Source organism: Methylobacterium platani (assembly GCF_001653715.1).
Taxonomy (GTDB): domain Bacteria; phylum Pseudomonadota; class Alphaproteobacteria; order Rhizobiales; family Beijerinckiaceae; genus Methylobacterium; species Methylobacterium platani.
Window position 1 is genome coordinate 1 of record NZ_LWHQ01000010.1, and the last position, 56,138, is coordinate 56,138.

50 protein-coding genes, 1 tRNA gene and 1 riboswitch (1 of these 52 running past the window's edge) are annotated in these 56,138 nt (G+C 71.9%); of the genes, 15 read left to right on the forward strand and 36 right to left on the reverse strand.

Annotated elements, in window-relative coordinates:
• Nucleotides 1-439: 439 nt before the first annotated feature.
• From A5481_RS04720 to A5481_RS04745, 6 genes are all read right to left on the reverse strand, one after another.
• The gene (locus A5481_RS04720) at nucleotides 440-859 is read right to left on the reverse strand and encodes a Ros/MucR family transcriptional regulator (RefSeq protein WP_048435706.1); all 420 of its coding nucleotides are present in this window, start codon (nucleotides 857-859) and stop codon (nucleotides 440-442) included.
• Nucleotides 860-1,545: 686 nt separating this feature from the next.
• Nucleotides 1,546-1,621: transfer RNA gene (locus tag A5481_RS04725), tRNA-Ile, on the reverse strand.
• Nucleotides 1,622-1,774: 153 nt separating this feature from the next.
• A complete protein-coding gene (locus tag A5481_RS04730; protein ID WP_048435705.1) occupies nucleotides 1,775-2,530 on the reverse strand; it encodes an ABC transporter ATP-binding protein in 756 nt (251 codons plus the stop codon).
• The gene (locus A5481_RS04735; protein WP_048435704.1) at nucleotides 2,527-4,305 is read right to left on the reverse strand and encodes a branched-chain amino acid ABC transporter ATP-binding protein/permease; all 1,779 of its coding nucleotides are present in this window, start codon (nucleotides 4,303-4,305) and stop codon (nucleotides 2,527-2,529) included. Before A5481_RS04735 ends, A5481_RS04730 begins: the two co-directional genes overlap by 4 nt.
• 1 nt (nucleotide 4,306) lies before the next feature.
• Complete coding sequence (locus A5481_RS04740; protein WP_048435703.1) at nucleotides 4,307-5,344, reverse strand: branched-chain amino acid ABC transporter permease; 1,038 nt, start codon at nucleotides 5,342-5,344, stop codon at nucleotides 4,307-4,309.
• Nucleotides 5,345-5,715: 371 nt separating this feature from the next.
• Complete coding sequence (locus A5481_RS04745) at nucleotides 5,716-6,888, reverse strand: ABC transporter substrate-binding protein (RefSeq protein ID WP_064503795.1); 1,173 nt, start codon at nucleotides 6,886-6,888, stop codon at nucleotides 5,716-5,718.
• Nucleotides 6,889-7,132: 244 nt separating this feature from the next.
• Here A5481_RS04745 and paaG point away from each other — a divergent pair, with 244 nt between their 5' ends.
• The 6 genes from paaG to A5481_RS04775 all read left to right on the forward strand — a co-directional run bounded on the left by paaG (nucleotide 7,133) and on the right by A5481_RS04775 (nucleotide 12,374).
• Nucleotides 7,133-7,936: a 2-(1,2-epoxy-1,2-dihydrophenyl)acetyl-CoA isomerase PaaG gene (gene paaG, locus A5481_RS04750; protein WP_064503796.1), complete on the forward strand. Its 804-nt coding sequence runs from the start codon at nucleotides 7,133-7,135 to the stop codon at nucleotides 7,934-7,936.
• 50 nt (nucleotides 7,937-7,986) lie between these two features.
• Nucleotides 7,987-8,394: a hydroxyphenylacetyl-CoA thioesterase PaaI gene (gene paaI / locus A5481_RS04755; RefSeq protein WP_082984896.1), complete on the forward strand. Its 408-nt coding sequence runs from the start codon at nucleotides 7,987-7,989 to the stop codon at nucleotides 8,392-8,394.
• A gap of 145 nt (nucleotides 8,395-8,539) precedes the next feature.
• Entirely contained in the window at nucleotides 8,540-9,874 is a 1,335-nt protein-coding gene (gene paaK / locus A5481_RS04760; protein WP_064503798.1) for a phenylacetate--CoA ligase PaaK, read from the forward strand.
• Between the two features lie 41 nt (nucleotides 9,875-9,915).
• A complete protein-coding gene (locus tag A5481_RS04765) occupies nucleotides 9,916-10,590 on the forward strand; it encodes a TetR/AcrR family transcriptional regulator (RefSeq protein WP_082984894.1) in 675 nt (224 codons plus the stop codon).
• 117 nt (nucleotides 10,591-10,707) lie between these two features.
• On the forward strand, nucleotides 10,708-11,373 hold the full coding sequence (locus A5481_RS04770) for a DUF1007 family protein (RefSeq protein ID WP_064503822.1): 666 nt from the start codon (nucleotides 10,708-10,710) through the stop codon (nucleotides 11,371-11,373).
• Nucleotides 11,367-12,374, forward strand: a complete 1,008-nt coding sequence (locus A5481_RS04775) for a nickel/cobalt transporter (RefSeq protein WP_064503799.1) — start codon at nucleotides 11,367-11,369, stop codon at nucleotides 12,372-12,374. Before A5481_RS04770 ends, A5481_RS04775 begins: the two co-directional genes overlap by 7 nt.
• A gap of 98 nt (nucleotides 12,375-12,472) precedes the next feature.
• Here the strand turns inward: A5481_RS04775 and A5481_RS04780 are convergent, their stop codons facing one another.
• Nucleotides 12,473-13,381 (reverse strand): MBL fold metallo-hydrolase, encoded by a 909-nt coding sequence (locus tag A5481_RS04780; protein WP_082984897.1) that lies wholly within the window; start codon nucleotides 13,379-13,381, stop codon nucleotides 12,473-12,475.
• A 156-nt stretch (nucleotides 13,382-13,537) separates the two neighbouring features.
• The gene (locus tag A5481_RS04785) at nucleotides 13,538-16,252 is read right to left on the reverse strand and encodes an ATP-binding cassette domain-containing protein (RefSeq protein WP_156655607.1); all 2,715 of its coding nucleotides are present in this window, start codon (nucleotides 16,250-16,252) and stop codon (nucleotides 13,538-13,540) included.
• 427 nt (nucleotides 16,253-16,679) lie between these two features.
• On the opposite strand from A5481_RS04785, the gene A5481_RS04790 reads away from it, so the two are divergent.
• Nucleotides 16,680-17,375 (forward strand): carbonic anhydrase, encoded by a 696-nt coding sequence (locus A5481_RS04790; RefSeq protein WP_048437528.1) that lies wholly within the window; start codon nucleotides 16,680-16,682, stop codon nucleotides 17,373-17,375.
• A 116-nt stretch (nucleotides 17,376-17,491) separates the two neighbouring features.
• Here the strand turns inward: A5481_RS04790 and A5481_RS04795 are convergent, their stop codons facing one another.
• On the reverse strand, nucleotides 17,492-19,459 hold the full coding sequence (locus A5481_RS04795; RefSeq protein WP_245239255.1) for a methyl-accepting chemotaxis protein: 1,968 nt from the start codon (nucleotides 19,457-19,459) through the stop codon (nucleotides 17,492-17,494).
• Between the two features lie 378 nt (nucleotides 19,460-19,837).
• On the opposite strand from A5481_RS04795, the gene A5481_RS04800 reads away from it, so the two are divergent.
• The 3 genes from A5481_RS04800 to A5481_RS04810 all read left to right on the forward strand — a co-directional run bounded on the left by A5481_RS04800 (nucleotide 19,838) and on the right by A5481_RS04810 (nucleotide 22,427).
• A complete protein-coding gene (locus A5481_RS04800; protein ID WP_048437529.1) occupies nucleotides 19,838-21,253 on the forward strand; it encodes a DHA2 family efflux MFS transporter permease subunit in 1,416 nt (471 codons plus the stop codon).
• Nucleotides 21,254-21,436: 183 nt separating this feature from the next.
• The gene (locus A5481_RS04805) at nucleotides 21,437-21,775 is read left to right on the forward strand and encodes a hypothetical protein (protein WP_048437530.1); all 339 of its coding nucleotides are present in this window, start codon (nucleotides 21,437-21,439) and stop codon (nucleotides 21,773-21,775) included.
• A 28-nt stretch (nucleotides 21,776-21,803) separates the two neighbouring features.
• Entirely contained in the window at nucleotides 21,804-22,427 is a 624-nt protein-coding gene (locus A5481_RS04810; protein WP_048437531.1) for an LbetaH domain-containing protein, read from the forward strand.
• Here the strand turns inward: A5481_RS04810 and A5481_RS04815 are convergent.
• From A5481_RS04815 to A5481_RS04845, 7 genes are read right to left on the reverse strand one after another with little or no spacing between them, the layout of a single operon-like run.
• Nucleotides 22,420-23,829: an adenylate/guanylate cyclase domain-containing protein gene (locus tag A5481_RS04815; protein ID WP_048437532.1), complete on the reverse strand. Its 1,410-nt coding sequence runs from the start codon at nucleotides 23,827-23,829 to the stop codon at nucleotides 22,420-22,422. The genes A5481_RS04810 and A5481_RS04815 overlap by 8 nt on opposite strands.
• Before the next feature lie 58 nt (nucleotides 23,830-23,887).
• On the reverse strand, nucleotides 23,888-24,655 hold the full coding sequence (locus A5481_RS04820; RefSeq protein ID WP_048437533.1) for an SDR family oxidoreductase: 768 nt from the start codon (nucleotides 24,653-24,655) through the stop codon (nucleotides 23,888-23,890).
• Entirely contained in the window at nucleotides 24,652-25,656 is a 1,005-nt protein-coding gene (locus A5481_RS04825) for an ABC transporter substrate-binding protein (RefSeq protein ID WP_048437534.1), read from the reverse strand. Before A5481_RS04825 ends, A5481_RS04820 begins: the two co-directional genes overlap by 4 nt.
• 8 nt (nucleotides 25,657-25,664) lie before the next feature.
• Nucleotides 25,665-26,414, reverse strand: a complete 750-nt coding sequence (locus tag A5481_RS04830; RefSeq protein ID WP_048437535.1) for an ABC transporter permease — start codon at nucleotides 26,412-26,414, stop codon at nucleotides 25,665-25,667.
• On the reverse strand, nucleotides 26,411-27,199 hold the full coding sequence (locus A5481_RS04835) for an ABC transporter ATP-binding protein (RefSeq protein ID WP_048437536.1): 789 nt from the start codon (nucleotides 27,197-27,199) through the stop codon (nucleotides 26,411-26,413). The genes A5481_RS04830 and A5481_RS04835 overlap by 4 nt, the downstream gene beginning before the upstream one ends.
• Nucleotides 27,189-28,658, reverse strand: coding sequence for an acyl-CoA reductase (locus A5481_RS04840; protein ID WP_064503800.1), 1,470 nt, complete (start codon nucleotides 28,656-28,658; stop codon nucleotides 27,189-27,191). Before A5481_RS04840 ends, A5481_RS04835 begins: the two co-directional genes overlap by 11 nt.
• Complete coding sequence (locus tag A5481_RS04845; protein WP_064503801.1) at nucleotides 28,655-29,731, reverse strand: LuxE/PaaK family acyltransferase; 1,077 nt, start codon at nucleotides 29,729-29,731, stop codon at nucleotides 28,655-28,657. The genes A5481_RS04840 and A5481_RS04845 overlap by 4 nt, the downstream gene beginning before the upstream one ends.
• 84 nt (nucleotides 29,732-29,815) lie before the next feature.
• A riboswitch (TPP riboswitch) is annotated at nucleotides 29,816-29,941 on the reverse strand.
• Between the two features lie 424 nt (nucleotides 29,942-30,365).
• On the opposite strand from A5481_RS04845, the gene A5481_RS32135 reads away from it, so the two are divergent.
• A complete protein-coding gene (locus A5481_RS32135) occupies nucleotides 30,366-30,896 on the forward strand; it encodes a type II toxin-antitoxin system PemK/MazF family toxin (RefSeq protein ID WP_245298621.1) in 531 nt (176 codons plus the stop codon).
• Nucleotides 30,897-31,176: 280 nt separating this feature from the next.
• Here A5481_RS32135 and A5481_RS04850 read toward each other — a convergent pair whose 3' ends face one another.
• Complete coding sequence (locus A5481_RS04850) at nucleotides 31,177-31,740, reverse strand: TetR/AcrR family transcriptional regulator (protein WP_064503823.1); 564 nt, start codon at nucleotides 31,738-31,740, stop codon at nucleotides 31,177-31,179.
• 135 nt (nucleotides 31,741-31,875) lie between these two features.
• On the opposite strand from A5481_RS04850, the gene A5481_RS04855 reads away from it, so the two are divergent.
• Complete coding sequence (locus A5481_RS04855; RefSeq protein WP_048436958.1) at nucleotides 31,876-32,286, forward strand: RidA family protein; 411 nt, start codon at nucleotides 31,876-31,878, stop codon at nucleotides 32,284-32,286.
• Nucleotides 32,287-32,305: 19 nt separating this feature from the next.
• On the opposite strand, the gene A5481_RS04860 is transcribed toward A5481_RS04855, so the two are convergent.
• The 8 genes from A5481_RS04860 to A5481_RS04895 all read right to left on the reverse strand — a co-directional run bounded on the left by A5481_RS04860 (nucleotide 32,306) and on the right by A5481_RS04895 (nucleotide 41,480).
• Entirely contained in the window at nucleotides 32,306-33,634 is a 1,329-nt protein-coding gene (locus A5481_RS04860; protein WP_048436957.1) for an AmpG family muropeptide MFS transporter, read from the reverse strand.
• Between the two features lie 154 nt (nucleotides 33,635-33,788).
• Nucleotides 33,789-34,817: a CobW family GTP-binding protein gene (locus tag A5481_RS04865; protein ID WP_048436956.1), complete on the reverse strand. Its 1,029-nt coding sequence runs from the start codon at nucleotides 34,815-34,817 to the stop codon at nucleotides 33,789-33,791.
• Nucleotides 34,814-36,424 (reverse strand): amidohydrolase family protein, encoded by a 1,611-nt coding sequence (locus A5481_RS04870; RefSeq protein ID WP_048436955.1) that lies wholly within the window; start codon nucleotides 36,422-36,424, stop codon nucleotides 34,814-34,816. The genes A5481_RS04865 and A5481_RS04870 overlap by 4 nt, the downstream gene beginning before the upstream one ends.
• A gap of 26 nt (nucleotides 36,425-36,450) precedes the next feature.
• Entirely contained in the window at nucleotides 36,451-37,278 is an 828-nt protein-coding gene (locus A5481_RS04875; RefSeq protein WP_048436954.1) for an ABC transporter permease, read from the reverse strand.
• 393 nt (nucleotides 37,279-37,671) lie between these two features.
• Complete coding sequence (locus tag A5481_RS04880; protein ID WP_245239172.1) at nucleotides 37,672-38,700, reverse strand: extracellular solute-binding protein; 1,029 nt, start codon at nucleotides 38,698-38,700, stop codon at nucleotides 37,672-37,674.
• Nucleotides 38,697-39,758, reverse strand: coding sequence for an ABC transporter ATP-binding protein (locus A5481_RS04885; RefSeq protein WP_048436953.1), 1,062 nt, complete (start codon nucleotides 39,756-39,758; stop codon nucleotides 38,697-38,699). Before A5481_RS04885 ends, A5481_RS04880 begins: the two co-directional genes overlap by 4 nt.
• Nucleotides 39,758-40,609 (reverse strand): ABC transporter permease, encoded by an 852-nt coding sequence (locus A5481_RS04890; protein WP_048436960.1) that lies wholly within the window; start codon nucleotides 40,607-40,609, stop codon nucleotides 39,758-39,760. The genes A5481_RS04885 and A5481_RS04890 overlap by 1 nt, the downstream gene beginning before the upstream one ends.
• Before the next feature lie 181 nt (nucleotides 40,610-40,790).
• Complete coding sequence (locus tag A5481_RS04895; protein WP_064503802.1) at nucleotides 40,791-41,480, reverse strand: TetR/AcrR family transcriptional regulator; 690 nt, start codon at nucleotides 41,478-41,480, stop codon at nucleotides 40,791-40,793.
• 128 nt (nucleotides 41,481-41,608) lie between these two features.
• Between A5481_RS04895 and A5481_RS04900 the strand changes: the two genes are divergently transcribed.
• Entirely contained in the window at nucleotides 41,609-42,853 is a 1,245-nt protein-coding gene (locus A5481_RS04900; RefSeq protein ID WP_064503803.1) for a metal-dependent hydrolase family protein, read from the forward strand.
• Between the two features lie 284 nt (nucleotides 42,854-43,137).
• Here the strand turns inward: A5481_RS04900 and A5481_RS34565 are convergent, their stop codons facing one another.
• The 8 genes from A5481_RS34565 to A5481_RS04935 all read right to left on the reverse strand — a co-directional run bounded on the left by A5481_RS34565 (nucleotide 43,138) and on the right by A5481_RS04935 (nucleotide 52,009).
• Nucleotides 43,138-43,281: a hypothetical protein gene (locus tag A5481_RS34565; RefSeq protein ID WP_167450821.1), complete on the reverse strand. Its 144-nt coding sequence runs from the start codon at nucleotides 43,279-43,281 to the stop codon at nucleotides 43,138-43,140.
• Between the two features lie 256 nt (nucleotides 43,282-43,537).
• Nucleotides 43,538-44,317, reverse strand: a complete 780-nt coding sequence (locus A5481_RS04905; RefSeq protein WP_048437571.1) for a DeoR/GlpR family DNA-binding transcription regulator — start codon at nucleotides 44,315-44,317, stop codon at nucleotides 43,538-43,540.
• A 5-nt stretch (nucleotides 44,318-44,322) separates the two neighbouring features.
• Nucleotides 44,323-45,321: a 4-hydroxythreonine-4-phosphate dehydrogenase PdxA gene (gene pdxA / locus A5481_RS04910; protein ID WP_048437570.1), complete on the reverse strand. Its 999-nt coding sequence runs from the start codon at nucleotides 45,319-45,321 to the stop codon at nucleotides 44,323-44,325.
• Nucleotides 45,318-46,586 carry a four-carbon acid sugar kinase family protein gene (locus A5481_RS04915; RefSeq protein ID WP_048437569.1) on the reverse strand — a complete coding sequence of 423 codons (1,269 nt, stop codon included), beginning with the start codon at nucleotides 46,584-46,586 and terminating at the stop codon, nucleotides 45,318-45,320. Before A5481_RS04915 ends, pdxA begins: the two co-directional genes overlap by 4 nt.
• Nucleotides 46,587-46,589: 3 nt before the next feature.
• Entirely contained in the window at nucleotides 46,590-47,603 is a 1,014-nt protein-coding gene (locus tag A5481_RS04920; protein WP_064503804.1) for a 2-keto-3-deoxygluconate permease, read from the reverse strand.
• Between the two features lie 132 nt (nucleotides 47,604-47,735).
• Nucleotides 47,736-50,054, reverse strand: coding sequence for a TonB-dependent receptor family protein (locus tag A5481_RS04925; protein WP_048434059.1), 2,319 nt, complete (start codon nucleotides 50,052-50,054; stop codon nucleotides 47,736-47,738).
• Between the two features lie 169 nt (nucleotides 50,055-50,223).
• Nucleotides 50,224-51,594, reverse strand: coding sequence for a PepSY-associated TM helix domain-containing protein (locus A5481_RS04930; protein ID WP_048434058.1), 1,371 nt, complete (start codon nucleotides 51,592-51,594; stop codon nucleotides 50,224-50,226).
• 46 nt (nucleotides 51,595-51,640) lie between these two features.
• Nucleotides 51,641-52,009, reverse strand: a complete 369-nt coding sequence (locus tag A5481_RS04935; RefSeq protein ID WP_048434057.1) for a hypothetical protein — start codon at nucleotides 52,007-52,009, stop codon at nucleotides 51,641-51,643.
• A gap of 188 nt (nucleotides 52,010-52,197) precedes the next feature.
• Here A5481_RS04935 and A5481_RS04940 point away from each other — a divergent pair, with 188 nt between their 5' ends.
• The gene (locus A5481_RS04940) at nucleotides 52,198-52,530 is read left to right on the forward strand and encodes a CCDC90 family protein (RefSeq protein ID WP_048434056.1); all 333 of its coding nucleotides are present in this window, start codon (nucleotides 52,198-52,200) and stop codon (nucleotides 52,528-52,530) included.
• A gap of 12 nt (nucleotides 52,531-52,542) precedes the next feature.
• Here A5481_RS04940 and A5481_RS04945 read toward each other — a convergent pair whose 3' ends face one another.
• On the reverse strand, nucleotides 52,543-53,490 hold the full coding sequence (locus A5481_RS04945) for a 2-hydroxyacid dehydrogenase (RefSeq protein ID WP_048434055.1): 948 nt from the start codon (nucleotides 53,488-53,490) through the stop codon (nucleotides 52,543-52,545).
• Nucleotides 53,491-53,501: 11 nt separating this feature from the next.
• Complete coding sequence (locus A5481_RS04950) at nucleotides 53,502-54,713, reverse strand: pyridoxal phosphate-dependent aminotransferase (RefSeq protein WP_048434054.1); 1,212 nt, start codon at nucleotides 54,711-54,713, stop codon at nucleotides 53,502-53,504.
• A gap of 202 nt (nucleotides 54,714-54,915) precedes the next feature.
• Between A5481_RS04950 and A5481_RS04955 the strand changes: the two genes are divergently transcribed.
• Nucleotides 54,916-55,752, forward strand: coding sequence for an alpha/beta hydrolase (locus A5481_RS04955; protein WP_082173127.1), 837 nt, complete (start codon nucleotides 54,916-54,918; stop codon nucleotides 55,750-55,752).
• 80 nt (nucleotides 55,753-55,832) lie between these two features.
• Here A5481_RS04955 and A5481_RS04960 read toward each other — a convergent pair whose 3' ends face one another.
• A protein-coding gene (locus A5481_RS04960) for a GtrA family protein (protein WP_245238833.1) crosses the window boundary here: on the reverse strand, nucleotides 55,833-56,138 show its 3' portion. It continues 156 nt past the right edge of the window; the window shows 306 of its 462 coding nt (coding positions 157-462); its start codon lies off the right edge, out of view; the stop codon is at nucleotides 55,833-55,835.

A 56,138-nucleotide genomic window follows, 5' to 3' on the forward strand; every position in this document is an offset into this window, starting at 1 on the left:
CGACACGAGCTCCGTCGCCCTGCGGTCGGCCTCGCGGCCCATCGTTGGCCGACCCCCTTTCCCGGACGACTGGAGCGTCAGCGGAAGGAGATCCGGGATCCAGCATGACACGTCGCGAAGCGTCCGCCTGTCTGCAACGCTGCAGACTATCGAGCCGCTTCGCGGCACTTTTTCCGCTGGATCCCGGATCTCCTTCCACGTCGTTTCAGTCGTCCGGGAAAGGGGGAGACTCACGAGGATCGTCCGCCCCTATGGTCGGGCCGAGGTCGCGGTGTCGTGTACCGTGTGGCCTGCCAACGCAAGTCTGCTTAGCCTCTCGGACGGCCCGGAATCGACCGGGCCGTCATCCGGCGGGTTTCCGTCACGCCGGGGCCCGCTCTCCTCGCACGGCGCATCGAGAGACCCGGTCACCCCGTCGCATCGGGGCGGGCAGCGCCCGTCAGCGCGCTCCCGCGCGCGCACGCGGCTGACCCAGGCCGATGCTCTTGGCCAGATCGGACCGCGCCTTCGCGTAGGCCTCGCACACCATCGGATAATCGGCCGGCAGGCCCCATTTGCGCTTGTACTCTTCCGCGGTCAGACCGCGGCCGTTGAGATGGCGCTTCAGCGCCTTGTACTTCTGGCCGTCTTCCAGGCTGATGATGTAGTCGTACGCCACCGTCTTCTTGATCGGCACGGGAGGCTGCGGGCGGACCGGCTCCGGTTCGGCAGGCGTACCGAGCTGGCCGAGAGCGGCATGTGTCGCTGCGATCAGTGCCGGCAGATCGCCGACCGGCAGGCTATTCCTTGTCACATAGGCCGACACGATGCTGGCTGCGAGGCTAATCAGATCCGTATCGGAAGTTTCTACGTTCGTCATGTGGTATTACGATCCTGTGATTTCTGTCTTGAAATCACCCTTGTAGTGACTCAGGCAGCTGTAAATATCAAATTTCGCCTGCAGGGTGCTGTGGATTAGCCGATCAGCATGGCGGTCACTGTCGAAATCCGGATCGCATTGGAAATCGTCGCACAGATCTCGCTGCGATGAGGTCCGGCGCGGCACGGCTTCACCGGATGCGTCGCCTGTTCAGCGGGCGAAAGGCGCTGTCGAACCGGCAGGATCCCGGACGCGGAGAGCCGGCCATGCCGGCACCTCGTCCCGCCGCATCTTGCGAAGGGCCGGCATGGCGCGATCGTACGGCGAGGACGCTCCTCTTGCCGTCGGGAACCGTCGCGGAGCGCCGAGAAACCATTCGAACAAGCGCCGATCCGGCGATGACCGGATCCGGCCTGTCGTGAGGCGAAGACTTGCACTCCCGACCATTGATGTCGCCTCATCCCGGAAGATGCCCGTGCCGGGGAGAGATATCCCGAAGCTCGTCTTCCTGTCGGCCTGGTCCGCCGCTCTCGAGCGCAGCGAAGGGCCGGGTCGATCGCGATACTATAGCGCAGTACTATGCGGCGTCTCGCCGCCCGCGTCTCGGCAGGGCGGCCGATGTGCCGCTGCCTCCCCGCTGGACGCCAAGGTCGCCGCCCGGACGGTGTCGACGGATCGGGAAAAGGTGGTGGGCCCGGTAGGACTCGAACCTACAACCAGACCGTTATGAGCGGTCGGCTCTAACCATTGAGCTACAGGCCCTCGGGTCTCGTCCTCGCCGTCTCGGACCTCGTCTGCCATCGGGCGACGGGTTCGACGGTGGACACCCTGCCCGTAGGTACCCGGGCCGCATCGTCTCGGCAAGTCCCCGAACCGTCCCGTCGTGGCCGTCCGGCGCGGTGGGTCCGGACCGGCTCACCGCCCGGAGGCGGCGCGGTTCGGCGGGGCGTCGTCGGCCGCGAGGGTGCCGAGATAGGTCTCGATCACCCGGGCGTCGCCCTGGAGGGTGCGGCTGTCGCCCTCGATGACCACGCGGCCGCCGTCGAGGACGTAGCCGTGATCGGCGATGCGGAGCGCCGCCCGGGCATTCTGCTCGACGAGGAGGATCGCCACCCCCTCGTCGCGCAGCCGCGCCACGGTGCGCATCACCTCGGCGACGATCAGGGGGGCGAGGCCGAGGCTCGGCTCGTCGAGCATCAGGAGGCGCGGCCGGCCCATCAGCGCGCGCGCCATGGCGAGCATCTGGCGCTCGCCGCCCGAGAGCGTGCCGGCCTGCTGGCGCCGGCGCTCGGCGAGGCGGGGGAAGAGGCGGTACATCTCGCCGAGATCGCCGCCGCCGCCCTGGCTGCGGAACCGGAAGGCGCCGAGCTTCAGGTTGTCCTCGACGCTCATCGTCGAGAACAGCTCGCGGCGCTCGGGGATCAGGCTCAGGCCCCTCGCGACGCGGGCCTCGACGGGCAGCCGCGTCAGGTCGGCGCCCTCGAAGCGGATGCGGCCGCGGGCCGGCAGCACGCCCATCAGGGCGTTGAGGAGCGTCGTCTTGCCGGCGCCGTTGGCGCCCAGCACCGTGACGAGCCGCCCGGGCGCGACGGTCAGCGAGACGCCGCGCACCGCCTCGACCTTGCCGTAGGCGACGGAGACGGCCTCCGCCTCGAGCATCGGGACGGTCATGCGGCGCTCCCCAGATAGGCCTCGACCACCGCCGGGTCGCGGCGGACCGAGGCGGGGGCGCCCTCGCACAGCTTGGCGCCGAAATTCATCACCACCAGCCGGTCGGCGAGCCCCATCACGAAATCCATGTCGTGCTCGACGAGCAGGATGCCGAGGCCCTCCTGGCGCAGGCGGCGCAAGAGGTCGCCCAACGCCTGCTTCTCCTGGTGGCGCAGGCCCGCCGCCGGCTCGTCGAGGAGGAGAAGCTGCGGGCCGAGGCAGAGCGCCCGGGCGATCTCGACGATGCGCTGCTGGCCGAGTGCCAGGCTGCCGGCCGGCAGGTCGCGGCAGGCCGACAGCCCGACCCGGGCGAGCTGCCGGTCGGCCTCGGCGAAGAGGGCGGCCTCCTCCGCCGCATCGAGCCCGAGCGCGCCGCGGACCGGGCCGGCCGACCCGCGCAGGTGGGCGCCCAGCGCCACGTTCTCGATCACCGACATGCCGGCGACGAGCTTGACGTGCTGGAAGGTGCGGGCGCAGCCGAGCCGGGCGATGCGCCTGGCCGGCAGGCCCGTGACGTCCCGCCCCTGGAGCCGCACCGCGCCGGCGGTGAGGCGGGCGACGCCGGTGACGAGGTTGAAGGTGGTGCTCTTGCCCGCGCCGTTCGGCCCGATCAGCGCCACCACCTCGCCGGCCGCGACCCGGAAGCCGATGTCGTTGACCGCGACGAGGCCGCCGAAGGTCTTCCTGAGATGCGCGGCCTCGAGCAGGACCGTGCCGGGCGCCGCGGCCGGGCGCGGCGCCAGGGGCTGCGCGGCCGATCCGCGGTCCGGCGGGGCGGAGACCGTGCGGCGGACGATCAGCGGCCACAACCCGTCCGGGGCGCGCTGGAGCATCAGCACCAGGAGCACCCCGAACACGATCGCCTCGAAGTTGCCCTGCGCCCCGAACACCAGCGGCAGAACGTTCTGGAGCTGGTCCTTCAGCACCGTCACCAGCACGGCGCCGAACACGCCGCCGCCGATCGAGCCGGCCCCGCCGATCACCGCCATCAGCAGGTACTCGATGCCGGCATTGATGCCGAACGGCGTCGGGTTGATGGCGCGCTGGATGTGGGCGTAGAGCCAGCCCGAGAGCGCCGCCAGCAGGCCTGCGTAGACGAAGGCGACGATCTTCACCCGCGCGGTGTCGACCCCGAAGGATTCCGCCGCGACGACGCCCCCCTTCAGCGCCCGGATCGCCCGGCCGGTGCGCGAGCGCAGCAGGCGGTGAGTGAGCCAGAGGCTGACGCCCAGGAATCCCCAGGTGAGGAGCAGCGCCTCGCCCCCGCCGAGGATCGGATGTCCGAGGATCGCGATCGGCGGCAGGCCGGTCAGCCCGTCGTAGCGGCCGAGCGCGTCGGTGTTGCCGAGGATGTAGAAGAACGAGATGTTCCAGGCGATGGTGCCGAGCGGCAGGTAATGGCCCGAGAGGCGCAGCGTGATCGCGCCGATGACCCAGGCGGCCGCCGCCGACAGCAGCAGCGCCACCGGCAGCGAGAGCCACGGCGACAGGCCTCCTTCGGTCGTCAGCAGGGCCGTGGCGTAGGCGCTGATGCCGACGAACATCGCCTGCCCGAAGGAGGTGATGCCGGCGACCCCGGTGAGCACGACGAGCCCGGTGACCACGATGGCCGAGAGGCCGGCATAGGTCAGCAGCGTGAGCCAGAACGGCGGCACGCCGGGCAGGAAGGGGAGGGCGACGATCAGGAGGGCGGTCAGGCCGGCCAGAATACCGGTGGGAGTGAGGCGGGTGGGCATCTTACTCCTCGTCCTCGATCGGGGCCGAGCGCAGGGAGCGCCAGAGCAGGACCGGGATGATCGCCATGAACACGATCACCTCCTTGAAGGCGCTGGCCTCGAACGAGGCGACGGATTCGATGATGCCGACGAGGATCGCGGCGGCGGCCGCCGCCGGGTAGCTCGCGAGCCCGCCGATGATCGCCGCGACGAAGCCCTTGAGGCCGATGAGGAAGCCGGTGTCGTAGTAGACGGTGGTGAGCGGCGCGATCAGCACGCCCGACAAGGCCCCGATGAAGGCCGCGACCGAGAAGCTGAGCCGGCCGGCGAGGGAGGGCGCGATACCCATCAGCCGGGCGCCGAGCCGGTTGACCGCGGTGGCGATCAGCGCCTTGCCGAGCAGCGTGCGCGAGAAGAACAGCCATAAGCCGACGATGATCGCGAGCGTCAGGCCGATCATCCACAGCGACTGCCCGCTGATGAGCAGGGGCCCGGCCGGGAACGAGGCCTCCGACAGCGGCGGGGTGCGCGACCCTTCCGCGCCGAAGAACACGAGGCCGAGGCCGGTGAGTGCCAGATGCACGCCGACCGAGGCGATCAGCAACACCAGCACCGAGGCATGGGCCAGCGGCCGGAACGCTACCGCGTGCAGGAAGCCGCCCATCGGCGTCACGATGGCGAGCGTCACCAGGATCTCGATCAAGAGGCCGGGCTTCATCGGCCCGAGGATCCAGGCGGCCGCGGCGACGAGGGCCGGGAGCGCAAGGTCCCGGAGCGCGAGGCGCAGGAGCGTCCGGCCGTCGAGGGTGTGGCGGCCTTCCGCGCAATCGGCCAGGAAGGCGAGACCGCCGAGGCCGAGCAGCAGCGGCACCGTGCCCGGCAGGGTGCCGGCCTCCAGGCTCGCCAGCGTCAGCGCCCCGTAGGCGACGAACTCGCCCTGCGGGATCAGGATCACCCGGGTGACGGTGAAGACCAGGACCAGCGACAGGGCGATCAGCGCGTAGATCGCGCCGTTCACGACGCCGTCCTGGAGGAGGAGAAGGAGGATCGTGGCGTCCACGGAGGAGGGTCCTGGGCGTCGTGGGGCAGGGCGTCTTGGGGGATGTCGTTTTTCAGGTCGATCCCACCCGCGACCTCATCCTGAGGTGCGGAAGATCTCATGTGGATTCCGCTCGATCGATCCGAGAAAATTTGAGCGCGTCCCCCTCTCCCGTGTGGGAGAGGGGTTAGGGGTGAGGGTGGCTCGGCTTCAGTATTAAGCTCGAAGCGTCGTGCTGGCAGCGTAACGGTTCAGTATTCTGCGGAACCGTATCACCCTCACCCCTACCCCTCTCCCACACCTTGCAGCGATACCGGGCAAGCCCGGCATCGCCTGGAGAGGGGATCCCGCGCTTTAATAGGTCTCTGAGCAGATCGCGCGGCAGCCGCCGATCAATTCGTCGCCGACAGCAGCTTCCACTTGCCGTTCTCGATCGTCACCATCACGCGGGCGCGGTCGTCCTGGCCGACATGGTCGGTCGGGGTCATGTTGACGACGCCGTTGGTGTAGACCACGTCCTTCAGGCCCTCGATCGCGTCGCGGAGCGCGGCGCGGAACTCCGGCGTGCCGGGCTTGGCGGTCTTGAGCGCGACGGGAATCGCGTTCGCCAGCAGCACCTGGGCGTCGTAGGCGTGGCCGCCGAAGGTCGCGAGCGAGCCTGCGCCGAACTTCGCCTCGTAGGCCTTGGTGTAGTCGAGGGCGACCTTGCGCACCGGATTCGATTCGGGAAGCTGCTCGGCCACCAGCAGGGGGCCTGCCGGCAGTACCGTGCCTTCCAGGTCCTTGCCGCCGACGCGCAGGAAGTCGGCATTGGCGACGCCGTGGGTCTGGTAGTACTTGCCGGCGTAGCCGCGCTCCTTGAGCGTCTTCTGCGGCAGCGCGGCGGGTGTGCCCGAGCCGGCGATCAGGACCGCGTCGGGACGCGCCGCCATCACCTTCAGCACCTGGCCGGTGACGCTGGTATCGGTGCGGGCGTAGCGCTCGGTCGCGGCGAGCTTGATGCCCTTGGCTTCCAGGCGGGGCGTGATCTCGGACAGCCAGCCGTCGCCGTAGGCGTCGTTGAAGCCGATGAAGCCGACCGACTTCACGCCGGCCTTCGCCATGTGAGTCGCGATCGCCTCGGCCATCAGGCCGTCGTTCTGCGGCGCCTTGAACACCCAGCGGCGCTTGTCGTCCATCGGGGCGACGATCTTGGAGGAGGCAGCCAGGCTGATCAGCGGCACCTTGGCCTCGGCCGCGACCTCGATCAGGGCGAGCGAGACCGGCGTCACCGACGAGCCGACGATGGCGTCGACGTGATCGTCACTCGCGAGCTTGCGCGCGTTGGCGACGCCCTTGGTGGTGTCGGTGGCGTCGTCGAGGACGATCCACTCGACCTTCTGGCCGCCGATCTCGGTCGGCAGCAGCGTGACGGTGTTGGCCTGCGGGATGCCGAGCGACGCCGCCGGGCCGGTCTTGGCGATGGTCACGCCGATCTTGATCGGCTGCGCCAGCGCTTGGCCGGAAAGAACTGGTCCGGCCAGAACGGTGCCGGCGAGGGCGAGCGCCCAGACGATGCGCCTCATGGTGATGTCCTCCCGTTCTCAGGCCGCGCCGGTTGAAGCCCGGTCGCCGGCATCGCGGACCTCGTTGGGCCCGCCCGTTCGTGCTTTGCAGTCCCGCGCAGCGTCCGTCTACCCTGGCGTTCGGCTAACGGCCCGCGTGTTTGACTTCACCCCCACAGCCTTATAATTTACCGTCCGGTTGGTCAATAGATCGCGCCGGCGGCTCCCGAGGGACCCGACACGGCGGGACGGGAGGGCGCACCGAATGAGCGAGACGAGCGAGACCCTGGTGCTCACCGAGCGCCACGCGGGCTACCGCGTGCTGGTCCTCAACCGGCCCGACCGGCTCAACGCCTTCGACGAGCCGCTGCACCTCGCCCTGCGCGCCGCGCTCGGCGACGCCGCCGCCGATCCGGAATGCCGGGCGCTGATCCTCACCGGGGCCGGCCGCGGCTTCTGCGCCGGCCAGGATCTCTCGGCCCGCAACTTCGCGCCGGATGTCGAGCCGGATCTCTCCCGCACCCTCACGGAGTTCTACAACCCGCTGGTCCGCCAGATCCGCGACCTGCCGATGCCGCTGATCTGCGCCGTCAACGGGGTCGCGGCCGGTGCCGGCGCCAGCCTCGCCTTCCACGGCGACCTCGTGCTCGCCGCGCGCTCGGCGAAGTTCCTTCAGGCCTTCGCCAAGCTCGGGCTGATCCCGGATGCCGGCGGCACCTGGCTCTTACCGCGCCTCGCCGGCCGGGCGCGGGCCCGCGGCATGGCGCTGCTCGCCGAGCCGATCACCGCCGAGCAGGCGGAGGCCTGGGGCATGATCTGGCGGGTGGTCGACGATGCCGACCTGATGACGGAAGCCCATCGCCTCGCCGCGCGGCTCGCGCAGGCGCCGACCTACGGGCTGGCGCTGATCCGCCGCGCCCTCGACGCCTCGGAGACGAACGACCTCGACCGGCAGCTCCAGGTCGAGAGCGACCTGCAGGGGGAGGCCGGCCGCTCGCCGGATTACCGCGAGGGCGTGGCCGCCTTCCTGGAGAAGCGCCCGGCGCGATTCACCGGGCGCAAGCGGTGAGCCCCGCGGACACGAGCCCCGACGCGGTCGCCCGCGCCTGCGCCGCGGCGATGTGGGCCGAGGACCGGGCGAGCCAGGGGCTCGGGATGCGTCTCGAGCATGCCGGCCCGGGCGAGGCGGTGCTGTCGATGCGGGTGCGCGACGACATGGTGAACGGCCACGGCTCCTGCCACGGCGGCTTCCTGTTCGCGCTGGCCGATTCGGCCTTCGCCTTCGCGTGTAACGCCTACGACCAGCGGGCGGTGGCGCAACATTGCGCCGTCACCTTCCTGCGGCCGGGGAAGCGCGGCGAGGTGCTCACGGCCCGGGCCGTCGAGCGGGTGCGCGAGGGACGCTCGGGCCTCTACGACGTGACGGTGACGGATGCGGAGGGGCGCGTGGTGGCGGAGTTCCGCGGCCATTCGCGCACCGTGCCGGGGACGGTATTGGCGGGGGAGGGGGGATCGGCGCTCGGCTGAACGCCGTCCCTCTCATCCCACCTGCGACCTCACTCCGAGGCGTCAGTCGAACTTCGATGAACCGACGCCTCGGGGTGAGGTCGCAGGTGGGATAATCGGCTCGATCTACGAATACGATTGAAGAAACACTTCAGGGAGAATCGCCATGCTCCAGATCGCCCCCCGCAAGCTCGCCCGGATGGTGCCGGAGGCCGCCGAGCTCGACCGGTTCGAGACCGCCTCGCGGGCGGAACTCGCCGAGTGGCAGCGGGAGAAGCTGCGCGAGACCCTGCACCACGCCTACGCCCACGTGCCGCATTACCGCGCCGCCTTCGACGCGGCCGGCGTGCATCCGGGCGACTTCCGGGATCTCCCCGACCTCGCGCGCTTCCCCTTCACCGCCAAGGCGGATCTGCGGGCGAACTATCCCTTCGGGATGTTCGCGGTGCCGCGCGAGGAGGTGGCGCGCATCCACGCCTCGTCGGGCACAACCGGCAAGCCGACGGTGGTGGGGTACACGAAGGCCGACATCGACACCTGGGCCGACGTGGTGGCGCGCTCGATCCGGGCGGCGGGCGGGCGGCCCGGGATGCTGGTCCACGTCGCCTACGGCTACGGGCTGTTCACCGGGGGGTTGGGCGCGCATTACGGCGCCGAGCGGCTGGGCTGCACGGTGATCCCGATGTCCGGCGGGATGACCGAGCGCCAGGTCCAGCTGATCCAGGATTTCAAGCCCGACATCATCATGGTGACGCCGTCCTACATGCTGGCGATCCTCGACGAGTTCCGCCGCCAGGGGCTCGACCCGCGGGCCTCCTCGCTCAAGGTCGGCATCTTCGGGGCCGAGCCCTGGACCAACGCGATGCGCAGCGAGATCGAGGAGGCGTTCGACCTCCACGCCGTCGACATCTACGGGCTGTCGGAGGTGATGGGGCCGGGGGTCGCGAGCGAGTGCGTCGAGACCAAGGACGGCCTGCACGTCTGGGAAGACCACTTCTACCCCGAGATCGTCGATCCGCGCACCGGCGCGGTCCTGCCGGACGGGGAGGAGGGGGAGCTGGTCTTCACCTCGCTCACCAAGCAGGCGATGCCGGTGATCCGCTACCGCACCCGCGACCTGACGCGGCTCCTCCCCGGCACCGCCCGGGCGATGCGCCGGATGGAGAAGATCACCGGCCGCTCCGACGACATGATGATCGTGCGCGGGGTCAACGTCTTCCCGAGCCAGATCGAGGAGAAGATCCTGACGATCCCGGCCCTCTCGGCCCATTACCAGGTCGTGCTGGCGCGCGAGGGCCGGATGGACACCATGACGATCCGCGTCGAGGCGCGGCCGGAGGCGGACGCCGCGGACCTGCGCGAGGCCGCCGCCGACCGGCTCTGCCACGCGGTCAAGGACACGATCGGCATCACCGCGACGGTGGAGGTCCTGCCGCCGGGCGGCATCGAGCGCTCCCTCGGCAAGGCCCGCCGCGTCATCGACTGGCGTCCCCGAGAATAGCCGCACGGCGAAGACGACACGACGACTAGCGACGAGACCCCATGGCCCGCACCCGCGCCAGCGACTACGACGACAAGAGCCGGGCGATCCTCGATCGCTCGGCCGAGCTGTTCGCCGCCCACGGCTACGACCGCGCCTCGATGAGCCGGATCGCCGAGGCCTGCGGCGTCTCGAAGGCGAACCTGTACCACTACTACCGCGACAAGGACGAGATCCTGTTCGACGTGATCCGGCTGCACCTCGAGGAGCTGCTGGAGGCGGTCGAGGCCGCCGACCGCCCGGGGCTGCCCGCCGAGGCGCGCCTGCGCAGCCTCACCGAGGCGCTGCTCGAGGCGTACCGGGACGCCGACGCGCAGCACAAGGTGCAGATCAACCACCTCGGCCTGCTCTCGGCCGAGCGCCAGGCGGAGGTGAAGGCGAGCGAGCGCGAGCTGGTGCGCCTGTTCTCCGAGGCGATCGCCGGGGTGGCCCCCCACCTCGCCGGGACGGCGCTTCTCAAGCCCGTCACGATGTCGTTCTTCGGCATGGTCAACTGGCACTACCTGTGGTTCCGCCCCGGCGCGGGCCTGACCCGGGCGGATTACGCCGGCCTGGTGACCCGGCTGATCGCGCAAGGTGCGCAAGGGATCGGCGCACAAGGGATCGGCGCGCAAGGGATCGGCACTCAAGGAATCGGCGAGCAGGGGGTGGCGGAGGTCGGGGCGGCCGGGGAGTGAGACCCGGGCGCCGCCCCGCTCCTGCCGCAATGCGGCGGGACCAGTGCGGCCGCGGTGGCGCAGGGCGCTTTACCGATGGTCAACCACGACGGGCGAGCGTCGCCGAAGGACATCGTCATGCCGCGCCTCACCCGTCTCTCCGCCCGCCTCCTGCCCTGCCTGCTCCCCGCCGCCCTCGTCGCGGCGACGCCGGCCCTCGCGCACCCGCATGTCTGGATCACCACCCAGGCCGAGCTCGATTACGGGCCGGACGGTGCCCTGCGGTCGGTGCGGCACGCCTGGACCTTCGACCCGACCTATTCCGCCTTCGCGGTCCAGGGCCTCGGCCAGTCGCCGACCGGGTCGGTGAACCCGGCGGCGCTCGCGGCGCTGGCACGCGACAATGCCGACAACCTCGCCGAGCAGGGCTACTTCACGCTGCTGAAGGTCAACGGCCGCAAGGTCGAGCTCGGCACCGCGGCCGATCCGTCGATGAGCTTCGCGGACGGGCAGCTCACCCTGCGCTTCACCCTGCCGCTCAAGGCGCCGCTCGCCGGCACCGCCTCGCTCGAGGTCTACGACCCGACCTACTTCGTCGCCTTCAGCCTCGCCGAGGGCGACGCGGTCGCCACCCTGAAGGGCGCGCCCGCCGGCTGCCGCGCCACCGCGCACCGGCCCAAATCCGACCCTGCGGCACGTCCGGCGCCCGCCGCCACCGGCATGTCGGAGGCGTTCTTCGAGGCGCTGACCGCCGCCTCGACCTACGGCGTGCAATTCGCCAACCGGATCGTCGTCGCATGCTGACCCGGGCGCTCAGCCTCGCGCCGCCCTCCCGCGGGCTCCAGCGCCTGGGCCTCGCCGTGCTCGCGGTGCTGGCCGCCGCGGCCCTGCTCGCCGCCCTGCTCGGGCTCCTGGCGCCGGGCTTCCGGGCGCCGCCGCGCTCGCCCTTCGGCATCGGCTTCCGCGAGGCGGCGCCGACCGGCGCCACCAGCCTCGGCGCCTGGCTGCTGGCGATGCAGGCGGGTTTCTCGCGGGCGCTCCAGGCGGCGGTCTCGGCGGTCAAGGCAGGCCGCGACGGCACCCTGACCCTGGTCGGGCTCGGCTTCGCCTACGGCGTGCTGCACGCCGCCGGCCCCGGCCACGGCAAGGCGGTGATCGCCGGCTACCTGATGGCCGGCGAGCGGGCCCTGAAGCGCGGCTTCACGTTGAGCCTGCTCGCGGCCCTGCTCCAGGCGCTCGTCGCCCTGGCGCTGGTCTGCGGCGGCGCCGTGGTTTTGCGCCTGACCGCCGCCGGCCTCAACCAGGCCGGCACCATGATCGAGACCGCGGGCTTCGCCTGCGTGGCGCTCCTCGGCGCGGCCGTGACCTGGCGCAAGGCCGGGCAGCTCGCCCGCCTCCTCGCCCGCGAGGCGGGTCCCGCCTGCGGGCCCGAATGCGGCCATGCCGGGCTCGCCGACGGGGGACGGGTCGAGCGGCTCTCGGGCTTTCGCGAGCAGGCCGGCGTGGTCCTCGCCGCCGGCACGCGCCCTTGCGCCGGGGCGGTGCTGGTGCTGGTCTTCGCCCTGTCGCAGGGCATCCTGTGGGCGGGAATCGCCGCGACCCTCGCGATGGCCCTCGGCACCGCGATCACCACCGGGGTGCTGGCGGCGCTCGCGGTCTTCGCCAAGGCGCTGGCGCTCCGGCTCGCCGGCGGGCGCGGCCAGGGCGGGGCGATCGCGGTCGGCGTGCTGGAACTGTGGGCCGCCGCCTTCGTGCTGGTGCTCGGGGCCGGGCTGCTGTCCGGCTGGGCCGCCGCGGCGTTCTAAGCAGACTCGCGTTGGCAGGCCAACGCTTCGCCCGCTTAGGTTCTTGGTGTGTCGCAGATTTTTGGCACCGAACCGGTAACCACATCGGCGAAATCTGCTCAGGCCACCGCCGCGACCCGCGGGGCTCGCCGGCGCCGCGGGCTCGCCGCCGCGATCGCCGTGAAGCTGATCTCCTGGCGTTCGCGGGCCACGAAGGCGCCGGGCATCTCGGCCTGCATCTGGCCCTCCAGGTCGCGCAGCAGCGCGTCGGTGTGCTGGGGGTAGAGGTGCACGATGGCGAGCCGCCCGACATCGCCGGCCTGGCACAGCTCGACGCCCTTCTGCCAGGTCGAGTGGCCCCAACCGCGGCAGGAGGGATACTCCCCTTGCGTGAACATGCCGTCGTAGACCACGAGGTCCGCGCCGCGCACGAAGTCGAGCAGGGCCGGGTCGGGCCAGGGCTCGGAATGTTCGAGGTCGCTGATGTAGCAGGCGGTGCGGCCGCCGTGGCGGAAGCGGTAGCCGGTGGCGCCCTGCGGGTGCTGGAGCGGGATGGTGTCGACGACCGCGCCGTCCGGAAAGGTCAGGCTCTCGCCGGCCTTGAAGCCGTGGTGCACGAACCGGGCGGGGAGCATGTCGAGGGTGATCGGGAAGAGCGGCGGCGAGAACAGCCGGTCGAGCGGCTCGGCCGCGCTCTGCCCGTCGAGGTTGCCGCACCAGGTGTGGATCTCGCGCGAGGGGTCGAGCACGGCCGGCTTCAGGAACGGCAGGCCGCTGACATGGTCGAGGTGCAGGTGGCTGAGCAGCAGGTCGATCCGCTGGGGCAGCCGCTCGCGGTGGTGGACCCCGAAGGCGTTGATGCCGGTGCCGGCATCGATCACGAACAGGCGCTCGCCGCAGCGGACCTCGACGCAGGGGGTGTGCCCGCCGAATTCCACGAAATCCGGACCGGAGGCGCAAGTCGACCCCCTGACGCCCCAGAACCGGAGCGTCAGGCCGGCTTCCATGAGAGGACCCCTCGTTGTCATGCCGGCGACCGTGATGGGGGTTGTGGTGGTTGGATGTGCGATGACGCACATGGCGGATGCTCCGGCCGGACGGCCCGGCAAGACACTATCGAAGGCTGTGCACGAGAGATGTGCCTCACGAACGATGTGCGCAAGACGAAGGTTCCCCCGGTCGGCCTAATCTGTCGTTAAGCGGGTGTGCTCGCGCACCGGTCCTGTGGATGACGCCGCATCCTGCGCCGGGGCGGGCGGGCGCGAAAGATCCACCTCCGGCGGGGAGGCGGCCGGCGGGGCGTCGGTCCGCACCACCGTCGTGCGCTCGGCCCGCAGCACCAGGTCGAAGGGCGCCGCCGGATCGGGCCGGCATGCGTCCGGCAGGCAGACCACGAGGCCGCGTCCGGCCCGGGCCGCCCGCAGGCGCCCGACCCCCGCCATGATCTCGGAGGCGCTGCGGTCGTCGAGGGCGAGGCCGACGACCAGGATGTCGGGCCGGCGCACCAGGCAGCGGGCGACGTCGATCGCCGCGCGCTCGTACGGCGTGAAGCCGTCGCGGCCGGACAGACCGCTCTCCGCCGCCCGCGGATCGACCTGGCTGGCGAGCCCGAAGCGGTAGACCGTGCGCTCCAGGCCGCGCTCGCGCAGGACCGCCTGCATCAGGGCGCGCACCCGCGCCCCGGCCCCGGCCTCGGCGCCGGCGATCCGGCCGAACAGCAGGTTCTCCTCCAGGCTCGCCGCCGCGGTGACCCGGGAGGGATCGTAGAACTCGACCGAGCCGGTGAGCGAGGCCGGCAGCAGCTCCGCGAAGGTGCGCCGCGCCGCGACGAGGCGCGCCTCCATCGCCTCGTCGATCAGCCCGAAGCGGTGGCGCGTCTCGCTGTAGCGCAGGCACAGGCCGATCAGGCGGGCGCGGTCGCGCTGCCCGGCCGGGCCGCGGCGCCAGCCGGAGGCCTCCGGCTGGCGCGCCACCAGGTCCTCGAAGAAGCCGCGCTCGCGGGCCGGAAACAGCGAGAACGCATCGAAGAGCGGATGGTCGTCCGGCAGGTCGGAGAAGATCTCGACCGTCGCCCGGGCGATGGCGAGGCCCATCTCGGTCATCGGCCGGGTCAGGCCTTCCGCCTCCAGCACCGCCCGGGTGAAGGGATGGCCGGCGAGCCGCGCCTCCGAGAAGGCGGAGCCGACCGGCTCGCCGAACAGGATGTTCTCGCCGACCGTGGCCTGGCGGTTGTAGCGTGCGGGATCGAACGGCTCGATCAGGTGGGCGGCGTTGTCCGCCGCCAGCGCCGCCCGCAGGGCGCCGCGGGTCTCGACGATGGCGGCGGCCGTCGCGGCATCGAGCCGGCGCGGCATCACGCTGGCGAGCCCGCGGCCGTAGACCAGGTGGTCGAGCCCGGTGACCGACAGGGCCTCGACCAGCCGCTCCTCGATCTCGCGGGCGTTCGGCGCGCCGGCATCCGGGCTCGACCCGTCGGCGAAGGCGAGGTCGCCGTAGAGCAGGTTCTGCAGCAGGGTGCCGTTCATCAGCACCGGCTCGCCCCCGGCATAGGCGATGCGCCGGGCCCGCTCGGCCGGCTCGACCGAGCGCAGGTCGGTGGCCGCATAGGTGACGGCCCCCGCCGTCGGCTCGAGCTGGCCGGCGATCAGCGCCGCCAGCACCCGGCTGCCGCTGCCGCGGTCGCCGAGGATCGCCACGTGGCCCGGCATCGGCAGGGTCAGGTCGAGGCCGATCAGGCGCTCGCCCGAGGCCGGGTCGTAGGCGGCGACGCGGGAGAGCACGATCGGCCCGTGATCGGGCAGGGGCTCGGATTGCGCGCGCAGGCGGCGCGGGGCGCGGGCGCGGGCTTCCAGCGAGGCGGTGGCGCGGGCGATCTCCCGGAAGGCCGGCAGGGCCGCGCGGCGGCGGCGGTTCTGGCGCAGGAAGGCGGCGACCGCGCTCGAGGCGACCGCGAGCGCGCCGAGCACCGCCGACAGCCCGCCCGCGCTCACCGGGGCGGCGGGGGACGGAGCCTGCCACAGGGCGGCGGCCAGGACCAGGGTCGGCACCAGCACCGCCAGCGCCAGCGCCGGGGCGCGGGCGCGGGAGAGCTCGTTCTCGGTCTCGGTCAGCGCCCGGCGCGCCCGCTCGGCGACGTGGCCGAGGCGGGCATGCTCGAAGGCGGCGGTGCCGTGGGCCCGCACCGCGGGAAGCCGCCGCACCAGGTCGGTCAGGCCGCGTTCCAGGGCGGCGCCTTCCAGCCGCCGCTGGTCGTCCCGGCGCTCGGTGCGGGCGATGAGGAGCTGGCGCGCCATCGCCGCCGCCACGAGGCTGATGCCGGCGGCGGCCACCAGCCGCGGCGCCACCGCCGCCGCGACCGCGAGGGCGAGCCCCACGCTGCCCGCGGCCAGCGCCGGCACGAGGATGCCGACGGCGAGCAGCCCGTCGGCCGCCCGGATCGCCGCCCCGACCTGGCCGGCCAGCGCCCGGGCGTCGTCGCGGGCGGCCGGCCCGGAGCGCAGGATCGCGTCCTCGGCCTGCTCGCGCAGGCGGCGCACCGACTCGGCCTGCGCCGTCACGCAGAGCCGCGCCACGCCCCAGCCGAGGGCAGCGAGCGCCAGGGCGACGCCGACCAGGCAGGCCAGCGCCGACAGGGTCAGGGTGCTCTCGGGCAGCGGCCAGCCGGACACCAGCACCAGGCCGCTTCTGCCGAGACGCTCGGGCAGCGGCACGACGAGGTGCAGGAAGTGGATCGGGCCCCGTCCCGGCTCGGCCAGGGCCAGGAGCTCGTCGACGAGGTCGCGCAGCGCCAGCAGGCCGAGCCCGACCAGGGGGCCGCCGAGCCCGAGGGCGACCGCGATGGCGGCGGCGTGCCGGCGCTTGGCGCTGCGCCAGGCGAAGACGATCGGATCGCGGTCCATCAGAGCGGGCGGTGGCGCCGGGGGGCGGGAACGCCCGGGCGACGCGGGGCCGGCGCCGGTCCGGTGCGCGGGGGCAGGCCCGGGGGCCGTCTCGCGGTGGTGACCATGGGCCTCCTCGATGCTCGCGCGAGGTATGGGCCGCGGGGACCGGAGCGGTCAAGCCGCGTGCGGACGCCGCCGCGGCCCCGCATCGTCCCGCGGTCGCACGATGCCGCAGAGACGAGGTGCGCGACCGCACCCGATCGTCCGGATCCCGGGATTAATACCCGGTCGATGCCGGGGTGCGTCGACGCACATCCCGGGGGAGATGCTTGGCTCATCCTCATGGTCATCGCCGGACGGAAGGATTCTTGTTCGGAAATACAGTCGTTCGAGTGGGGAGGGGCCGTGTCGCCCGTCCCTGCATCCGCCAGCACGAGGACCCCACGTGGACAGCAGCATCATCCAGGGCATCTCCACCTTCCGCGGCAGCGTCTTCCCGGGACAGCAGCGGATGTACGAGCGCCTGGTGCGCGACGGGCAGCAGCCCAAGGCCCTGATCATCGCCTGCGCCGATTCCCGGGTCGCGCCCGAGCACATCACCCAGGCCGGCCCCGGCGAGCTGTTCGTCTGCCGCAACGCCGGCAACATCGTGCCGCCCTTCGCGGAGATGAACGGCGGCGTCTCCTCGGCGATCGAGTACGCGGTGGTGGCCCTCGGCGTGCGCGACGTCGTGGTCTGCGGCCACTCGGATTGCGGCGCGATGAAGGGGCTGATGCAGCCCGGCGCGCTCGCCGCGATGCCCAACGTCGCCGCCTGGCTGCGCCACAGCCACGCCGCCGACCGCATCGTCTGCGAGGCCTATCCGGACGACATCGACCCGAAGGACCGCCTGCGGGCGCTCGCCCTCGAGAACGTGGTGGTGCAGCTCGCCCATCTGCGCACCCATCCGAGCGTGGCGGCGGCGCTCGCCAAGGGGCGGCTCTCCCTGCACGGCTGGTTCTTCGAGATCGAGACCGGCCGGCTGCACGCCTATGACGGGACGCGGTTCGTGGCGCTCTCCGACGACGCGCCGCTGCCGGTGGCCGAGGTGTCGGTGCCGCGGCGCGCCGCGCCCGAGGTCGTGTCGATCGCGGCCGAATGATGCCGCCGCGCCTTCGAGCGGACCCGTCCGAAGGCGCCGGCCGAGCCCGCGAGGTCCCCGCCTCCTCGCGCCGGCGCCGATGCGCAGGCGCGAGGGTACGGGCGCATGAGGCCGGTTCAGCCCGCCCGCACCCGGGCGAGGAAGTCGCCGACCTGGGCCGCGAGCCGCTCGGATTGCCGCGACAGCTCGGAGGCCGCCCCCAGGACTTGGCTCGCGGCCGCGCCCGTCTCCTCCGCGGCTCCGGCCATCCCGGCGATGTCGCTCGTCACCTGGTCGTTGTCCCGCGCGGCGCGGCCGACATTCTCCACGATGTCCTGCGTCGCGGCGCCCTGCTCCTCGACCGCGGTCGCGATCGAGGCGGCGACGGCGTCGATCTCGCGGATGCGCGCGGTGATGCCGCCGATCGACGAGACCGCCTGGTTCGTGGTCGCCTGGATCGCGGCGATCTGGTTCGAGATGTCGTGCGTCGCCCGGGCGGTCTGCGCCGCGAGCGCCTTCACCTCCGCCGCCACCACGGCGAAGCCCTTGCCGGCCGCGCCGGCGCGCGCCGCCTCGATCGTGGCGTTGAGGGCGAGCAGGTTCGTCTGGCTGGCGATGTCGGAGATCAGCCCGACCACGTCGCCGATCCGCGCCACCGCGGCGCGCAGGTCCTGGACCAGGACCCCGGTTCCGTCGGCCTCCTGCACGCTGCGGCGCGCCAGATCCGCCGAGCCGGCGACCTGCCGGCCGATCTCCAGGATGGAGGCGTTGAGCTCCTCCGCCGCGGCCGCGACGGTGTTGACGTTGGACGCCGCGGCTCCGGCGGCGGAGGCCATCGTCGTCGACTTGCGCGCCGCGTCCGAGGCGGTGGCGGCCATCGTGCGCGCGGTGGCCTGCAGCTCCGTCGACGACGCGGACACCACGCCGACGATTCCGCCGACCGCCTGCTCGAACCCGTCGGCGAGGCCGGTCATCGTGCGGGACCGCTCCGCCGCCGCGGCCTCCTCGGCCAGGCGCTCGATCTCGGCCCGTTCGAGGGCCTTCTGCGCGACCATCGACGTGATGGCCTCGACCGCCCGGGCGACGGCCCCGATCTCGTCGCCGCGGCTTGCTTCCGCCACGGCCCCGTCGCCCTGCCCCTGCGCCATGCGTTCCAGCACGCGCACCAGGCGCTGCATCGGCCGCGCGACCGTCAGGGTCATCAGACGGCTGACGGCGACCGCCATCAGGACGAGGGCGAGGAGGGTGGTGACGGCCAGGATCTGCGTCAGGGTCCGGATCGGCGCGAGGGCGTTCGCCTTGTCGACGGACAGGGCGATGTACCAGTCGAGGCCGGGCGGGAGGTTGGCGATGCGGGTGAACATCGTCAGCGTCGGCCGGCCGTCCTCGGCCGAATCGACCGGCTCGCCGCCCTTGGCGAAATCGGCGCCGGCCAGCAGGTCGGCGAGCGGCTTGTTGATGAGCTCCGCCCTCGGGTGGATCAGGATCTTTCCGGACCCGGAGACCAGGTAGGCGTAGTTCCGGCCTTCCTTGTCCACCGTCTTGAGCATGGCGGCGACGGCCTTGAGGTCGAAGGCGCTGCCAAGGACGCCGACCGGCATGCCCTTCTCGTCGAGGACCGGGCTCGAAGCCGTGATCGCCAGGGCCGGGGGCGCCGCCATCAGGTAGGGCTCGGTCAGGGTGGGCCCGTTCGCCGCGATCGCGGCCTTGTACCACGGCCGCTGCCGGGGATCGTAGCCGGCCGGCAGATCCTGCCGGGGCACGCCGACGAAGGTGCCGTCCTGCCGCCCGTAGGTACCGAGAAGGAAAGAGTCCCGGACGACCGGTGCCGCCATGATGCCGGACGGATCCGATGCCGGCCCGCCCGCCGAGATCTGCTGCGTCATCAACTTCACGAGATCCAGTTTGCCGGATATCCAGTTGCCGACGTTCTGGGCGGCACTCGCACCGAGCTGTTCTGTGCTTTCGACGACGAATTTATTGATGATAAAATCTTGGTATCGATGAATATAAAACGACGATCCGATGAATGCGATACAAGACATCGCGATCACCAGGATGGTCGCTCGCGCTGATATGCCGATTTTCATTCTCGAGATCGTCATCGTTCTGCTCTTGCGTGCTCTCGGCTTGATGTTACGGCAAATCGTGATCCGACTATTTCTTATACAAACGACATTCTAATATTTGATTACCTTGAGGGAATAGAAACCTCCCGAGGCTTCTCGCCGGAATGGTGAAAAGATAAGCTTCTTGCGCACGCATCGTGCCGGAGCAGAATTCGCTCTTTCGCCTTCGTCGGCAGCCGCCGCCGGAGCCTGCACACGATGCGTCCCGCGTTCGCGGGGCAGCGGCCGGGAGACAGCAGGCAGGGAGGCGGCAGGCGAAGGGGCGGCTGGGCGGGGCATCCCTGCGTCGCGCGCGGGCGAGCCCCCGCCGATTCGCGCTTCCGGCGGGGGAGCGGGGCGCTAGATACGGGCACCATGCGCACCGCCCGGATCGTCCCCCTCGTCGTCGCGACGGCCCTGTTCATGGAGAACACGGATTCCACCGTGCTCGCGACGTCGCTGCCGGCGATCGCCGCGGATATGGGCGAGGACCCGATCGCCCTGAAGCTGGCGCTCACCTCCTACCTCGTCAGCCTCGCGATCTTCATCCCCATCAGCGGCTGGGCCGCCGACCGCTACGGTGCCCGGACGGTGTTTCGCTGGGCGCTCGCGGTGTTCATGGCCGGGTCGCTCGCCTGCGCGGCCTCGAACTCGCTCGGCTGGTTCGTCGCCGCCCGCTTCCTCCAGGGCATGGGCGGGGCGATGATGGTGCCGGTCGGGCGCCTCGTGCTCCTGCGCAGCGTGCCGAAGGGCGAGCTGGTCCAGGCGCTCGCCACCCTGACCATCCCGGCCCTCGTCGGCCCGGTGATCGGCCCGCCGCTCGGCGGCCTCATCACCACGGCGTTGCACTGGCGCTGGATCTTCTTCATCAACCTGCCGATCGGGCTCGCCGGCATCCTGCTCGCCACCCGGTACTTCCAGGATATCCGGGAGGAGGCGCGCCCGCCCCTCGACCTCCTCGGCTTCGCCCTGTCGGGGGCCGGGCTCGCGAGCCTGATGCTCGGGCTGGCCTCCAGCGGGCGCCACCTCCTGCCGGAGGCGGTGTCCTGGGCCTGCACCGGCGCCGGCATCGTCCTGTGCGGGCTCTACCTCGCCCATAGCCGCCGGGTCGAGCACCCGGTGATCCGCCTCGACCTCCTGCGCCATCCGACCTTCCGGGCGGCGGTGCTCGGCGGCAGCCTGTTTCGCATCGGCACCGGGGCGATCCCGTTCCTGCTGCCCTTGATGCTGCAGCTCGGCTTCGGGCTCGATCCGCTGCATTCGGGCCTCATCACCTTCGCGGCCGCTGCCGGCGCGCTGTTCATGAAGACCATCGCGGCGCGCATCCTGCGTGCCTTCGGCTTCCGGGCGGTGATGACGCTGAACGCGGTGATCGCCGCCGCCCTGCTCGCCGTGAACGGCCTGTTCACCGCGGGCACGCCGCACGCCCTCATCATCGCGGTGCTGCTGATCGGCGGCTGCTTCCGCTCGCTGCAATTCACCGCCGTCAACGCCATCGCGTACGCCGACGTCGACCCCCGCGACATGAGCGCGGCGACGAGCCTCGCCAGCGTGGCCCAGCAGCTCTCCTTGAGCATCGGGGTCGCCTTCGGGGCCTTCGCGCTCCAGGAAGCCGCCGGATGGCACGGCCGCACCGAGATCCGGGCGGAGGATTTCTGGCCCGCCTTCCTGGCGGTGGCGATCGTCTCCGGCCTCTCGACCCTGTCGTTCCGCCGCCTCGCGCCGGAGGCCGGCGCCGAGGTCTCGGGCCACCGCCTCGTCCGGGTGAAGCCGGCCGCCGACGCCACGTAAGCGCCTCCGCGGCGGGACCCGGGCTGCGGCGCTTTCCTGAAGAGATCCTGCGGCTACGCTTCAGCCGCCATTCAGCGTGACGGTGCGATACCGGTGACATCGAGCACGGGCGGACGACGCTCCTCCGATCATCCGGAGCGCTCGCGACACCTCATCCACCCTCACGTCAATTGGGGATCTGCCATGAAGCGCATCGCATCCGTCTGCGTGGCCGCGGCGACCTTGGCGAGCGTGACCCTGGCCGGCGCCGCGCCGGCCGAGGCGCGCTGGCGGGCCGGGCCGGCCTTCGCCCTCGGCGCGGTCGGCGGCCTCGCCCTCGGCAGCGCGCTCGCCGCCGGCGCCCGGCCGGCCTACGGCTACGGCTATGCCCCCGGCCCGGCCTACGGCTACACGCCGGTCTATGGCGGCGGGCCCGCCTACGGCTACGCCCCGGCCTACGGCCCGGACTGCTACACCGTCCGGCGCCGGATGGTCGACGAGTTCGGCGACGTCTACGTCCGCCGCGTCCGGGTCTGCGACTGACGCGGACGGGAGCCGGGAGCGGAGCGCCATGAGCCTCATCGCCCGCTACATCCCGGCCTTTCCGCATTCGGCCCTCGCCGACTTCGCCGGCGAGACGCCCTGGGCGCTCGCCGCGGCGGCGCCCGACATCGTCCGGCGCCTCCTCGATCGTCTCGGCGCGGATTACGCCGTTACTGACGCGGTCGCGGTCCATCGCAGCGCCCGGGTCGAGCCCGGCGCGGTGCTCAAGGCGCCCCTCGTCGTCGGTCCGTCCTGCTTCGTCGGCCACGGCGCGACCCTGCGGGGCGGCGCGTGGCTGGAGGAGGCCTGCACGATCGGGCCGGGATCGGAGCTGAAGGCCTCGTTCCTGTTCGCCGGCACGGCCTTGGCCCACTTCAACTTCGTCGGCGAGAGCGTGCTCGGCCGGGGCGTCAACCTCGAGGCCGGGGCGGTGATCGCCAACCACCGCAACGAATGGCCGGGCGCCACGGTGGCGTTCCGGCACGACGGCAGCGTGATCGAGACGGGATGCGCGAAGTTCGGCGCCCTCGTCGGCGACGGGGCGCGGCTCGGGGCCAATGCCGTCGTGGCGCCGGGCGCGATCCTGCCGCCCGGCACCGTGGTGGCCCGCCTCGGCCTCGTCGATCGCGGCGTTCGGCCCGGTCTCAGCTGAACTCGTAGACCGGCACCGGCTCGCCGATGCCCCGCAGGGTCCGGAGCTCGGATCGCGCCGCCACCCCGTTCTCGGCGAGATGGCGCGCGGCTTGCGCGTGGCGCAGGACCGATTCGGTGGCGAAGATGCCGCCGCCGGCCGCGAGCTGCTGCACCCGCGCCGCGACGTTCACGGTCTGGCCGAAATAGTCCTGGCGGTCGTTGAGGCTCACCGCGAGGCACGGCCCCTCGTGCAGCCCGATCTTGAGGACGAGGTCGTCGGCCCCGCGTTCCGCGTTCAGCCCCTGCATCGCCGCCCGCATGCGGAGCGCCGCCGCCACCGCCCCGTGCGGGCTCGGGAAGGTCGCCATCACGGCGTCGCCGATCGTCTTGACCACCGCCCCGCCCTCGGCGGCGACGACCGCGTGCAGCAGGCGGAAATGCGTCCGCACCAGGTCGTAGGCGACGAGGTCGCCGACCCGGGCGTAGAGCTCGGTCGAGCCCTTCAGGTCGGTGAACAGGAAGGTCAGGCTCAGGATCCGGAGCCGCTGGTCGATCGCGAGCGTGTCGGTGCGGTAGAGATCGCGGAAGGTCTGGTTGCTGAGGAGCCGCTTGGCGGTGAGGAAGGGCTGGCGCCCGCCGATCAGGGCCTCGAGGTCGGGACCGAGGCGGAACACCGTCGGCAGCACCCGCTTGCCGCTGCGGTTGTCGAGGGAGAGGCGCAAGGGCCCCGGGCGGAACGCGGCGCTGCCGGCGCTCGTGCGGGCCTCCTCGAAGACCACGGCGTGGTCCTGGCGCTCCCGCGTCGGCTCGCCCGCGACCGTGAGGCTGTGGGCGGCATGGGTGACGGGATCGACCACGATCAGCGGCTCGGCCCCGAGCTGCAAGGACAGGATCATCCGCTCGCCGGCCTTCAGCTCGACCGCCTCGACGAGGGCCCGCTGCGCCAGGGCGGCGAAGGCCTCGGGCTCCGGAAAGGCGACGCCGGAGCCGAAGAAGACCTGGCGCTGGTAGTCCCACAGCCCGAGCCCGTCGGGATCGTGGGCGGCGATGCGCCGGAACCGCGGGCTCACCGTGAAGGCGACCTCGACCGTGTCGTCGAGGACCGGCTCGCTGTCGAGGGCGCAGAAGGCGCAGTGATAGGTCTCCTGCACGCCGTGCAGGCTCGCCGGCGCCTCGAGCACGCCGCTGCAGCTCGGGCACAGTACGTTCCAGGCCATCTCGAGCAGGCCGAGCCGCGCGCCGTGCAGCAGCGCGGCGATGACAGGCTCCTCGTCGAGCCCGGTCTCGGCGGCGAGGCGCACGGCGTTGATCCGCGCCAGCTCCGCGTCCGATCCGTGCCGGAGCAGGTGCTCCACCGCCCGGGCCGCCGCGGGTTCGGCCGTCCGGTGGAAGGCCGCCAGGAGGGCGTCGCTCTCGTCCATCGGGCGAGCATAGGACCGGTCGGGGGAGGGGCGCAATCGCCCCCCCGACCGGGGTCCGTCAGCCCATCACCAGCCCGCCATCGACGGTCAGGACCTGGCCGGTGACGAAGCGGCTCTCGTCGCCGGCGAGGAACAGCACCGGCCCGGCCACGTCCTCCGGCGTCGCGAGGCGGCGCAGGGGCGTCTGGTCGATCAGCGCCTCGCGGACGTCCTCCGGCGTGTCCCGGCTCGCCTCCGTGCCGGCGACGAGGCCCGGCGCGACGCAGTTGACCCGGATTCCGACCGGCCCGAGCTCGGCCGCGAGGTTGCGGCTGAAGCCGACGAGCGCCGCCTTGGCGGTGGTGTAGTCGTGGTAGGGGATGCTCGGGCGCGCGACGAGATCGCTCGCGAGGTTGACGATGGCGCCGCCGCTGCGCCGGGTCAGCAGCGGCAGGTGCGCCCGGATCACCGTGTAGGCCGCCTTCACCGCCCCGTCGAACTGGCGCTGGTAGGCGTCCCACGGCAGGTCGCGGAAGCGGGTGCGGTGCTCGGGGTCGAAGCGATAGGGGGCGAAGGCGTTGTTGACGATCGCGTCGAGGCGGCCGACCTCCTCGGCGATCCGCCCGGCGAGGCCCGCCACCGCCTCCGGATCGGTCACGTCGGCGGCGACCGCGAGCGCCTCGCCGCCGAGCGCGCGGCAACGGTCGGCCACGGCCTGCGCGGCGGCGTGGTTGTCGCGGTAATTGACGACGACGAGGCCGCCCTCGGCGGCGACGGCCGTCGCGACCGCCGCGCCGATGCCGCGGCTGCCCCCGGTGACCAGGACGGCGCGGTCGCGGAACCTCACGGCGTGCCCTCCTTGGCCGGGAGCAGGTCGCTCCTCACCACCTTGTCCATGTCGAGGGGGCGGGAGACGAGGCCGAGCGTGCGGAACAGGTCGGCGCCCTTCTGCATGATCCCGGGCTCGAAATGGCCGAGACCCTCGCGCTCGGTGGCGGCCGAGACGCTCGACAGGTTGCGCAGGCGGATGACCTCGCGGTTGATCGCCTCGTCGCGGCCGTTGATCGCCCGGGTGACGGCGAGCCGCGCCGCCTCGTCGGGTTTCGCGATCATCCAGGCGGCGGAATCGCGGTAGGCGGCGAGGAAGCGCCTGAGCAGCGGCTTCCTCGCCTCGTAGTCCTTGCGCGTCACCACGAAGATGTCGCTCGGCAGGTTGAGATGGTCGCGCACGTCGATCACGTCGACCTCGCCGAGGCCCTTGGCGCGGCCGACGAGCAGGCCGGTATCGGTGGCCGCCGTCGCGTCGACCTGGCCCTGGATCAGGGGGGCGAAGTTGAGGAGGCCGGTGACCTCGACCGTCACGTCGCTCTCCTTCAGGCCGGCCGCGGCCAGCAGCAGCAGCAGGTGCTGGCGGGTGCCGCTCGCCAGGCTGTAGACGCCGACGCGCTTGCCCTTGAGATCGGCCACCGAGCGGATGCCGCGGTCCTTGGGCGAGACCACGTTGAACACGTTCTGCGGGTAGATGTCGTAGATCGCGACGAGATCGGCGCCCTTGTCGAGGGCGAGGTAGAACGAGGCCGGATCGGTGAAGGCGACGTCGGCCTGCCCGGCAAGGAGCGCCTGGATCGCCGAGCCGCCGCCGTTGCCCGGCACGTAGTCGAGGGCGATCCCGCGGGCCTTGAACAGCCCGTGGTCGGGCTCGGCGAGGAGGTTGGTGATCTCGCTGATCGGCTGGCTCCAGCCGGCGACGACGACCGTGTCGAGGACTGGCTTGCCGGGAGTTTGCGCCAGGGCCGGGGCGGCGAGCCAGGCGAGCGCGAGGGCGACGAGGAGGCGCAAGGCGGGCATGGGACGGGTCAACCTCTCGCGTAACGGCGCAGGATCAGGGCCTCGAGCCCCCGCGCGGCCTCGTAGACGGCCATGCCGAGGGCGGTGATGACGACGAAGAGCGCGACGATCAGGCTCGAATCCATCACGCTCTGGGCGGCGACGATCGAGGCGCCGAGGCCCTGGCGCCCGCCGACGAACTCGCCCACCACCGCGCCGACGAGGGCGAGCACGATCGCGACGCGGAACCCCGCCAGGATCACCGGCAGGGCGGAGGGCAGCTTCAGGCGAAGCAGGGTCTGGAGGCGGCCGGCCCCGAGCATCCGGAACAGCTCGCGCTGGCCGGGATCGACCTGGGTCACCCCGGTCAGGGTGGTCTCGAACAGCGGGAAGAAGCAGATCAGCGCGGTGACGACCACGGTCGGCGTCAGGCCGAAACCGAACCACAGGATCAGCAACGGGCCGAGCGCCAGCTTCGGCACCAGCTGGCTCGCCAGCACGTAGGGCCGCAGCACCCGGTGGAGCGCCGGCCACTCGGCGAGCAGGATGCCGGCGCCGAGGCCGAGGACCGTCCCGGCGAGGAGCCCCAGCGCCATCTCGGTCGCGGTGACCCGCAGGTGCGGCCAGAGCCGGCCCGACGCGATCTCGCCCCACAGCGTCTCGGCGACGGCGGAGGGGGCCGGCAGCACCAGCGGCGAGACGGCACCGGAGCGGCACCACGCCTCCCAGGCGGCGACGAGGCCCGCCAGCAGCAGGGCCGAGGCGAGGCGCGCCCTCACGCCGCCCGCCCGATCGGCGGCGATGGGGCGTCGGACGCCTCGTCCATGATCGCCCGCAAGGCCCGGCACGCCGCCCCGAAGGCGGGCTCGTAGCGGATGCCCGGGGGCCGGGGCCGCGGCAGCGGAACCGCGCCCTCGTGGACGAGGCGTCCGGCCGCCATCACCCCGACCCGGTCGCCGAGATAGACGGCCTCCGCGATGTCGTGGGTGACGAACAGGGCGGCGGTGCCGCGCGAGGCGCAGAGGCGCAGGAGGTCGTCCTGCAGCTCCTCGCGGGTCAGAGCGTCGAGGGCGGCGAAGGGCTCGTCGAGGAGCAGCAGGTCCGGGCGGCCGATGAGCGCACGGGCCATCGCGACCCGGCTGCGCTGGCCGCCCGACAGGGCGGCGGGCCGGCGGCCGGCGAGGGCGCCGAGACCCATCGCGGCGAGGAGGTCGCTGGCCTCGTCCCGGTCGGAGGCCTTGGGCCGGCGCTTGAGCGAGACCGGCAGCAGCACGTTGTCGAGGGCGGAGAGCCAGTCGAGGAGCGTCGGGGCCTGGAACACGAAGCCGACCCGGGGCGAGGGGCCGCGCAGGGGCACGCCGTCGATCCGGATCGCGCCGTCGTCCGGCGCCAGCAGCCCGGCGGCGAGCTTGAGCAACGTCGTCTTGCCGCAGCCGCTGCGGCCGAGGAGGCAGTGGATCGCCCCGCGGGGCAGCGACCAGTCGACCCCCGCGACGGTGTCGGCCGGATCGCCCGGGAAGCGGTAACGCACCCCCTCGAGGGTCAGGAACGGCTCAATCGGCATAGGGCGCGAAGCCTTCCGCGGCGGCTTCCGCGCTCGCCTCGATCTCCGTCACGGTGACGAGGTCGAGCAGGCTGAAGCGGCCGTCATGGTGCCAGCCGGCCTCCGGCGCGGTCATGCGGCCGATGGCCGAGATGCGGGTGACGCCGATCCCGGCGAGGTCGTCCGCGAGCGTCAGGAGGCGCTCGGGCGCCGCGGCGATCCCGGCGGTCTGCAGGTAGGCGCGATGGGGCGCGACCAGGGCCGGCACCTCGGCGAGGTCGTCGACCGCCACCACCGCGAGGCTGCGGTTGAGGCCGGACGGGCTCAGGGGCGCGGGGCCGTCGAGCAGGACGACGCTCCACGGATCGGCCGGATCGCCGAGGAGCGTCGCGCCTCCCGATCGTTCTTCCGTTTCCAGCGCCCGCATCTCGTGGCCGCTGCGCCAGGCGGCGATGGCCGAGGCTTCGCCGGCGTCGAGCCGCCGGCGCGGATGCCGGGTCGCGAGGGCGGCGAGTTCGTGGGCGAGGTGGCGGGCGAACTCGTCCGGCGCGACCGCGCCGCCGCGCTCGACGAACAGCATCTGCGGCGCGTAGCAGCCCTGCTGCTCGTAGCGCACGACGTCGTGGGCGGCGTGCCGCGCCAGCGGCCCGGCGCGGCGGCTGTCCAGGGCCTCGCGGGCGACCATCGCGAAGCCGATGCGGTGGCCGTGCGGCAGGAACCGGGTCGTCACCGGCACCCGGGCGCGGAGCGCCGCCAGGGTCTCGTTGCCGCCATAGGCCATGACGCAATCGGCCTGCCCGAGATACGCCGCCTCCGCCCCGCCCGCCCCGCCCTTCCACCAGGTGATCGCCAGGCAGGCGCCGAGCTCGGGATCGGCCTCGGCGATCAGGCCCGCGAACCAGCCCGCGGTCAGCGGCTCGGCCGAGGCGAGCTTGCCGACCGTGCCGGCCTTGACCAGCAGGCCCGACACGAGGCTCCACAGCGGCAGGGCCGGGACGTTGCCGGCCCAGACATGCAGCAGCAGGTCGGGCCCGCGCGCCCGCACCAGCCCGCCCTTCGCCGCCGGCTGGAAGCCGTCGAGCATTCCCGGGTTGGAGAAATCCTCCGCCAGGAAGCGCAGGAGCTGGGGCTTGCGGAACGTCTTGAGATAGCTCGTCAGGCCGAGCCGCACCGTCTCGCGGTCGTAGCCGGTGACCACCGGCAGCAGCGCCTCGGCCCTGCGCCGCAGGGGGTACCCGCGATCGAGCAGGCAGGCGCTCGCCCGGTCGATCGCCGCGACGATGCGGGCCGTCTCCATGCGCCGCAGGGTGTCGCGGGCGCGGGCGCGCACGTGCCCGCACAGGGCCGTCGCCTGATCCGCGGTCAGCTCCGGCAGCGCCACCGCGACGGTCTCGCCCCAGGCGCGATGCTCGACGATGCGGTAGCCGACCGCCCCGGACAGGAAGTCCGGCAGGTGGCCGGCCTGCTCGACCGCGCTCATCCCTGCGCGGCGGCCAGGAACTCGGCGACCGCGACCGAGCAGCCGCGCGAGGCCGAGCCCTCGACCCGTCCGAGCAGCCGGAAGCCGCCGGGCACGATCACCCCGGCATCCTCGGTGAGGATCGCCGAGACGGAGTTGAAGTGGGCGAGGTCGTGATGGACCAGCACGCCGGGCTCGCCCTCGGGCAGGTCGGCGCCGGTGAGCGGATCGACGACGCGGCTGCGGATCCAGTGCGGGCCGGACTTCACCGGCGGGCAGACCGCGTTGCCGTCGTCGTAGAACTGGGTGCTCAGCTCGGTCATGCCGTACATGTTGAGGCAGGATTCGCGCGGAACCCCGAACGCCTCCGACAGCCCGTCGTAGAACGCCTCCGGCTCGATCTCCCGCGACTGGCCCTTGAAGCCGCCGGTCTCGAAGAGAAAGCTGCCCGGCGGCAGGGCGAAGCGGCGGCCCTGCTCGCGCAACGCATCCAGCACCGGGACGAAGGCGTAGGTGGCGCCGAGCAGCGCATACGGCGCGCCCGACGCCTCGGCCTCCCCGAGGGCGGCGAGCAAGGCGGGCAGGTCGAGGCCGGCCGGGCCGACGAAGACCGCGCTGGCGGGCGTGCCGAACCGCTCAGCCGCCAGGGCGAGATAGTGCGCGAGGGAGGAATTCGGCAGCGCCGCCTCGTCCGGGAACAGGATCCCCATCCGGATCGCCTCGCGCCCGCGCATGATCCGGGCGGCGAAGCCCGCGAGCATCGAGGCGTCGTAGACCGCCAGCGTCGGGTGGTAGCTGCGCCCGCGCCCGCTCCCGGTCGTGCCGCTCGTCATGAACACCCGCACGGCCTCGTCCGGCGGGCGGCAGCTCAGGGTCAGGTCCTTGAACGCCTTGATCGGCACCGCCGGGATGTCGCGCCAGCGCCGCACCGTGAGCGGCGTGCGCCCGCGCTGTTGCGCGAACCGCCGGTAGGGCGCGTTGTGCTTGAACTGGTAGGCGAAGAGCCGCAGGGCCAGCGCCTCGAACTCGTCGTCGCCCGCCCCGTTCCGACCGATGAAGGCCAGGAGCGCGTCGACGATCTCCTCTTGCGACATGACGGCTACCTCGCGCCCGTCCTCGGGGCGACGGCCGTGCCGGCGCAGACCATGCGTGAAGTGACGGCGCGCTCGGCCTTCGAGCCCGTGCCGGTCCCGCATCCCTACGCCGGCATGACCCGGATCAGGTTCATAGGGTCACCGCGGCGCCCGGACGGACCCGGACCGGCGGAATCTCAGCCTCCTCGCGAGGCTCCCCTGGGAGCGGTGGAGAGTGGGGGGCGCGGGGACGGGTGTCAAGTTGGGGAGACGGCCCGGCCTTTTCGGCAGAATGGTCGATCCTGCCGGAGGCGATCTGCCGGACGCGACTGCCCCGCCGAACCCCGACCCTTTCCACCGCCACCAGTTCCTCGAACATGGGCTTCGGATTTCGATGCATCTGTCGCCGCTAAACTGAAATGGTATCTTCAAATTTGTTACAAAATGCATTCTAATACGACGAAATTTGACAGGAAATTGCTGTTGATTTTGTGATAGCGACTAATTTTCTAAGATTATTGCTGGAACAAGATGCGCATCACGACCGATCGCGGAAATCTGACATGATCATTTGCTTGATCGCAATCTGGTCCGCCTGATAAGGGGACGAACAGCTCCGCAATGTCCGTTGCAGGCCTATGGATCTGCAGCATTCTTGTCGTGGCCGTTGCGGGATACGGAGGGAGAGTCTCGCGTTTCCGCCGCCGATCGCGGCCCGACTCTCGAAGAACCGGGAAACGCATCAGAAGAAAGGTTCGCGGTGGCTATACGGGAGCACCCGACACTCGGTGTCGTCTTGCTGTGTGATTTCAACGTCGGCTTCAAGGTGCCGGAAATGGTCAAGCGTCGGCCTTGCGTGGTCATCAGTCCAAAAATTGCATCGCGCCCTGGATTATGCACGGTCGTTGCATTGAGTACCGATCCGCCCGATCCCGTGATGCCCTATCACAGGCAGATCGATCTGCGGCCTCAGCTTCCGGAGCCGTGGGACAGCGATGGCGTATGGGTCAAGGGTGACATGGTGAATACCGTCGCGTTCCATCGTCTTGATTTTTTCCGGACCGGAAAAACGGCTGCCGGTAAGCGCTCATATCTCTATACTCCCCTGGATGGCGATACCATCAAGATCATCCGGGGCTGCGTCTTGAGAGCGATGGGCCTATCGGGGTTGACGAGACACCTGTGATGTCCCATATACCTCATCGTTAGCGGCTCTCGGCAACGATCCGCGTCTAAGACCCCGCGAGGGGCCGTCGCAGCGCCGGGTGATACCAAGCCTATGCTGCGACGCAGATTTGACAGGCAGAGGTTCAAATCCCCTGAGCCTCGACCATAAGCGAGGATTCAGCTGAGCGGGAAGGCGTTCGGCGGAGATCGAGGGGGCCTTCGCGGCCCCCTTGCCCGTCCTGCCTTCCGCTTCCCCGGTCCTGAACGGCGACGTGATCGGCCGGGGCGGATCGCGATCCTCACGCCCGCACCAACCCCTCGGCGAGCCGCCGGAAGGCATCGAGCGCCTTGGCCAGCACCGCTTCCGGCTCGTCCGAGGCCGCGACCCACAGGGCGGCGTGGAGCGAGGCGCCGTTGAGCAGCCGGGCCGCCGCCTCCGGGTCGACCGGCGGGATCGCGCCGTCCGCGACCAGGGCGCGGATGCGGCGGGTGGTCTCGGCGAGGCAGGCGTTCTGGGTCGGCCAGCGCGACGGATCGCCGAGCACCGCCGGCCCGTCGAGGAGCAGGATGCGCTGGATCTCCGGCTCCAGCGCCATCTCGAGATAGGCGCGGTACTCGTCGAGGAGCCCGCGCCACGGGGTCTCCGCCCGCTCGCCGACGACCGCGAGACGTGCCGCCATCTCCCCGTCGATCTGCGCGATGACCGCCTGGAGCAGCCCCTTCTTGTCGCCGAAATGGTGATAGAGCGCGCCGCGCGTCAGCCCGGCCCCGGCGGTGAGTTCGTCCATCGAGGCGTCCGCGAAGCCCGTCTCGGCGAAGGCCTGCCGGGCGGCCCGAACGAGCTTGGCCTTCGTCTCCTCCATCATCTGCGCGCGTCGTCCGGCCACCGCACATCCCCTCTTTCGACATACGTCTCGTATGTGAATTGACATACGGAGCGTATGCATGTTCATTCGCATACGGCCCGTATATCAATCGGCGGGCCGGAGGAGCAATCGATGAGGCAGGCTGCCCCCACCCGCGACGCGATCGTCCCGCCCGGCCGTCAAGCGCTTTACGAGCGGCACCGCTACTCGGCGGCGATCCGCTCCGGCGACCTCCTGTTCGTCTCCGGCCAGGTCGGAAGCCGCGAGGACGGCTCGCCCGAGCCCGATTTCGAGGCCCAGGTCGCCCTGGCCTTCACCCGGCTCTCGGCGGTGCTGGCGGCGGCGGGCTGCACCTTCGACGACGTCGTCGACGTGACGACCTTCCACACCGATCCGGCGGCGCAGTTCGACGCGGTGATGCGGGTGCGCGACGGCGTGATCGGGGCGGCGCCCTACCCGAACTGGACCGCGGTCGGGGTCACCTGGCTCGCCGGGTTCGACTTCGAGATCAAGGCGATCGCGCGCATCCCGGCCGCCGCCTGATCCGGCGGCCCGGGGGCGGTCAGAGCCCTGCCGGCGAGTCCTCGGAGCGGCCGGCGCGGACCCGGACGTAGACGGCGAGGAGCGCCACCGGTACCCCGATCAGCGAGGTCAGGACGAAGAACAGGGGAAAGCCGGTCCGCTCGACGATGAAGCCGGAGAAGCCCGCGAGCACGCTGCCGGGAAAGGCGCAGAGCGAGGTCAGGAGCCCGAACTGGCTCGCTGCGTGCTCGGTCGCGGCGAGGCTCGACATGTAGGTGATGAGCACCACCGAGGCGAAGGCGTAGGCGAATCCGTCGATGCCGACGGTGACCGCGAAGGTCCAGAACGCCCGGCCGCCGTCGCCGCCATGCGCGGCGAGATAGGCGAGACTCAGATGCGAGGCCGAGGCCGCGACCGTGCCGACGAGGAGGCTCGGCAGCATGCCGATCCGCGGGATGAGCGATCCGGCGAGGAAGGTGCCGCCGAGCCCGATCCAGAAGCCGAACAGCTTGGTGACGGTGGCGATGTCGGTGTTGGAGAAGCCCTGGTGCTTGAACAGCGGCACCGCCATCGCGGTGGCGATGTAGCCCGGCATGCGGAAGCCCGCGACGAGCAGCAGGATCGCCGGCGCCATCGGGCCGAGCCGCCGCAGGAGGTCGCGGATCGGCGCCCACACCGTCTCGACGAGGCCGGCGCGCGGCGCGGGAGGCGCCCGGCCCCGGTCCAGGTCCGAGGGCGGCTCGGGGGCGAGGATCGCGGCGGCCATGCCGACCAGCATCAGGGCACCCATGGCCAGGTAGGCGCCGCGCCAGCCGATTCGGTCGGCCAGCAGCAGCGCGCCGGCGCCGGCCGCGAGGTTGCCGATCCGCCAGCCGATCTCCGTCCAGGACGACAGCACGGCCTGCTTCTCGGGCGGCCGCACGCTGGTGATGCGCCAGCCGTCGATGACGAGGTCGAGGGTCGCGCCGGCAAATCCCAGCGCTACCGAGAAGGCGATCGTCCAGGCGAGCCAGTGGGCCGGATCGCCGAAGGCGATGCCGCCGAGCATCGCCATGACGCCGGCTTGCGCCGCGACGATCCAGCCGCGGCGCCGGCCGAGCCGGCGCCCGAGCAGCGGCGGGTCGATGCGGTCGAGGAAAGGGGCCCAGAGGAACTTGAACTTGTAGGCCAGGGTCATCTCGCTCAGGAGCCCGATCGTGGCGAGCGAGATGCCGGCGTCGGAGAGCCACGCCGCCTGCGTCCCGTAGACGAGCAGGAACGGGATGCCGGAGGTGAAGCCGAGCCCCAGCGCCGGCGCGATCCGCCGATCGGTGAACAGGGCCGACCAGAACGGGGTCGGCGCGGTCGAGGGGGCGGCCGGTGCGGTCATGCTCGATCGGGCTCGCGGAAGACCGCCATTACGGCTCAGGTCGGGGCATCCTGCCACAACCGGCCCGCGGGACGGCCGTTCCGCGAACGAGGGAGGACGAAGCGGCGCTTCGAGGCCGTTTTGCCCGATATCGCCGCGGGACGGCGTCGGTCCCTCAGCGCCTCACCGCCTCCGCCTGCGGCAGCCCGGCGCCCGTCCGCGCGAACGGGTTGCCCGGCACCCGCGGGGCGAACCGGAACAAACCGGCGGGCGCGACCGCCTCCAGCTCGCCCGCCGCGAGGTCGCGGGCGATCACCACCACGAAGGACGCGGCGTCCGCGCCGGGCCGGCCGAAGGGGCGGGGCCGCGAGAACAGCGTGCCGACGCTCTCGACCAGGAGCGGGCGGTCGGATTCGGCGATCCCCACCAGGCCCTTGAGGCGCAGGAGCCGCTCGCCGAGCCGGCCGGCGAGGTTGTCGAGCCAGGCCGCCAGGTCGTCGTAGGGGAGGGGGACGTTCGGGCGGGCGAGCCAGACCGCGACGCGGGGATGCGCGCCGACGGGCTCCGGCGCGAGCAGCGCCGGGTCGAGGCCGGCGCCGGAGAGCGGCGCGAAGGCCGCCGCCACCGCGCCGCGGCGGTCGGGATCGGCCACCGTCTCGGCGAGGGGGTTGATCCCGGCGATCTCCGCCCGGGCCGCGCCGAGACGGTCGGGGGGCGCGGCGTCGAGCTTGGTGAGCGCGATGCGGTGGGCGGCGGCCCATTGCGCCGCGGCCTCCTCGAACCCGGCGGTCTCCGGCCCGCGCAGCGCATCGTAGGTCGCGACGACCGCGACCCGCATCGGAAACCCGGCGAGGCTCGCGAGCTGGCGCAGGACCGGCCCGGGCTTCGACAGGCCGCTCGTCTCGAGCACGATGCGCCGCAGCGGGCCCGAGGATTCCGGCCGCTCGGCGGCGAGCAGCGCCTCGACGGTGCGGGCGAGGTCGCTGGTCATCTGGCAGCAGACGCAGCCATTCGCCAGCATCGTCATGGGGACGTCGCCCCCGGTCTCGCGCAGGATCAGCCCGTCGAGACCGATCTCGCCGGCCTCGTTGACGATGACCGCCGTGTCGGCGGCCTCCGGCAGGGCGAGGTAGTCGCGCAGGAGCGTCGTTTTCCCCGAGCCGAGGAAGCCGGTGAGGACGACGAAGTCGAGGCTGTCGGTCACGGCGCCGCCCGGCCGGGCTCGGCGTACCGGGCCGGCACCGCCTCGTCCCAGGTCGCCTTGACGAGGGCGCGCACGTCGGCGAGCAGTTCGGCGGTGTCGTAGATCACCCCGTCCTTGATCGTGTACTTGAGGCCCCGGTGCCAGGTGGCGCCGTTCGTCGCCTCGTCGAGGCGCAGCGCCCCGGTGCCGTAGAGCAGCTTGAAGTCGGTGAGCGGGTTGTGATCGTGGACCAGGAGGTCGGCGCGCTTGCCGACCTCGACCGTGCCGATCTCGTCCTCGAGCCCGCACAGCGCCGCGCCCTGCGAGGTCGCGGCGCGCACCACCTCCAGCGGGTGGAAGCCCGCCTCCTGCAACAGCTCCAGCTCGCGGATGTAGCCGAAGCCGAAGATCTGGTAGATGAACCCCGAATCCGAGCCGGCGCAGACCCGGCCGCCGCGGTTCTTGTACTCGTTGATGAAGGCCATCCAGAGCCGGTAGTTCTCCTTCCACTCGATCTCGTTCTGGGTCGACCAGCGATACCAGTACGAGCCGTGGCCGCCGCGCTGCGGCGTGAAGTAGTCCCACATCGACTTCCAGGTATACTCCTTGTGCCAGTCGGCCTGGCGCGCCCGCATCAGGTCGCGGTTGGCGTCGTAGATCGTGAAGGTCGGCACGAAGGTGAAGCCGAGCTCCAGGAACCGCTCCAGGGTCTCGTTCCATTTCTTCGATCCGGGCTCGGCGCCCTGCCGGAACATCTGGCCGGAGACCGAGAAGCGGAAGTATTCATCGTTGTAGTCGTAATCGAGCGGGAAGTTCTGCACCACCCGGTCCTCGAACAGGGCCTCGGGCAGGCCGTAATAATGCTCGGCGCTGGTCAGCCCCCAGCCGGCGGTGGTGAGCGCGTTCATCCGCGTCACCGCCATCTGGGCGTGGTGGCAGCCGGATTTGAGCCCGAGCTTCGCGCACTCGTCGAGGGCTGCCTCCATGATGGCGGGCGGCGCGCCGAAGAACTTCACCCCGTCGGCGCCGCGCTCCTTGAGCTTGCGCAACCACACCCGCCCTTCCTCGGGGGTGTGGATCAGCTTCAGCATGTCGTTGACGGCGGGAAAGTAGCTGTAGGCGAGAAGCCGCGGTGCCGCGATCTCGTTGGCCGCCGCGCGCCTCTTCTGGTCGAGCATCCAGTCGAGGCCGTTGAACGAGCCCATCTCGCGCACCGTGGTGACGCCGTGGGCGAGCCAGAGCTTGTAGACGTACTCGACCGGCGGCACCCAGCCGTTGGCGGCGTGGTAGGCGACGCCGGCATGGGCGTGGCAATCGACGAAGCCGGGGGTCACCCACTTAGCCCGGCAATCGATCTCGTGGTCGCCGGGCGCCGGGCGGTTGGCGGTGTTCGCGAGGTTGCCGGTGACCTTCTTCAGCTGCACGATGCGGCCGTTCTCGACCACGATGTCGGTCGGGCCGATCGGCGGCGCGCCGGTGCCGTCGATGACGGTGGCGGCCCGTAGCACCAGGCGCTTGTGCGGCCCGATCCCGCGGTCGCGGGAGGTCGAGGGCACCAGGGGCGGCTGGCCGGCCTTGGCCCGCTCGGCGGCAAGTTCGTTGCCGGCGAGGATGGGGGCGTCGCTCATGGTGTCCTCCCGTTTTGTCGTTAGTTCTAGCGGGCGTAGCGGCGGCCGAGCAGCGCGGTGCCGAGCGCCGTCAGCGCCAGGGTCGCGCCGAGCAGGATGAAGGCCAAAGCCGCGCCGAACGGCCAGTTCGTGCTCTTCGAGAACTGGTCGTAGACGGCCGGCGCCATCATCTTGAACTGCGAGCCGCCGAGCAGCACCGCGGTCGCGTAGGTGTTCATGCACAGGATGAAGACGAGGACGCAGCCCGCCACCGTGCCGGGCAGCGCCAGCGGCCACACCACCCGGCGGAACACCGTGAAGGCGCTCGCGCCGAGATTCGCCGCCGCCTCCTCCACCGCCCGCGGGATGCTCTCGATCACCGAGGACAGGGTCAGGATCATGTAGGGCAGCACCACCGCGATCGTCCCGATGGCGACCGCGCCGGGCGTGTAGATCAGCTGCAGCGGCTCGGCGATCACGCCGAGGCCGCGAAGGCTCGCGTTGACGAGCCCGTCATTGCCGAGGAGCCCGAGCCAGCCCGCGGCCCGCACGACGTTGCCGACCAAGAGCGGGATCAGGGTGAGCACGGTGACGAGGCTCTTCCACCGGCTCTCCATCCGGGCGAGCCGATAGGCCGCCGGGAACCCCAGCGCCAGGGTCAGCGCCGTGCAGGTGAAGGCCATGAGGAGCGTCGTGCCCATCACGCCGCGGTAATACGGGTCGGCGACGGCATTGAGGTAGTTCTGCGCCGTCGTCGCCTCGATCATCAGCTGCGTCGCGCTGTACTGGTTGAGCGAGATGCGGGCGAGCAGCACCATCGGGCCGACGAGCAGCGCGGCGACGACGAGGAAGGCCGGCAGGATGAGGGCGAACACGGGCGGACCTTTGGATGGGGCTTTTCTGGTTGCAGGCGGATAGGGGCGGTTCCCACCTCCCACCGCATAGGGTCATCCCGGGATCGCGAAGCGGCCTCGGAACGAAAGGCTATCCAGGGAACTCTCGGACAAGAATGAGGCGCGGGATCCCCTCTCCCGAGCGGGAGAGGGGTAGGGGTGAGGGTGTGACGCTTCAGTGTGAAGCTCGAACCATCGTGCTGGCGGCTCAACGGTCGCGTCCGATGCGGAACCGTCGCCACCCTCACCCCCGGCCCCTCGCCCACACCTTGGAGCGATACCGGGCAAGCCCGGCATCGCCTGGAGAGGGGAGACCTGCGCGAGACTCGTCCCGGAATTTGGTCGGACAGCGCGGGTAAAAGCTAATCCGACAGACTACCCCTTGAACTCCTTGTTCCAGAAGTCGTTGAACGCCGCCTGCTGCGCCTGCATCGTCGCGTAGTCGAGCGGGCGGAGCTTGGCCTGCTGGGCCTCCGTCAGGCTGATCTGCTTGGCCAGATCGTCGGGGAGCTTCGCGTCCTTGACCGTCGGCACGTAGCCCATCTTCCGGGCGAAGGCGACCTGGGCCTGCGGATCGAGCATGGCGTTCAGGTACTTGAAGGCGCCGTCCTTGGCCCGCGAGTTCTTCGGCACGCCGGCCTCGAACAGGATCGGCAGCGCGCCCTCCTCGGGGATCGCCATCTCGACCGGGATACCGGCCTGCTTCCACATGAAGCCGCGGGCGAGCCACATCATCGAGATCCACACCTCCTCGGACTTCAGCGCCGCGGCCAGGGTCTCGTTCGACGGGTAGACCTTGGGCTCGAGCTTCTTCAGGTCCATCAGGGCGGCCTTGCCCTTGGTGAAGTCGGTGGGCGTGCCGCCGGCCCCGATATTGGCGCCGGCCATGTTGAAGTTCCAGAGGATGTCCGACAGGCCGACCCGGCCCTTGTACTTCGGGTCGAAGATGTCGGCGTAGCGGGTCGGCGGGGTGGTGACCTTGCTCGGGTTGTAGAGCACGACAAGCGCCGAGTAGATGTGCGGGATCGAGTGCGGCTTCTTGAAGACGTCGATCACCTGCGACAGGCGCGGCACCTCAGCGGCCGGCACCGTCTCCAGCACGCCGAGCTGGCTCAGCATGTAGCTGTCGATGTCGTTGATGCAGGCGACGTCCATGCTGGCGCGGCGGCTGGTGCGCTCGGCGATCAGCTTGGTGCGGCGCGGGTCCTGGTTGGCGATGTCCTGGGACACCTCGATGCCCTGCGGCTTCATCAGCGGCACGTCGATGTTCTGCTGCAGCAGCGCACCGTAATCGCCGCCCCAGGTGCCGACGACGATCGACGAGGATTCGGCCCGGGCGGGAAGCGTGCCGTAGAGGCCGAGGGCGGCGCTGCCGGCCAACAGGGAGCGACGGGTGACGATCATCGGGCGGGGCCTTCTGCTGCGGGGATGACGCGGGCTGCATCCGCAGCCCAGGTGATGCGGACGGGATCGCCGGCGGCGAGGCGACGGCGGGGATCGTCGGGGAGCGGCGTCGACGTCACCGCGACGATCGCTTCGCCGGCCAGTTCCAGGTGATACTCGGTGCGGGCGCCGAGATAGGTCACGGCCCGGAGCCGCCCGGTGCCGGCGGGATCGGGGGCGACCTCGATCCGCTCGGGCCGGATCGCCAGCATGCCGGTGCGGGCGGTCGCGTCGGGCGTGCAGGGGAGCGCGGCACCGCTCGCGAGGCGGAACACGTCGGCCCCCTCGCGGGCGCCGTCGAGCAGGTTGCAGCGGCCGACGAAGCCGGCCACGAAGGTGTTGGCCGGGCGCTCGTAGAGGTCTTCGGCACTGCCGACCTGCAGCACCCGGCCGTGCTCCATCACCACCAGCCGGTCGGCCATGGCCAGCGCCTCGTCCTGGTCGTGGGTGACCATCAGGGTGGTCAGCCCGAGCCGCTTCTGCAATTCGCGGATCTCCAGGCCGACCTCGGAACGCAGCTTGGCGTCGAGGTTCGACAGGGGTTCGTCGAGGAGGAACACCGCCGGGCTCACCACCAGGGCGCGGGCGAGCGCCACACGCTGCTGCTGGCCGCCCGAGAGCTGGCGCGGCAGCCGGTCGGCCAGCGCATCGAGACGCACCAGCCGCAGCGCCTCGGCGATGCGCCGGTCGCGCTCCGCTTTGCCCACCTTCCGCATCTCGAGCCCGAAGCCGACGTTGTCGGCGACGCTCATGTGCGGGAACAGCGCGTAGGACTGGAACACCATGCCGGTGTCGCGGGCGTGGGGCGGCTGCCGCGTCACGTCGCGGCCGCCGATGACGATGCGGCCGGCAGTCGGCTCGATGAAGCCCGCGACCATGCGGAGCGTCGTGGTCTTGCCGCAGCCCGAGGGGCCGAGCAAAGCCACGAGCTCGCCCTGGCGGATGTCGAGGTCGACGCCGGCGACGGCGAGGGCCTCGCCGTAGCGCTTGGTGACGCCGTCGAGGAGGAGGGTGCCCATCAGACGATCCGCGACAGCTTCACGAACCGGTCGGTGACCAGCATCAGGATCGTCACCATCAGGATCTGCGCGGTCGCGACGGCGGCCAGGGTCGGGTCCATTCGGAATTCCAGGTAGCTCAGCATGGCGACGGGCAGCGTGGTGCGGCCCGGGCCGACGAGGAGCAGGTTCAGTTCGAGGTTCTCGAAGCTCGCCACGAAGGAGAACAGCGCCGCCGCCACGATGCCGGGCCGCAGCATCGGCAGCGTGATGCGGCGGAACACCGTGACCGGCCGGGCGCCGAGATTGGCCGCCGCCTCCTCCGCCGAGCGGTCGAGCCCGGCGAGGCTCGCGGTGACGAGGCGCACCGTCCAGGGAATCGTGATCAGCACGTTGGCGGCGACGAGGCCGCCGAGGGTCGCCTTGATGTCCATGTCGAGCCAGTCCTCGGCCCGCAGGTAGAACATGTAGAGGGCGGACCCCGCGACGATCGCCGGCACCGCGAGAGGGGCGAGCAGGAAGGTGTTGATGAGCCCGCGCCCCGGGATGTTCGCCCGCACCAGCGCGAGCGCCGCGGCGGTGCCGAGCGGCACGCCGATGGCGGTCGCCGCGAGCGCGATCTGGAGCGAGGTGAGGAAGCCGCGGGCGAAGTCGCGCTGCGCCCAGGCGTTGACGTACCAGCGCAGGGTGAGCCCGTCCGGCGGGAAGCCGACGATCTCCTGGTCGAAGAACGAGGTGACGATCACCATCACGATCGGCGCGAACACGATCGCGTAGGCGAGGATGACCACCGCCAGGAAGGCGAGGCGGCCGAGCCGGACCGACGGGCCGGGACCGGCCGCGGCGGCGGGAGACAGGGAGGCGGCGCTCATGCGGTCCATGGATCGAGGTCTAACGGCTGCAGGACAGCTGACCTATTTGTAAGACAGGTACCGGGCCTGCTGGCAAGACAGGTGCCGGGCTCTCGGCCGATCGAGCCGTTGGCAAGACGGATGCCAACGAGCCGGGTGCCGAGACGATGGATGCCGGGTACGCGCCCGCGTCCCCCGCCGCTCATGCCACCGCCTCGCGGAAGCGCGGGGCCGCGAAGGTGGCGTCCCCCGCCGGGCCGGCGATCAGCTGCGGCAGCACCGCCTTCCAGGCCTCGATCAGGTCGCGGAAATAGTCCGGGTCCGGGCGCAGCACGGTCTGCACCCCCATGCCGCGCATCAGGTTGACGGTGAGGTTGAGGATGATCCGGGCCTCCCGCGGCGGCCGGGCGTCGGAATCGCAGAACTCGACCCAGATCGTGTCGAGGGCGGCGTGGAAGCGCTGCACCACCGGGATCAGGCCGTCGCGCAACGCCGCGTCGGTGCGGGCCTCGTTGATCAGCTCCAGCGAGAGCTGGAAGAACCGGCCGGAGAAGAGCGGCCACAGGAACTCGACGAAATCGGCGAGCGGCAGCGCCCCCGCGCGCACGTCCCGCGACACCGAGCGGATCTCGGCGGTGCCGTCGTCGAGCAGGGTCTCGAGGGCGGCGCGCACCAGGTCGGCCCGGGTCGGGAAGTGGTGCAGCAGCGCCCCGCGCGAGACCTGCGCCCGCTCGGCGATCGCCTGCGTGGTGGCAGCGTGGTAGCCGACGGCATGGATCTCGTCGATCGTCGCGCGCACCACCCGCTCGCGGGTCGCGAGGCTGCGCGCCTGCGGCTGCCGTCCAGCCTGCGGCTGCCGTCCAGCCTGCGGCTGCCGTGCGGTCTGCGTCACCGATCCTCCCGCTCGCGAGCGCCTGATAAAAAAACAAGCTTGCCTGTTTTTTTCGCGCTGTCCAGTGTGCCGGGCAACGCCGCGCGCCCTCGTCCACGGGCCGCCTCGACCGAAGAAGGACCGCCCGCATGAGCGCCGACCTCGTCCTGTTCCGCAACGCCCGGATCCTCGACGGCACCCACGACACCGCGCTCGACGGGTACGACGTGCTGGTCGAGGGCGGCACGATCCGCGAGGTCTCGGACCGGCCGCTGACCGCGTCGTCGGCCCGGGTGATCGATCTGGCCGGGCGCACGCTGATGCCGGGCCTGATCGACTGCCACGTCCACGTCATCGCGACGATCCCCGACCTCGGCGCCAATGCCGAGCTGCCGGATTCGCTGGTGGCCCTGCGCACCGCCAGGATCATGCGCGGGATGCTGATGCGCGGCTTCACCACCGTGCGCGACCTCGGCGGCGCCGATCACGGGCTGGTCATGGCGGTGCGGGAAGGGCTGATCGACGGCCCGCGCCTCGTGATCTGCGGCAAGGCGCTGTCGCAGACCGGCGGCCACACCGACTATCGCGGCCGCTACCATTCCCGCGACGTGAGCCATTACGGCACCAAGCTCGGCGCGATGGGCCGGGTCTGCGACGGGGTCGACGCGGTGCGCCGGGTGGCGCGCGAGGAGATCAAGGCCGGCGCCGACTTCATCAAGATCATGGCCAATGGCGGCGTGTCCTCGCCGACCGACCCGATCGCGTTCCTGGGCTACTCCGTCGACGAGCTGCGGGCGATCGTCGAGGAGGCGACCAACGCGCAGACCTACGTCGCCGCCCACCTCTACACCGACGCGGCGATCCGCCGGGCGGTGGAGAACGGGGTGATCTCGGTCGAGCACGGCAACCTGGTGACGCCCGAGACCGCGCGGCTGATCCGCGACAAGGGCGCCTACGTGGTGCCGACCAACGTCACCTTCGACGCGCTCGCCAAGGAGGGCGCGTCCCTCGGCCTGCCGCCGGCCTCGGTCGCCAAGATCGAGGACGTGCGCGAGGCGGGGCTCTCCGCCCTCGAGACCCTGCGGGAGGCCGGCGTGATGATGGCCTACGGCACCGATCTCCTCGGCGAGATGCACCGCCACCAGTCGGAGGAGTTCGTGATCCGCGGCCGCTGCCTGCCGGCGATCGAGGTCATCCGCTCGGCCACGGTCAACGCCGCCAAGGTCGTGCGCCTGGAGGGCAAGGCGGGCGTGGTGGCGCCGGGCGCCTTCGCCGACCTGATCGTGGTCGACGGCGATCCGCTCGCCGACCTGTCGCTGCTGACCGGCCAGGGCCGCCACATGCGGGCGATCATGATCGACGGACGCTTCGTCAAGGACGAGCTGGCGGCCTGATCCGGCGCGTCGAGGATCGCGTTCTCTGACCGAGGTCGGTTCGACGGGAGTGGTCGGTCGATCCGGCGCGGATCCCGACAACACGCCATCCCGGGACCGCGCGGCGGAACCCGGGATGGCGGGTGAGGGTGTGAATCCAGCCTGCGAACTCAAACGGCCTCTGAGCAGGATCGTCGATCGGGCGCGATCTCGGATCGCCGGCACCCCTGGAGGAGGTGGACGAGTGAGTATTTAGGGCCGGTCTGGATTTCCGGCCGCTGAACGCACTCGGACGGCCCGCGCCCTCAGCAGCAGCCGGACTTGACGCTGCCGCAGGTATGGGCAGGGGGCGGGCAGGCCGGGGCCGGCGGCGGGCAGGGCGGGGGGCAGGCGGGCTTGCAGCAGCCGCCGGCGACGGAACCGAGGGACTTGGCGTCGAGCTTCTTCATGATGCCATTCTCTGTCTGACGGCAGATCTCGCGTGACTGCCGTAGTTAAAGAATGGTTGATGACCCAAGGTCTGTCCAGATCCGCTCAAATACTGTTACAATTAGAAAACAATGGAAACATGAGAACGGTATGCCCGGCAAAGACTTGATATGTTAGAGCTCGACATACGTAGGTATTCTTGGCCGGGCATCGCCGGCGCGTGCAGGTGGGCGGAGCCGGGTCCCGTCGTGTCGGCAGCTGCGGCGGAAGGCGGGATCAGGATCCCGCCCGCACCACCCGCGCCCCGGCCTCCTCGGCCTCCGCGCACTGCGCCTGCGTGGCGCCGGCATCCGTCACCAGGGTCCAGCGCCGCGGCAGCGGTGCCCAGGCCCCTTGCGTCGCGCGGCCGAGCTTGGACGAATCCATCAGCACCACCACCTCGGCGGCCTGCTCCATCATCAGCGACTTGAGCGAGACCTGCTCGATCGCCGCCTCGCACAACCCGCGGCCGGCGACGAACCCGTCGCCGCTCACCACCGCCTTGTCGGCGGTGAGCCGGCGCAAGGACGCCTCGGCCAGCGGACCCATGGTGCTCATGCTGCCCGGGCGCACCGCGCCGCCGAGCACCGTGAGCGCGAGGCCGGGCGCGCCGGCGAGCACGCCGACGAGCGGCAGGTTGTTGGTGATGATCGCGTGACGGCGCCCGGGACGCCCGGCCCCGCCGATCAGCCCGGCCCCGAAGGTCGCCACCGTCGAGCCGCCGTCGAGGACCAGGATGTCGTCGTCGGAGAGGAGGCCTATGGCGGCACGCGCGATCGCGGCCTTCTCGGGCCGGGCCTGCGCCTCGCGCTCCGGCAGGCTCGTCTCGGGCAGCGGGTGGGCGATCACCGCGCCGCCATAGGTGCGCCGGATCGTCTTCTCGCTCGCCAGCTGCTGCAGGTCGCGGCGGATCGTCGAGGCGGAGACGCCGAAGCGCTCCGCCAGTTCCTCGACCACCACCTCGCCGGCCTGCAGCGCCTCGAGCAGCAGCGGGTGGCGGTGCCGGCCGCGGGTCATGGATCTCAGACCGCCCGGCGCGGCGCGAGGTCCACCGCCTGGCGCAGGGCCTCGACCAGCGAGCCCTCGTCGGCGATGCCCTTGCCGGCGATGTCGAAGGCGGTGCCGTGATCGACCGAGGTGCGGATCACCGGCAGGCCGACGGTGATGTTCACCCCCGCCTCCAGCCCCAGCACCTTGATCGGGCCGTGGCCCTGGTCGTGGTACATCGCCACCACGATGTCGTAGTCGCCCCGTCCCGCCAGGAAGAACAGGGTGTCGGCGGGCAGCGGTCCCTCGACCCGCCATCCCTTCGCCCGGCAGGCCTCGACCGCCGGCGTGATCTTCTCCGCCTCCTCGCCGCGGCCGAACAGGCCGTTCTCGCCGGCATGCGGGTTGATCGCGCAGACGCCGATCCGCGGGTTCGCGATTCCCGCCTTGACCAGGGTGTCGTGGCCGCGCGCGATCACCCGCTCGACGAGGCCCGGCTCGATCCGCGCGATGGCGTCGATCAGCCCGATATGCGTCGTGACGTGGATCACCCGGAGCTTGGGCGAGACCAGCATCATCGAGACTTCCGGGGTGCCGGTGAGCTCGGCGAGGAGCTCGGTGTGGCCCGGATACTTGTGGCCGGCGGCGTGGAGCGCTTCCTTGCTCAAGGGCGCGGTGCAGATCGCGGCGGCCTGGCCGGCCTGGACGATCCTCACGGCGCGCTCGATGTAGCGGAACGCCCCCTCGCCGGAGACCGGCGAGACCTGCCCGAACGGGTGCCCGGGCGGAATCAGCCCGAGATCGACGCAGTCGACGGTGCCGGGCGCAGGGACCGCCTCGTCGGGCGAGGCGACCGCCCGGACCGCGAGGGTCGTGCCGACGATGCGGCCCGCCTCGCGCAGGCGCTCGGCATCGCCGATCACCACGGGCCGGCAGAGCGCCGCGATGTCCGCCCGGGCCAGCGCCTTCATGATGATCTCGGGCCCGATGCCGGAGGCATCGCCCATGGTGATCGCGACGGTCGGTCGGCTCATGTCGGAGACCCTTCGTGTCTGATGGCCCGGAGGTGGTGGACGGCGCGCAGGAGCGTATCCTCGGTGCCGAAGGCACCGGCCTTGGTGACGATCGGCACGGTGACGCGACCCCGCGTCAGGCCGAGCGCGACGCCGGCCTCGATCTCGTCGACCAGCGCCAGGCCGTCGACCCCGAAATGGGCGAGGAGCGCCGCCGCGGTCTCGCCGCCGGTCGCCACCAGCCCGCCGAGATGGCGGCCGGCCGGCGCCAGCAGCGCGCCGAGGGCCTCGGCGAGGCGGGGCCCGAGGCGCAGGTCCGGCGCGTCGCCCGTCTCGACCTCGACCAGCACGTCGTCGCCGACCGCGAGCCGCGCCGTCACGCGGTCGCACCATCGCACCCGCTCGGCCTCGCCGGCCGCGAGCAGCCACCCGGCCGCAACCGGGACGTGGCGCAGCCGCGCCTCGCCGGCGAGCTTTCGCGCCGCGGCGCGGGAGGCGGCCGCGAGGCTGCCCACCACCACGAGCGTGCCGCCGGGTCCGCTCGCGACGGTGGGGCGCGGCGCGGGCGGTGTCGTCTCCGCGGCCGCCAGGGCGTGCGCGAGGCCGGCGCTGCCGATCCAGACCAGGCTCTCGCGCAAGGGGCCCTGCGCGCCGAGGGCGAGGCCGGCCGCGGCGATGCGCGCGAGGTCGTCGTCCTCCTCGGCATCGAGCACCGCGACCGACGAGGTCCGGGCGGCCGCGGCGAGCGCCTCGCGCAGGGGCTCGGCCCCCCGCCGCACGGTCGCGAGATCGATCACCGTGCCGGTGAGCCCGGCCCCGGCCAGCATCGCGGGGAGCGCGCCGGTCGGGTAGGTGTGGTCGCGGCGCCAGAGCTCGGTGTCCTCCAGCGGCCCGCCCGCGACGAGGATCCGCCCATCCCGCGTCGTGCGCCCGGTCGCCGGGAAGGCCGGCGCCAGGATCCCGAAGCCTGCGCCGGTGCGCTCGCGCATCGCCGCGAGGGTGGCGGCGAGCTCCGCCGCCGGCTGGCCGCGCAGGGTCGAGTCGATCTTCTTGAACACCCCGACGCCCGGCCGGTGCAGCCGCCCGGCGAGGGCGGCGTGGCGCGCGGCCGCCGCCGCGGCGCCGAGCTGGCGGCTGTCGGCGTCGTGCGCGACGACGTCCTCCTCCGCCTCGCCGCCCGCCTCGCCCCATTGCACGAGGGCGGAGCGCCCGCGGCGCGCGAAGGCGATGGCGCAGTCGGCCGCCCCCGTCAGGTCGTCGGCGAGGATGAGCCAGCGGCGCGCCATGGCTCAGGCCCGCTCCGGCAGGGCGGCGGCCTCGTCCGGGACCGCGTCGGCCGCCGGGTCCTCCGGCTCGCCGAAATGCCGGGCGGTCCAGGCGGTGGCGAGCGGGGTCAGGATCGCGGTGACGACCACGGTCGCGGCGACCAGCACCGTCGCGGGCGCGGCGGCGTCGGCATAGGCCGGGTTGGCGGCGGCGATGATCGCCGGCACCGCGGCGGCGTTGCCGGCGGTCGAGCAGGCGGCGACGCCCGCCACCCCGGTGCCGCCGGTGAGCCGGTCGGCGAAGAACAGCGGGATGCCGGTGACGACCACCACCGCGACGCCGAGGCCGAGGCCGAGCAGCCCCGCCTGCCAGATCTTGGTGAGGTCGAGCCCGGTGCCGAGCGCGAAGGCGAAGAACGGGATCATCACCGGCACGGCGCGGCCGAGGAAGGCCCGCATCTCGCGGTCGAGGTTGCCGAGGATCATGCCCACCAGGAGCGGCAGGATGCTGCCGACCATCGTCTGCCAGGGAAACGCCGACAGGCCGGCGACGCCGAGCGTCAGCATGGTCAGGAACGGCCCGGATTCGAGGCACATGATCGTGTAGGCGCCGACGTCCCGCGGCCGGCCGTACTGGCCCATCAGCGCCATGTAGAGGCCGCCGTTGGTGTCGTTCATCGCGGCGACGATCGCCAGCGTCGAGAGGCCGGCGAACAGCCCGGCCCCCACCGGCGCCTCGCCGAGCAGGCGGCCGAAGATCACCCCGAGGATCATCGCGATGCCGACCTTCACGACGAGCAGCGTGCCGCCCTTCTTGACGATGTAGGGCGTGGCGCGGAAGTCGATGCTCGCCCCCATGCAGACGTAGAACACCGCCAGGATCGGCAGCGCCCCCGTGAACAGCGCCCCGGTGAACGACCCGAACACCTTCGGGGTCGCCGGGAACAGGGTGGCGATCACCGCGCCGACGAGCAGCGGCACCACCATCATCCCGCCCGGCACGCGCTCGATCGCGCGCTTGATCCGAATCTCGCCCATGCGTTCCTCCCTTTGCGTGGATCGCGCAATATGTGCGCGATCGAACGGTTGTTAGCGCCTGATGGGCGCGACGGAGGCGGAGAGTCAAGCCGGAACTCGAGTGATTTGCGCGAAATGCGCAGCGGAATGGTCTCAGAATGCCAGCTTCATTCCCCCGACGACGCTGCGCGGCGCGCCGGCGAAGATCGAGCCGGTGGTGGTCGCGAGCACGCCCGCACCGTTCTGCAGCCCGGTCACGGCGCTGATCGAGTTCGCCAGCGGCTGGGCCGAGGCGATGTACGTCGTGTCGAGCAGGTTGCGCACCTCGACGTAGAGGCTGAGGCGCTTGGCGTACCACCCGACCAGGTCGGTGTCGTAGTGGATGTTGGCGTTGAGGATCGTGTAGCCCGGGGCCTTGAGCAGGTTGGCGTTGTCGAGGAAGAAGCCGTCCTGGTAGACCGCCTCGACGAAGGCGCCGACGCCCTTGAACGGGCCCGACGGCTGGTCGTAGCCGATGCGGGCGAGGAGCTGGTGGGCCGGCACGCCGGGGATCAGCCGCCCGGCCCGGTCGAACCGCGCGGTGAGGCTGCCGGCGCTCAGCTGCTCGACGTAGCGGGTGTAGAACTGGTCGTTGAGGCCGTAGGCCGCGGTCGCCCGCCAGCCCGGTGAGAACGCCCATTCGGCGCCCGCCTCGATGCCGCGATGCTCCGAGGCCGGGGCGTTGAAGGTGTAGCTCAGGAGGCCCGCCCCCGGCGACTGGGTGACGAACTCGTTGCGGAAGAACTCGTAGAAGCCGGTGAGGCTCAGGCGCAGGTCGGGCAGGGGCGACCAGTCGACCCCGAGATCGACGCCGAGATTGGTCTGGGTGCGCAGGTCGGTGTTGTTGCCCGGCACGCCGGCGGGCGTGACGAACAGCGTGCTCGCCGCGGGCGTGGCGTAGCCGGTGGCGACGCGGCCGCGGAAGGCCCACGCCTCGTCGGGCCGGTAGACCAGGGCGAGTTCCGGCGCGACGTTGAGGAAGCTGCGGTCGATGTCGGCGAGCGCCGTCGTGACGCCGCTGGCCGAATAGGCGTAGGTGAAGGTGCGTCCCTTGAGCCAGGTGTTCTCGGCCGAGACGCCGACGACGCCGGTCCAGCGGTCCGACAGCGCGACCTCGGCGCGGGCCCGGCCGCCGAGATTCGACTGCACCGCCTCCTGGTTGCTCGTGAGCGCGCCGAGGCGGGGACCGCCGTAGGGCGCCCGGTTGTAGAGCGCGATGTGGCTGTCGATCGCGTTGTAGCCGAGCGCCACGTACCCGGTCGCCGGCAGGCCGAGCACCTCGCCGCGATGGGTGAGGTCGGTGAGGACGTTGTAGGACGGATAGCTGCCGCGCGAGGACGTGGTGTAGAACGGCTGGTCGAAGTTGCGCTCGTCGAAGCCGACCTGCATGCGCCAGGTGGTGTTTGCGTCGATGTCGTGCTCCCAGCGCCCGGCGACGATGGTGCGCCGGTCGTTGCGGCCGAAGGCGCCCTCGGAGGCGGTGACCGGCACCGTGGCGCCGAAGGCGCCGTTGCGGAACAGGTTGAAGGTGGTGCACCCCGCGGCGGCCGTGGCCGCGGCGGCGCAGCCGCGCTGGTAGGGATTGATCCGGTACTGCGCCAGGGACGAGCGCGCCGGGAGATCGACGTCGAGCGTGTTGTTGATGACCTTCAGGGTGAAGCGGTTGTCCGGGCCGGGGGTGTAGCTCGCCAGCAGGTTGACCGTCTGGGTGTCGGCGCCGGCATGGTCCTGGAAGCCGTCGAGGCGGAAGTCGCTGGCGAACAGGCTGACCTCGTAGGGACCGCTCGCCCCGCCGACGGTGAAGTAGTGGTTCAGGTAGCCGAAGCTGCCGGCATCGATGCCGACCTCGTACCCGTCGATCTCGCGGCCGGTGCGGGTGCGGAAGGCGAGCGCGCCGCCGGTGGCGTAGTTGCCGAAGAGCGGCGATTGCGGCCCGCGGAAGACGTCGATGCGCGAATAGGCGCGCGGGTCGGTGAGGTCGAACCGCGAGGCGCCATCGGGTTGCGTCAGCGGGAAGCCGTCCTCCAGCACCACCATGTTCTTGGTCACGCCGGTCGAGCGGGCGTTGTTGCCGCGGATCGACACCACCACGTCGCGCGGCCCGTTGCCCTGGCGCACGGTGACGCCCGGGCTGTTGACGAGCACCTGCCCGATGGTGGTCGCCGGGCGGTTCGCGATCGTGTCCCGGCGGTCGATCGCCGTGACGATCTCGCCGACCGGGCGCTCGATCACGCCCGGGGCCGAGCCCGGCGGGGCGGCGACGCCGAAGGCCGGGGCGAGGGAGGTTTGGCCGGGGGAGCCCGCGCCGGCGACCGAGATCTCGTCGAGGGCGATGGTCTCGGATGCGCCCTGCGCCGCGGCGGCGCCGGGAACGAGGGTCAGCAGCAGGGCGAGCGCGCGGGGTCGCACGCCGGAACCGGGGAGGCGCGGCATCGGGAAGGTCTCGTCGAGGAGGGGCGCGTCGGAAGGCGCCGACGCCGGAAGATGTTTCTAGATTTCCGCCCGGCCCGGTCCAATAAAGGTGAAGCGCATCTCCCCTTTCCCGAACGGAAGAGGGGATCCCGCGCTCGACTCTGTCGGATCGAATCGGGCGGGGGTCGAATCAGGCCGTCGCGGGGCGCCGGGGGCCGCGCCGCAGGCCGAGGAGGGCGGTGTCGAGCGCGATCATCGCCAGGATCGCCCCCCCGGTGAGGGGAAAGGCGACGCCCATCGCGACGACGAGGCCGGTGACGCCGGCGACCGCCCGACGGTCGTCCGGCCAGGCCGGCACGCCGAGGCGGCCCTTCGGCCGGCGCTTCCACCACATCATCGCGGCGGTGACCGCGAGCAGGATCGTGGCGAGGCAGAAGGCCAGCATCAGGAACTGGTTGATGCGACCGGCATACTCGCCCTTGTGCAGCCCGATCCCGTACTGGATCCCGCGCCCGACGACTCCGATATCGCCGAACCGCACGTCGACGAGCGGCCGGCCGGTATACTGGTCGAGGGAGATCATCCGCTGGCGGGTGACGTCGCGCGGATAGGCGGCGGCGGCGTAGACGCCGGTCGGCCCCTCCGGCAGCGCCAGCTCGTAGCCCGCCGGCATGCCGAGCCCGGTCAGGATCTCGGCCGCCCGGTCGATGCCGATCGGCACCCCGTCCCGCGCCGTCGAGCGCGGCAGCGGTGCGGTCTCCAGGGTCCAGCCGGTGGTGTCGAGCACCTCGCCCATCGGCACCCGCGAGACCGGCACCCCGGCCCACAGTTCGGTCGGCAGGCCGAGCCCGGCCCGGTTCGAGATCGCCCGGAGCTGGTCGCCCCAGACGATCGACCACGGCAGGCCGGTGGCGGCGAGGAAGAACAGGCCGGCCCCGGCGACGAAGCCCGTGACCGCGTGCAGGTCGCGCCACCAGATCCGCCTGGCCGGGTTGCCCCGCACCGAGACGACGCCGCCCGTCTGCCGGCGCGGCCACCACAGGTAGATCCCGCTGATGACCAGGATCAGCGTGAAGCCGGCCACGACCTCGACGAGCCCGTTCGCGACCGGCCCGAAGAACGACAGGCTGTGCAGCCGGCGCACCACCCGCATCGCCTCCTCCTCGCGCCCGACGCGGTCGAGGACGGCGCCGTCGTAGGGGTCGAGGTAGACCAGCGTCTTGCCCGTGGGCCCCGCCATGGTGACGACGCCTGAGCGGTCGGGCGCCTCCGGGCTGGCATAGGTCGTCGGCCGGGCATCCGGCACGGCGTCGGCGGCGATGAAGACCAGCCGCTCCGGCGACAGGGGCGGGCCCGCCCGCTCCGCGACGACGGTGCGGTACGAGAAGACGCTACGGTCGATCTCGTCCTTGAACAGGTAGAGCGAGCCGGTGACCGAGAGCAGGATCAGGAACGGCAGGCACAGGAGGCCGGCATAGAAGTGCCAGCGCCACACCGCGCGATGGAGGGCGTCGCGCAGGGGCGCGCTCCCGGCGGCGGGAGCGGAGGAGGGGGCGGGCATGGAAGAGAATCCGGAAAGCGGCTGATCGATGACGGCAACGGATCGATCAGGCCTGCGGCGGACCTCGCGGGCTGGTGTTGGTGTCGGGCGGCGCCCGGGCCGGGCTCTCGTCGGCGGCGGGCGGGAAGCGGTCGGCCGGGCTCGGATCGTCCCAGGACAGGCGGGTGAAGGCGAGGAGCGCCGGGGCGACGACGGGCAGGTGATGGGCCGCGACGCAGCAGGGCAGGACGCAATGCGCCCCCGTCCCCGACGGATCGCCCGCCTGGTCGGCGGAATGGCAGATCACCGGTCCGGGCGCGGCGTTCGCCGGCAGGGGGGCCAGGGCGCCGAGCAGCACCTGCAGGCACAGGGCGTAGAGCGCGACCACCGCGATGGTCGCGCGTCCGATCGACCCTGTCGGCGGAACCCTGCGCATGGCTTTGGGTAGGCCGGGCGGGCCGGGGGCGTCAATGTCGAAGGAGAGCGATACCGCGCAATTCTCGCGGCGGGCGGCCGCACGCGGATGGTCGCGGCACCGGGTCCCCTGTACAATTGGAACCGGCGCGACAGCTAAATCGCGCGAGCGAAGGACCGGATCGCTCCCTCGAAGCGTGAGACCGTCGAATGACCGCCGTCGCCTTCGATACCCTCCGCTTCGTCCGGACCCTGCGCGACAAGGCCAAGATGTCGCCGGAGCAGGCCGAAGGGCTGGCCGAAGCGGTCGCCGAAGCGATCCAGGGGGACCTGGCCACCAAATCCGACATCAAGACCCTCAAGTCGGACATCGAGACCCTGAAGATCACGACGAGATCGGATCTGCGCGAGGCCGAGTTGCGCCTGGAAGCCAAGATCGAGGCCACGAAATCCGAGATCATCAAGTGGATGATCGGCTCGATCGGGTTCCAGGCGGTCGTCATCGTCGGCGCGATCGTGGCGCGGTCGCGCGTCACGCACTGACGTGCGGCGCCGTCAGTAACCCCGCGCCACGTCCACCGCCGCCGGGATCCGGCCCGAGGCGCGGTAGGCCCGGACGTTGCCGGCGACGACCGACGCGGCGCTCGCCGGGGTGGTCGGGCCGGAGATGTGCGGCAGCACGGTCACGCCGGGATGGCGCCAGAGGGCCGAATCCGCCGGCAGCGGCTCGACCTCGAACACGTCCAGCACCGCGTGCGAGAGCCGGCCGGCATCGAGGGCGGCGAGCAGCGCGTCGATGTCGACGATCGGCCCGCGGCCGAAATTGATCAGGCCCGCTCCCGGCTTCATCCCGGCGATCCGCCCGGCATCGAGGAGGCCGCGGGTCTCGCCAGTGAGCGGCAGCAGGCAGACGGCGATGTCGCTCGCCGCGAGCAGGTCTCCGAGGCCGGCGGGGCCGAAATATCCCGTCACCCCCGGCGGCACGGCCTTCCGCGAGCGGCTCCAGGCCGCGACCCGGAAGCCCGCCTGGACCAGCCGATCCGCCGCCGCGCTCCCGAGCGCGCCGAGGCCGAGGAGCCCCACCGTCACCGCGGCGGGCGGGCGATAGGCGAGCTGGCGCCAGGTCGCCGCCTCCTGCTGGCGGCGATAGGCCGGCATGTCGCGCTGGAGATAGAAGGTCCAGGCCAGCACCGCCTCGGCCATGGTCCGGGCGAGCTCGGGGTCGATCAGGCGCACGATCGGCACGCCGTTGCCCCCGAGGTCGCGCACCAGCCGCTCGACCCCGGCCCACAGGCTCTGGATCCAGGCGAGGTTCGGCAGCAGGGCCACCTCGGCCGGATCGGGGTTGGCGACGATCGCGAGGCAGATGTCTGCCCGCTCCGCCTCGCCCAAGGTCCGGAACGGCCGGATGGTCTCCCCGGGGAGGGAGGCGGCGAGGGCGGCCAGGAACTCGGCCTCCTCGTCGGCGTCGAGCTGGCCCAGGAAGGCGATCGGTTCGGGCATCGGTCCCTCCCTCAGCGGCCGAGCACGCGGGCGAGGCGCGCCACCGCCTCCCGGGCGAGGCCCGGGCTGATGGCGAAGCACAGGCGGATGAAGCCCTCGCCCTCGGGCCCGAAGGCGGTGCCCGGGGCGACGCCGACCTTCGCCTCCTCGAGGAGCCGGAAGGCGATCTCCAGGCTGGTCGCGTCGGGGCGCGGGGTCCCGGGGCCGGCGACCCGGGCCATCAGGTAGAAGGCGCCCTCCGGCACCGACACGGTGATGCCGGGCAGGCGCGACAGGCCCTCGACCAGGATCTCGCGGCTCTCGGCGCAGCGGGCGACCATCTGGCGGATGAAGCCGTCGCCCTCCTCCAGTGCCGTCACGGCGGCGTGCTGGATGAAGGTCGGGATCGAGGTGGTGTTGTACTGGCCGAGCTTGGCGAAGGTGGATGCCAGCCCCCGCGGGGCGACCAGCCAGCCGGCGCGCCAGCCGGTCATCGCCCAGTTCTTCGAGAAGGTGTTGGTGACGATCAGCCGGTCGTCCTCGGTGCAGATCTGCAGGAAGGACGGCGCGATGGCGTTGCCGTAGGTGAAGTGGGCGTAGACCTCGTCGGACAGGATCCACAATCCCCGCGCCCGGGCGAGGTCGCGCAAGGCCTTCATCTCGTCGAGCGGCATGGTCCAGCCGGTCGGGTTCGAGGGCGAGTTCACCACGATCACGCGGGTGCGCGGGGTGAGCGCCGCCTCGATGTCGGCGAGCGGCAGGGCGAAGCGCCCGTCTCCCTGCACCCGGTAAGGCACCGTCACCGGCACGCCGCCGGTGATGCGCACGGCCTCCGCCAGGTTCGGCCAGGCCGGGGAGGGGATGACGATCTCGTCGCCGGGTTCGAGCAGGGCCTGCGCCGCCTGCATGATGGCGTTCATGCCGCCGGCGGTGACGGCGAAGCGCTCGGGCGGGATCGTCACGCCCCAGTGCCGGGCGTGGTAGGCGCTCAAGGCCTCGCGCAGGCGCGGCACCCCGAGCGAGGTGGCGTAGCGGGTATGCCCGGCCAGCATCGCCCGGTGGGCCGCCTCGACGATGAAGGGCGGGGTCGGCAGGTCGCCCTCGCCGATCCACAGCTTGACCACCTCGGGGTCGTCCCGGCCGCGATCGGCGACGAGGCCGATCTGGCTCGTGCCGATCCCCAGCATCCGCGGCGAGAGCGTGGCGGCGAGGTCCGGCGGCGTGGTGGTCTCCGCATGGGTCATCGGTGGCTCGTGCCCTCGTGGTGATGCCCGGCCTCGGGCAAGCGTGTCGGGATCCCTCCATAGCACCGGCGGCGCGGCGCGCGAGCCGCGCTCCACGCATACGTGGCGGTGGAGCGAGCGGCCCGGGCGAGCGTGGCCGGTGGATTCCGGCCGGCTCGCCGCTACAACGGTTTCAAGAACGAACAGTGGGAGGACGCGGACCATGACGGTCAATCGCAGGACGGCCCTGGCGGGTGTCTCCGCCCTCGGTGCCGCCGCCCTGGCGGCGGGGGCGGCGCAGGCGCAGGGCGCCGCGACGACGCAGGAGGCCGCCAAGACCCAGGACGGATCCAGGACCTACGTGCTCGTCCACGGCGCCTATGGCGGCGGCTGGATCTGGCGCGACGTCGCGGCGGCCCTGCGTGGCCGCGGGCACCGGGTCTTCACGCCGACGCAGACCGGGCTCGGCGAGCGCGCCCATCTGCTGTCGCGCCAGATCACGGTCGACACCCATATCGAGGACGTGGCGAGCGTGATCGCGTTCGAGGACCTGCGCGACGTGATCCTCGTCGGGCATTCCTACGGCGGGATGGCGGTGACCGGGGTCGCGGACCGCATGACCGACCGGATCCGCCGCATCGTCTATCTCGACGCGCTGATCCCCGAGAACGGCGACACCGCCTTCACCATCCTGCCGGCCGGCATGGCGGAGGCCCGGCGCAAGGTGGCGCTCGACCAGGGGGCGGGCGTCGCCCTGCCGGTGCCCGGCCCGGAGGGGTTCCCGATCCCGGCGGGGCCGGCCAAGGACTGGTTCATGCAGCGCCTGCGGCCGCACCCGATCGGCACCTACGAGAGCCCGGTGCGGCTCTCGAAGCCCGCCGGCGCCGGCCTGCCGGTCACCTACGTCGCCTATACCGCCCCGGCGCTCACCTCGATCGAGCCGAGCCGGCAGCGCGCGCGGTCCAAGGCCGGCTGGGAGTACCGCGAGCTGGCGGTGCCGCACGACGTCGAGGTGCCCAATCCCGAGAAGGTGGTCGAGGTGCTGGCGGGCGTCGGGTAGGCCGGCATTCGATCCGGGGGCGGGGACTGCACGCGGTAGGGCCCGCCCGCTTGTCGGCATGGGATGGACAGGACCGCGCCTCAGCGAATCCCCGACGGCTCCTCCGACAGGGACGGCACCGGCGGCGCCGCGAAGGTCCAGACCCGGTGGCCGAGGAAGTTCCAGAACACCACGACGCCGGTCGCCAGCCCCTGGGCGGCGAGGTAGGGCAGGCTGAAGCCGCGGGTCAGCCCCGCCATGATGAGCCATGTCAGCCCGAAGCCGATCGCCGCCACGATGCCGAAGCGCCAGGTCGCCTCGGCGTGGGGCCGGTCGCTGGCATAGGTCAGGCGCCGGTTGAGCCCGTAGGACACCACCGCCCCGGCGAGGTAGCCGGCGAGCGCCGC

Coding starts and splice junctions, on each gene's coding strand:
- A5481_RS04720 (WP_048435706.1), bottom strand. CDS start 859: ATGACGAACGTAGAAACTTCCGATACGGATCTGATTAGCCTCGCAGCC.
- A5481_RS04730 (WP_048435705.1), bottom strand. CDS start 2,530: ATGACCGTCCCGATGCTCGAGGCGGAGGCCGTCTCCGTCGCCTACGGC.
- A5481_RS04735 (WP_048435704.1), bottom strand. CDS start 4,305: ATGCCCACCCGCCTCACTCCCACCGGTATTCTGGCCGGCCTGACCGCC.
- A5481_RS04745 (WP_064503795.1), bottom strand. CDS start 6,888: ATGAGGCGCATCGTCTGGGCGCTCGCCCTCGCCGGCACCGTTCTGGCC.
- paaG (WP_064503796.1), top strand. CDS start 7,133: ATGAGCGAGACGAGCGAGACCCTGGTGCTCACCGAGCGCCACGCGGGC.
- paaI (WP_082984896.1), top strand. CDS start 7,987: ATGTGGGCCGAGGACCGGGCGAGCCAGGGGCTCGGGATGCGTCTCGAG.
- paaK (WP_064503798.1), top strand. CDS start 8,540: ATGCTCCAGATCGCCCCCCGCAAGCTCGCCCGGATGGTGCCGGAGGCC.
- A5481_RS04765 (WP_082984894.1), top strand. CDS start 9,916: ATGGCCCGCACCCGCGCCAGCGACTACGACGACAAGAGCCGGGCGATC.
- A5481_RS04770 (WP_064503822.1), top strand. CDS start 10,708: ATGCCGCGCCTCACCCGTCTCTCCGCCCGCCTCCTGCCCTGCCTGCTC.
- A5481_RS04775 (WP_064503799.1), top strand. CDS start 11,367: ATGCTGACCCGGGCGCTCAGCCTCGCGCCGCCCTCCCGCGGGCTCCAG.
- A5481_RS04780 (WP_082984897.1), bottom strand. CDS start 13,381: ATGACAACGAGGGGTCCTCTCATGGAAGCCGGCCTGACGCTCCGGTTC.
- A5481_RS04785 (WP_156655607.1), bottom strand. CDS start 16,252: ATGGACCGCGATCCGATCGTCTTCGCCTGGCGCAGCGCCAAGCGCCGG.
- A5481_RS04795 (WP_245239255.1), bottom strand. CDS start 19,459: ATGACGATCTCGAGAATGAAAATCGGCATATCAGCGCGAGCGACCATC.
- A5481_RS04800 (WP_048437529.1), top strand. CDS start 19,838: ATGCGCACCGCCCGGATCGTCCCCCTCGTCGTCGCGACGGCCCTGTTC.
- A5481_RS04805 (WP_048437530.1), top strand. CDS start 21,437: ATGAAGCGCATCGCATCCGTCTGCGTGGCCGCGGCGACCTTGGCGAGC.
- A5481_RS04810 (WP_048437531.1), top strand. CDS start 21,804: ATGAGCCTCATCGCCCGCTACATCCCGGCCTTTCCGCATTCGGCCCTC.
- A5481_RS04815 (WP_048437532.1), bottom strand. CDS start 23,829: ATGGACGAGAGCGACGCCCTCCTGGCGGCCTTCCACCGGACGGCCGAA.
- A5481_RS04825 (WP_048437534.1), bottom strand. CDS start 25,656: ATGCCCGCCTTGCGCCTCCTCGTCGCCCTCGCGCTCGCCTGGCTCGCC.
- A5481_RS04835 (WP_048437536.1), bottom strand. CDS start 27,199: ATGCCGATTGAGCCGTTCCTGACCCTCGAGGGGGTGCGTTACCGCTTC.
- A5481_RS04840 (WP_064503800.1), bottom strand. CDS start 28,658: ATGAGCGCGGTCGAGCAGGCCGGCCACCTGCCGGACTTCCTGTCCGGG.
- A5481_RS04845 (WP_064503801.1), bottom strand. CDS start 29,731: ATGTCGCAAGAGGAGATCGTCGACGCGCTCCTGGCCTTCATCGGTCGG.
- A5481_RS04850 (WP_064503823.1), bottom strand. CDS start 31,740: ATGGAGGAGACGAAGGCCAAGCTCGTTCGGGCCGCCCGGCAGGCCTTC.
- A5481_RS04855 (WP_048436958.1), top strand. CDS start 31,876: ATGAGGCAGGCTGCCCCCACCCGCGACGCGATCGTCCCGCCCGGCCGT.
- A5481_RS04860 (WP_048436957.1), bottom strand. CDS start 33,634: ATGACCGCACCGGCCGCCCCCTCGACCGCGCCGACCCCGTTCTGGTCG.
- A5481_RS04870 (WP_048436955.1), bottom strand. CDS start 36,424: ATGAGCGACGCCCCCATCCTCGCCGGCAACGAACTTGCCGCCGAGCGG.
- A5481_RS04880 (WP_245239172.1), bottom strand. CDS start 38,700: ATGATCGTCACCCGTCGCTCCCTGTTGGCCGGCAGCGCCGCCCTCGGC.
- A5481_RS04885 (WP_048436953.1), bottom strand. CDS start 39,758: ATGGGCACCCTCCTCCTCGACGGCGTCACCAAGCGCTACGGCGAGGCC.
- A5481_RS04890 (WP_048436960.1), bottom strand. CDS start 40,609: ATGAGCGCCGCCTCCCTGTCTCCCGCCGCCGCGGCCGGTCCCGGCCCG.
- A5481_RS04900 (WP_064503803.1), top strand. CDS start 41,609: ATGAGCGCCGACCTCGTCCTGTTCCGCAACGCCCGGATCCTCGACGGC.
- A5481_RS34565 (WP_167450821.1), bottom strand. CDS start 43,281: ATGAAGAAGCTCGACGCCAAGTCCCTCGGTTCCGTCGCCGGCGGCTGC.
- A5481_RS04905 (WP_048437571.1), bottom strand. CDS start 44,317: ATGACCCGCGGCCGGCACCGCCACCCGCTGCTGCTCGAGGCGCTGCAG.
- pdxA (WP_048437570.1), bottom strand. CDS start 45,321: ATGAGCCGACCGACCGTCGCGATCACCATGGGCGATGCCTCCGGCATC.
- A5481_RS04915 (WP_048437569.1), bottom strand. CDS start 46,586: ATGGCGCGCCGCTGGCTCATCCTCGCCGACGACCTGACGGGGGCGGCC.
- A5481_RS04920 (WP_064503804.1), bottom strand. CDS start 47,603: ATGGGCGAGATTCGGATCAAGCGCGCGATCGAGCGCGTGCCGGGCGGG.
- A5481_RS04925 (WP_048434059.1), bottom strand. CDS start 50,054: ATGCCGCGCCTCCCCGGTTCCGGCGTGCGACCCCGCGCGCTCGCCCTG.
- A5481_RS04930 (WP_048434058.1), bottom strand. CDS start 51,594: ATGCCCGCCCCCTCCTCCGCTCCCGCCGCCGGGAGCGCGCCCCTGCGC.
- A5481_RS04935 (WP_048434057.1), bottom strand. CDS start 52,009: ATGCGCAGGGTTCCGCCGACAGGGTCGATCGGACGCGCGACCATCGCG.
- A5481_RS04940 (WP_048434056.1), top strand. CDS start 52,198: ATGACCGCCGTCGCCTTCGATACCCTCCGCTTCGTCCGGACCCTGCGC.
- A5481_RS04945 (WP_048434055.1), bottom strand. CDS start 53,490: ATGCCCGAACCGATCGCCTTCCTGGGCCAGCTCGACGCCGACGAGGAG.
- A5481_RS04950 (WP_048434054.1), bottom strand. CDS start 54,713: ATGACCCATGCGGAGACCACCACGCCGCCGGACCTCGCCGCCACGCTC.
- A5481_RS04955 (WP_082173127.1), top strand. CDS start 54,916: ATGACGGTCAATCGCAGGACGGCCCTGGCGGGTGTCTCCGCCCTCGGT.